The 54,964-nt window shown below is 62.5% G+C and carries 57 protein-coding genes and 5 tRNA genes (1 of these 62 cut by a window edge); 45 read left to right on the top strand and 17 right to left on the bottom strand.

The window, feature by feature from the left end; genetic code table 11:
• The 4 genes in view from ileS to ispH are tightly spaced (at most 14 nt apart) and all read left to right on the top strand, a layout consistent with a single transcriptional unit that may run on beyond the window.
• Positions 1-758 carry the 3' portion of an isoleucine--tRNA ligase gene (gene ileS / locus PSEMO_RS18770; RefSeq protein ID WP_075804470.1) on the top strand. It extends 2,074 nt beyond the left edge of the window, so 758 of the gene's 2,832 nt are visible here — the last part of the coding sequence; its start codon lies off the left edge, out of view; it ends in the stop codon at positions 756-758.
• Positions 751-1,266 carry a signal peptidase II gene (lspA, locus tag PSEMO_RS18765; RefSeq protein WP_075804469.1) on the top strand — a complete coding sequence of 172 codons (516 nt, stop codon included), beginning with the start codon at positions 751-753 and terminating at the stop codon, positions 1,264-1,266. Before ileS ends, lspA begins: the two co-directional genes overlap by 8 nt.
• Positions 1,259-1,696 carry an FKBP-type peptidyl-prolyl cis-trans isomerase gene (gene fkpB / locus PSEMO_RS18760; protein WP_075804468.1) on the top strand — a complete coding sequence of 146 codons (438 nt, stop codon included), beginning with the start codon at positions 1,259-1,261 and terminating at the stop codon, positions 1,694-1,696. The genes lspA and fkpB overlap by 8 nt, the downstream gene beginning before the upstream one ends.
• A 14-nt stretch (positions 1,697-1,710) precedes the next feature.
• Positions 1,711-2,658 (top strand): 4-hydroxy-3-methylbut-2-enyl diphosphate reductase, encoded by a 948-nt coding sequence (gene ispH, locus PSEMO_RS18755; protein WP_075804467.1) that lies wholly within the window; start codon positions 1,711-1,713, stop codon positions 2,656-2,658.
• On the opposite strand, the gene PSEMO_RS18750 is transcribed toward ispH, so the two are convergent.
• Positions 2,651-3,157 carry a GspH/FimT family pseudopilin gene (locus PSEMO_RS18750; protein ID WP_075804466.1) on the bottom strand — a complete coding sequence of 169 codons (507 nt, stop codon included), beginning with the start codon at positions 3,155-3,157 and terminating at the stop codon, positions 2,651-2,653. The genes ispH and PSEMO_RS18750 overlap by 8 nt on opposite strands.
• A 108-nt stretch (positions 3,158-3,265) precedes the next feature.
• Here PSEMO_RS18750 and pilV point away from each other — a divergent pair, with 108 nt between their 5' ends.
• The 5 genes from pilV to thiO are packed head-to-tail and all read left to right on the top strand — an operon-like array spanning position 3,266 to position 6,374.
• Positions 3,266-3,613, top strand: coding sequence for a type IV pilus modification protein PilV (gene pilV / locus PSEMO_RS18745; RefSeq protein WP_075804465.1), 348 nt, complete (start codon positions 3,266-3,268; stop codon positions 3,611-3,613).
• Positions 3,610-4,254, top strand: a complete 645-nt coding sequence (locus tag PSEMO_RS18740; protein ID WP_075804464.1) for a PilW family protein — start codon at positions 3,610-3,612, stop codon at positions 4,252-4,254. The genes pilV and PSEMO_RS18740 overlap by 4 nt, the downstream gene beginning before the upstream one ends.
• Positions 4,220-4,804, top strand: a complete 585-nt coding sequence (locus tag PSEMO_RS18735; RefSeq protein WP_081430287.1) for a pilus assembly PilX family protein — start codon at positions 4,220-4,222, stop codon at positions 4,802-4,804. The genes PSEMO_RS18740 and PSEMO_RS18735 overlap by 35 nt, the downstream gene beginning before the upstream one ends.
• The gene (locus tag PSEMO_RS18730) at positions 4,804-5,214 is read left to right on the top strand and encodes a type IV pilin protein (protein WP_075804462.1); all 411 of its coding nucleotides are present in this window, start codon (positions 4,804-4,806) and stop codon (positions 5,212-5,214) included. The genes PSEMO_RS18735 and PSEMO_RS18730 overlap by 1 nt, the downstream gene beginning before the upstream one ends.
• A gap of 56 nt (positions 5,215-5,270) precedes the next feature.
• Entirely contained in the window at positions 5,271-6,374 is a 1,104-nt protein-coding gene (thiO, locus tag PSEMO_RS18725; RefSeq protein ID WP_075804461.1) for a glycine oxidase ThiO, read from the top strand.
• Between the two features lie 11 nt (positions 6,375-6,385).
• On the opposite strand, the gene PSEMO_RS18720 is transcribed toward thiO, so the two are convergent.
• Together PSEMO_RS18720 and PSEMO_RS18715 are read right to left on the bottom strand one after the other, a co-directional pair.
• Positions 6,386-6,619 carry a PP0621 family protein gene (locus tag PSEMO_RS18720; protein ID WP_075804460.1) on the bottom strand — a complete coding sequence of 78 codons (234 nt, stop codon included), beginning with the start codon at positions 6,617-6,619 and terminating at the stop codon, positions 6,386-6,388.
• Positions 6,620-6,722: 103 nt separating this feature from the next.
• Positions 6,723-7,739: an outer membrane protein assembly factor BamD gene (locus tag PSEMO_RS18715; protein WP_075804459.1), complete on the bottom strand. Its 1,017-nt coding sequence runs from the start codon at positions 7,737-7,739 to the stop codon at positions 6,723-6,725.
• Between the two features lie 149 nt (positions 7,740-7,888).
• Here PSEMO_RS18715 and rluD point away from each other — a divergent pair, with 149 nt between their 5' ends.
• The 8 genes from rluD (at position 7,889) to PSEMO_RS18675 (ending at position 15,302) form a co-directional block, all read left to right on the top strand.
• Entirely contained in the window at positions 7,889-8,851 is a 963-nt protein-coding gene (gene rluD / locus PSEMO_RS18710; protein WP_075804458.1) for a 23S rRNA pseudouridine(1911/1915/1917) synthase RluD, read from the top strand.
• Positions 8,848-9,588: a peptidoglycan editing factor PgeF gene (gene pgeF / locus PSEMO_RS18705; protein WP_075804457.1), complete on the top strand. Its 741-nt coding sequence runs from the start codon at positions 8,848-8,850 to the stop codon at positions 9,586-9,588. The genes rluD and pgeF overlap by 4 nt, the downstream gene beginning before the upstream one ends.
• 125 nt (positions 9,589-9,713) lie before the next feature.
• A complete protein-coding gene (gene clpB / locus PSEMO_RS18700; protein ID WP_075804456.1) occupies positions 9,714-12,278 on the top strand; it encodes an ATP-dependent chaperone ClpB in 2,565 nt (854 codons plus the stop codon).
• 297 nt (positions 12,279-12,575) lie between these two features.
• Positions 12,576-12,651 (top strand) — tRNA-Asn (locus tag PSEMO_RS18695).
• A 10-nt stretch (positions 12,652-12,661) separates the two neighbouring features.
• Positions 12,662-12,738 (top strand) — tRNA-Pro (locus tag PSEMO_RS18690).
• A gap of 5 nt (positions 12,739-12,743) precedes the next feature.
• Positions 12,744-12,819: transfer RNA gene (locus PSEMO_RS18685), tRNA-Lys, on the top strand.
• Positions 12,820-12,917: 98 nt separating this feature from the next.
• A tRNA-Pro gene (locus PSEMO_RS18680) sits at positions 12,918-12,994 on the top strand.
• Between the two features lie 241 nt (positions 12,995-13,235).
• The gene (locus PSEMO_RS18675) at positions 13,236-15,302 is read left to right on the top strand and encodes a multicopper oxidase family protein (protein ID WP_075804455.1); all 2,067 of its coding nucleotides are present in this window, start codon (positions 13,236-13,238) and stop codon (positions 15,300-15,302) included.
• Positions 15,303-15,469: 167 nt separating this feature from the next.
• On the opposite strand, the gene PSEMO_RS18670 is transcribed toward PSEMO_RS18675, so the two are convergent.
• The 3 genes from PSEMO_RS18670 to PSEMO_RS18660 all read right to left on the bottom strand — a co-directional run bounded on the left by PSEMO_RS18670 (position 15,470) and on the right by PSEMO_RS18660 (position 17,868).
• Positions 15,470-16,765 (bottom strand): NAD(P)/FAD-dependent oxidoreductase, encoded by a 1,296-nt coding sequence (locus tag PSEMO_RS18670; RefSeq protein WP_075804454.1) that lies wholly within the window; start codon positions 16,763-16,765, stop codon positions 15,470-15,472.
• Positions 16,766-16,855: 90 nt separating this feature from the next.
• On the bottom strand, positions 16,856-17,029 hold the full coding sequence (locus tag PSEMO_RS18665) for a DUF3094 family protein (protein WP_075804477.1): 174 nt from the start codon (positions 17,027-17,029) through the stop codon (positions 16,856-16,858).
• Between the two features lie 209 nt (positions 17,030-17,238).
• Entirely contained in the window at positions 17,239-17,868 is a 630-nt protein-coding gene (locus PSEMO_RS18660) for a DUF1780 domain-containing protein (RefSeq protein WP_009403501.1), read from the bottom strand.
• Positions 17,869-18,008: 140 nt separating this feature from the next.
• Here PSEMO_RS18660 and PSEMO_RS18655 point away from each other — a divergent pair, with 140 nt between their 5' ends.
• Complete coding sequence (locus PSEMO_RS18655; RefSeq protein WP_075804453.1) at positions 18,009-18,695, top strand: energy-coupling factor ABC transporter permease; 687 nt, start codon at positions 18,009-18,011, stop codon at positions 18,693-18,695.
• Here the strand turns inward: PSEMO_RS18655 and yacG are convergent.
• The 4 genes from yacG to PSEMO_RS18635 are packed head-to-tail and all read right to left on the bottom strand — an operon-like array spanning position 18,689 to position 21,591.
• Positions 18,689-18,895 carry a DNA gyrase inhibitor YacG gene (gene yacG / locus PSEMO_RS18650; RefSeq protein WP_075804452.1) on the bottom strand — a complete coding sequence of 69 codons (207 nt, stop codon included), beginning with the start codon at positions 18,893-18,895 and terminating at the stop codon, positions 18,689-18,691. The two genes, PSEMO_RS18655 and yacG, sit on opposite strands and share 7 nt — an antisense overlap.
• The gene (coaE, locus tag PSEMO_RS18645; RefSeq protein ID WP_075804451.1) at positions 18,892-19,515 is read right to left on the bottom strand and encodes a dephospho-CoA kinase; all 624 of its coding nucleotides are present in this window, start codon (positions 19,513-19,515) and stop codon (positions 18,892-18,894) included. Before coaE ends, yacG begins: the two co-directional genes overlap by 4 nt.
• Entirely contained in the window at positions 19,515-20,384 is an 870-nt protein-coding gene (locus PSEMO_RS18640; protein WP_075804450.1) for a prepilin peptidase, read from the bottom strand. The genes coaE and PSEMO_RS18640 overlap by 1 nt, the downstream gene beginning before the upstream one ends.
• A 1-nt stretch (position 20,385) precedes the next feature.
• Positions 20,386-21,591, bottom strand: coding sequence for a type II secretion system F family protein (locus PSEMO_RS18635; protein WP_075804449.1), 1,206 nt, complete (start codon positions 21,589-21,591; stop codon positions 20,386-20,388).
• 209 nt (positions 21,592-21,800) lie between these two features.
• Between PSEMO_RS18635 and PSEMO_RS18630 the strand changes: the two genes are divergently transcribed.
• From PSEMO_RS18630 to PSEMO_RS18615, 4 genes are all read left to right on the top strand, one after another.
• Positions 21,801-22,217 carry a pilin gene (locus PSEMO_RS18630; protein WP_075804448.1) on the top strand — a complete coding sequence of 139 codons (417 nt, stop codon included), beginning with the start codon at positions 21,801-21,803 and terminating at the stop codon, positions 22,215-22,217.
• A 57-nt stretch (positions 22,218-22,274) separates the two neighbouring features.
• Positions 22,275-22,350: transfer RNA gene (locus tag PSEMO_RS18625), tRNA-Thr, on the top strand.
• A 391-nt stretch (positions 22,351-22,741) separates the two neighbouring features.
• Complete coding sequence (locus PSEMO_RS18620) at positions 22,742-23,404, top strand: hypothetical protein (RefSeq protein WP_075804447.1); 663 nt, start codon at positions 22,742-22,744, stop codon at positions 23,402-23,404.
• A complete protein-coding gene (locus PSEMO_RS18615) occupies positions 23,401-24,513 on the top strand; it encodes a helix-turn-helix domain-containing protein (RefSeq protein WP_075804446.1) in 1,113 nt (370 codons plus the stop codon). Before PSEMO_RS18620 ends, PSEMO_RS18615 begins: the two co-directional genes overlap by 4 nt.
• A gap of 519 nt (positions 24,514-25,032) precedes the next feature.
• Here PSEMO_RS18615 and PSEMO_RS18605 read toward each other — a convergent pair.
• The 7 genes from PSEMO_RS18605 to PSEMO_RS18575 all read right to left on the bottom strand — a co-directional run bounded on the left by PSEMO_RS18605 (position 25,033) and on the right by PSEMO_RS18575 (position 31,378).
• Positions 25,033-25,584, bottom strand: a complete 552-nt coding sequence (locus PSEMO_RS18605) for a Panacea domain-containing protein (protein WP_110969594.1) — start codon at positions 25,582-25,584, stop codon at positions 25,033-25,035.
• 466 nt (positions 25,585-26,050) lie between these two features.
• On the bottom strand, positions 26,051-26,734 hold the full coding sequence (locus tag PSEMO_RS18600; RefSeq protein ID WP_075804443.1) for a response regulator transcription factor: 684 nt from the start codon (positions 26,732-26,734) through the stop codon (positions 26,051-26,053).
• A gap of 116 nt (positions 26,735-26,850) precedes the next feature.
• A complete protein-coding gene (locus PSEMO_RS18595) occupies positions 26,851-27,861 on the bottom strand; it encodes a hypothetical protein (RefSeq protein WP_075804442.1) in 1,011 nt (336 codons plus the stop codon).
• A gap of 40 nt (positions 27,862-27,901) precedes the next feature.
• Positions 27,902-29,110, bottom strand: coding sequence for an SDR family oxidoreductase (locus tag PSEMO_RS18590; protein ID WP_075804441.1), 1,209 nt, complete (start codon positions 29,108-29,110; stop codon positions 27,902-27,904).
• Complete coding sequence (locus PSEMO_RS18585; RefSeq protein WP_075804440.1) at positions 29,107-29,535, bottom strand: hypothetical protein; 429 nt, start codon at positions 29,533-29,535, stop codon at positions 29,107-29,109. Before PSEMO_RS18585 ends, PSEMO_RS18590 begins: the two co-directional genes overlap by 4 nt.
• A 24-nt stretch (positions 29,536-29,559) precedes the next feature.
• A complete protein-coding gene (locus PSEMO_RS18580) occupies positions 29,560-30,489 on the bottom strand; it encodes a permease (RefSeq protein ID WP_075804439.1) in 930 nt (309 codons plus the stop codon).
• A gap of 40 nt (positions 30,490-30,529) precedes the next feature.
• Entirely contained in the window at positions 30,530-31,378 is an 849-nt protein-coding gene (locus PSEMO_RS18575; RefSeq protein ID WP_075804438.1) for a ferritin-like fold-containing protein, read from the bottom strand.
• Between the two features lie 181 nt (positions 31,379-31,559).
• Between PSEMO_RS18575 and PSEMO_RS18570 the strand changes: the two genes are divergently transcribed.
• The 23 genes from PSEMO_RS18570 (at position 31,560) to PSEMO_RS18460 (ending at position 54,879) form a co-directional block, all read left to right on the top strand.
• Positions 31,560-32,420: a phosphate ABC transporter substrate-binding protein gene (locus tag PSEMO_RS18570; protein WP_081430285.1), complete on the top strand. Its 861-nt coding sequence runs from the start codon at positions 31,560-31,562 to the stop codon at positions 32,418-32,420.
• 29 nt (positions 32,421-32,449) lie between these two features.
• Positions 32,450-33,343, top strand: a complete 894-nt coding sequence (gene pstC, locus PSEMO_RS18565) for a phosphate ABC transporter permease subunit PstC (protein WP_218641246.1) — start codon at positions 32,450-32,452, stop codon at positions 33,341-33,343.
• Positions 33,340-34,209 carry a phosphate ABC transporter permease PstA gene (pstA, locus tag PSEMO_RS18560; protein ID WP_075804436.1) on the top strand — a complete coding sequence of 290 codons (870 nt, stop codon included), beginning with the start codon at positions 33,340-33,342 and terminating at the stop codon, positions 34,207-34,209. Before pstC ends, pstA begins: the two co-directional genes overlap by 4 nt.
• 2 nt (positions 34,210-34,211) lie before the next feature.
• Complete coding sequence (locus PSEMO_RS18555) at positions 34,212-35,063, top strand: phosphate ABC transporter ATP-binding protein (protein WP_081430284.1); 852 nt, start codon at positions 34,212-34,214, stop codon at positions 35,061-35,063.
• 125 nt (positions 35,064-35,188) lie between these two features.
• A complete protein-coding gene (locus tag PSEMO_RS18550) occupies positions 35,189-36,712 on the top strand; it encodes an AMP-binding protein (protein WP_178392022.1) in 1,524 nt (507 codons plus the stop codon).
• Between the two features lie 84 nt (positions 36,713-36,796).
• A complete protein-coding gene (locus PSEMO_RS18545; protein ID WP_075804434.1) occupies positions 36,797-39,928 on the top strand; it encodes an outer membrane lipoprotein-sorting protein in 3,132 nt (1,043 codons plus the stop codon).
• A 9-nt stretch (positions 39,929-39,937) separates the two neighbouring features.
• A complete protein-coding gene (locus PSEMO_RS18540; RefSeq protein WP_144443593.1) occupies positions 39,938-41,182 on the top strand; it encodes a hypothetical protein in 1,245 nt (414 codons plus the stop codon).
• A gap of 108 nt (positions 41,183-41,290) precedes the next feature.
• The gene (locus PSEMO_RS18535; RefSeq protein WP_075804432.1) at positions 41,291-41,647 is read left to right on the top strand and encodes a metalloregulator ArsR/SmtB family transcription factor; all 357 of its coding nucleotides are present in this window, start codon (positions 41,291-41,293) and stop codon (positions 41,645-41,647) included.
• Between the two features lie 29 nt (positions 41,648-41,676).
• Complete coding sequence (locus PSEMO_RS18530; RefSeq protein ID WP_075804431.1) at positions 41,677-42,960, top strand: arsenic transporter; 1,284 nt, start codon at positions 41,677-41,679, stop codon at positions 42,958-42,960.
• Positions 42,961-42,974: 14 nt separating this feature from the next.
• Positions 42,975-43,445: an arsenate reductase ArsC gene (locus PSEMO_RS18525; protein ID WP_075804430.1), complete on the top strand. Its 471-nt coding sequence runs from the start codon at positions 42,975-42,977 to the stop codon at positions 43,443-43,445.
• A gap of 23 nt (positions 43,446-43,468) precedes the next feature.
• A complete protein-coding gene (arsH, locus tag PSEMO_RS18520) occupies positions 43,469-44,182 on the top strand; it encodes an arsenical resistance protein ArsH (RefSeq protein WP_075804429.1) in 714 nt (237 codons plus the stop codon).
• A gap of 4 nt (positions 44,183-44,186) precedes the next feature.
• Positions 44,187-44,690 (top strand): cyclin-dependent kinase inhibitor 3 family protein, encoded by a 504-nt coding sequence (locus tag PSEMO_RS18515; RefSeq protein ID WP_081430281.1) that lies wholly within the window; start codon positions 44,187-44,189, stop codon positions 44,688-44,690.
• Positions 44,691-44,715: 25 nt separating this feature from the next.
• The gene (locus PSEMO_RS18510) at positions 44,716-45,798 is read left to right on the top strand and encodes an ArsO family NAD(P)H-dependent flavin-containing monooxygenase (protein WP_075804427.1); all 1,083 of its coding nucleotides are present in this window, start codon (positions 44,716-44,718) and stop codon (positions 45,796-45,798) included.
• Positions 45,791-46,339 (top strand): arsinothricin resistance N-acetyltransferase ArsN1 family B, encoded by a 549-nt coding sequence (locus tag PSEMO_RS18505; RefSeq protein WP_075804426.1) that lies wholly within the window; start codon positions 45,791-45,793, stop codon positions 46,337-46,339. The genes PSEMO_RS18510 and PSEMO_RS18505 overlap by 8 nt, the downstream gene beginning before the upstream one ends.
• A 401-nt stretch (positions 46,340-46,740) precedes the next feature.
• Positions 46,741-47,418, top strand: coding sequence for a thermostable hemolysin (locus PSEMO_RS18500; protein ID WP_075804425.1), 678 nt, complete (start codon positions 46,741-46,743; stop codon positions 47,416-47,418).
• The gene (locus PSEMO_RS18495) at positions 47,408-48,871 is read left to right on the top strand and encodes an AMP-binding protein (RefSeq protein ID WP_075804424.1); all 1,464 of its coding nucleotides are present in this window, start codon (positions 47,408-47,410) and stop codon (positions 48,869-48,871) included. Before PSEMO_RS18500 ends, PSEMO_RS18495 begins: the two co-directional genes overlap by 11 nt.
• An 8-nt stretch (positions 48,872-48,879) precedes the next feature.
• Positions 48,880-49,560: a TenA family transcriptional regulator gene (locus tag PSEMO_RS18490; protein ID WP_075804423.1), complete on the top strand. Its 681-nt coding sequence runs from the start codon at positions 48,880-48,882 to the stop codon at positions 49,558-49,560.
• Positions 49,547-50,353, top strand: coding sequence for an SDR family oxidoreductase (locus PSEMO_RS18485; protein WP_075804422.1), 807 nt, complete (start codon positions 49,547-49,549; stop codon positions 50,351-50,353). The genes PSEMO_RS18490 and PSEMO_RS18485 overlap by 14 nt, the downstream gene beginning before the upstream one ends.
• On the top strand, positions 50,350-50,991 hold the full coding sequence (locus PSEMO_RS18480) for a TRAP transporter TatT component family protein (protein WP_075804421.1): 642 nt from the start codon (positions 50,350-50,352) through the stop codon (positions 50,989-50,991). The genes PSEMO_RS18485 and PSEMO_RS18480 overlap by 4 nt, the downstream gene beginning before the upstream one ends.
• 2 nt (positions 50,992-50,993) lie before the next feature.
• On the top strand, positions 50,994-51,656 hold the full coding sequence (locus PSEMO_RS18475; protein ID WP_075804420.1) for a response regulator: 663 nt from the start codon (positions 50,994-50,996) through the stop codon (positions 51,654-51,656).
• On the top strand, positions 51,653-53,047 hold the full coding sequence (locus tag PSEMO_RS18470; protein ID WP_075804419.1) for a sensor histidine kinase: 1,395 nt from the start codon (positions 51,653-51,655) through the stop codon (positions 53,045-53,047). The genes PSEMO_RS18475 and PSEMO_RS18470 overlap by 4 nt, the downstream gene beginning before the upstream one ends.
• 51 nt (positions 53,048-53,098) lie before the next feature.
• Positions 53,099-53,641 carry a cytochrome b gene (locus PSEMO_RS18465; protein ID WP_075804418.1) on the top strand — a complete coding sequence of 181 codons (543 nt, stop codon included), beginning with the start codon at positions 53,099-53,101 and terminating at the stop codon, positions 53,639-53,641.
• Between the two features lie 164 nt (positions 53,642-53,805).
• Positions 53,806-54,879: a methyl-accepting chemotaxis protein gene (locus PSEMO_RS18460; protein ID WP_075804417.1), complete on the top strand. Its 1,074-nt coding sequence runs from the start codon at positions 53,806-53,808 to the stop codon at positions 54,877-54,879.
• Positions 54,880-54,964: the final 85 nt, after the last annotated feature.

Raw genomic sequence — 54,964 nt, 5'->3', positions numbered from 1 at the left:
GCTGGGCCGTCGACCGTACCCTGCTGCTGCAGCGCGAGCTGGAAGAGCACTACGGCGAATACCGCTTCTGGAACGTCTACTCGAAGATCCACAACTTCTGCGTGCAGGAGCTGGGTGGCTTCTACCTCGACATCATCAAGGACCGCCAGTACACCACCGGCGCCAACAGCGTCGCCCGTCGCTCCTGCCAGACCGCGCTGTACCACATCGCCGAAGCGCTGGTGCGCTGGATCGCGCCGATCCTGTCGTTCACCGCGGACGAGCTGTGGCAGTACCTGCCGGGCGAGCGCAACGAATCGGTGATGCTCAACACCTGGTACCAGGGCCTGACCGAGCTGCCGGAAGGCACCGAGCTGGATCGCGCCTACTGGGATCGCGTGATGGCGGTGAAGACCGCGGTCAACAAGGAACTGGAAAACCAGCGTGCGGCCAAGGCCATCGGTGGCAACCTGCAGGCCGAAGTGACCCTGTTCGCCGACGAGGCGCTGGGCAACGACCTGACCAAGCTGGGCAACGAGCTGCGCTTCGTCCTGATCACCTCCGCTGCCAGCGTCGCGCCGTTCGTCGAAGCGCCTGCCGATGCGGTGGTTACCGAAGTCGCCGGCCTCAAGTTGAAGGTGGTCAAGTCCGGCTACGTGAAGTGCGGTCGTTGCTGGCACTTCCGTCCGGATGTCGGGGTCAACCCGGAGCACCCGGAAATCTGCGGTCGTTGCGTTGACAACATCAGCGGCAACGGCGAGGTGCGCCACTATGCCTAATGCGTCTGCGGGGCGGTTCGGCCGCCTCGCCTGGCTCTGGCTGAGCGTGCTGGTCCTGGTCCTCGACCAGGCCAGCAAGTTCCATTTCGAAAACTCGCTGAGCATGTACCAGCAGATCGTAGTCATTCCCGACTACTTCAGCTGGACCCTGGCCTACAACACCGGCGCGGCGTTCAGCTTCCTGGCCGACAGCTCCGGCTGGCAGCGCTGGCTGTTCGCCCTGATCGCCGTGGTGGTCAGCGCGGTGCTGGTAGTCTGGCTCAAGCGCCTGGGGCGTGACGAAACCTGGCTGGCGATCGCCCTGTCCCTGGTCCTCGGTGGTGCCCTGGGCAACCTGTACGACCGGGTCGCCCTCGGCCATGTGATCGACTTCATCCTCGTGCACTGGCAGAACCGCTGGTACTTCCCGGCCTTCAACCTGGCCGACAGCGCCATTACCGTTGGTGCGGTGATGCTGGCGCTGGATATGTTCAAGAGCAAAAAGTCCGGAGAACCTGTCCATGAGTGACATCCGTATCGGCCAGAACACCGAAGTCACCCTGCACTTCGCCCTGCATCTGGAAAACGGCGATACCGTCGACAGCACCTTCGACAAGGCTCCGGCGGTCTTCAAGGTCGGCGACGGCAACCTGCTGCCCGGTTTCGAAGCGGCGATCTTCGGTTTCAAGGCCGGTGACAAGCGCAACGTCACCGTGGCCCCGGAGAATGCCTTCGGCCAGCCCAACCCGCAGAACGTGCAGGTCATGCCGCGTTCGCAGTTCCAGGACATGGAGCTGTCCGAAGGCCTGCTGGTCATCTTCAACGATGCCGCCAACGCCGAGCTGCCAGGTGTGGTGAAAGCCTTCGACGACGCCCAGGTGACCGTCGACTTCAACCATCCACTGGCTGGCAAGACCCTGACCTTCGAGGTGGAAATCCTTGAAGTGAAGGCTCTCTGAGCCGGGAGTTCCTCATGCAGATCAAACTCGCCAACCCTCGTGGCTTCTGCGCCGGCGTGGACCGGGCGATCGAAATCGTCAACCGGGCGCTGGAGGTCTTCGGGCCGCCGATCTATGTGCGCCACGAAGTGGTGCATAACAAGTTCGTCGTCGAAGACCTCCGCGCCCGCGGCGCCATCTTCGTCGAAGAGCTGGACCAGGTGCCGGACGACGTCATCGTCATCTTCAGTGCCCATGGCGTTTCCCAGGCCGTGCGCCAGGAAGCGGCAGGCCGTGGCTTGAAGGTGTTCGACGCCACCTGTCCGCTGGTGACCAAGGTACACATCGAAGTCGCCCGCTACAGCCGCGACGGCAAGGAATGCATCCTGATCGGCCACGCCGGGCACCCGGAAGTCGAAGGCACCATGGGTCAGTACGACGACAGCAATGGCGGCTCGATCTACCTGGTCGAAGACGAGGACGATGTCGCCAAACTCGAGGTGCGTAACCCCGAGAAACTGGCGTTCGTGACCCAGACCACGCTGTCGATGGATGACACCAGCCGCGTGATCGATGCCCTGCGTACCCGTTTCCCGAGTATCGGTGGGCCGCGCAAGGACGACATCTGCTACGCCACCCAGAACCGTCAGGATGCGGTCAAGCAACTGGCCGACGAGTGCGACGTGGTCCTGGTGGTCGGCAGCCCGAACAGCTCCAACTCCAACCGCCTGCGCGAGCTGGCCGAGCGGATGTCCACCCCGGCCTACCTGATCGATGGTGCCGAGGATCTGCAGCGCGCCTGGTTCGATAGCGTCGCGCGCGTCGGCATCACTGCCGGCGCCTCGGCCCCGGAAGTCCTGGTGCGTGGCGTGATCCAGCAATTGCGCGACTGGGGTGCCAGCGGCGCGGAGGAGCTGGATGGTCGCGAGGAGAATGTCACCTTCTCCATGCCCAAGGAGCTGCGGGTCCGTACCGTCAGCTGATGTCGCCGTCGCACAGCGGCTGGTCGGGCGGCGCATGCTGCAGCCTGACCCGGCCGCTGGCCGACAGGCGCACCTGATACAGCCTTTCCTGTCCGGGCGCCCCGCAGACCAGCAGGGTCCCGGCCTGGAAAGCGCCGCCCTCACGCAGCGGAACGCCCAAGCCGCTGAAGCGCACCCACTGCGCGACCGGTTGATTGCCGATCACCCTGACACCGCCCCTCGCCGAATACTCCCGTAACAACTGCTCCGGACCCTGCTCCAGGCTTATCTGCCAGCCGTTGCTCCAATCACCCTCCAATGCATGCAGCATGACCACCTGGTTGCGCAGCAAGGCCTCGCTGCGCGTGGCGCGCAGGGCTTGGGCGAGGCTCTCGGCGATGGCCTGCTGTTGCAGGTCGTGGCTCATCTTGCTGTAGGACGATATTCCCAGTTGCGTCAGAAGGGCCAGCAGCCCAACCGCAAACAGCATCTGCATCAGTGTTACGCCCTGTTGCTTCATCGTGCATTCCTCCCTGGAAGTGCTTCGCTTAGGGTCCGGCGTCGGGACGGCTGGTGTCGAGTCAGCCGGGTTGGCAGTGTGCCGGGGAAAGTTCGCAGGAGGCGGGTGATGGCAAGGAAGCAGCGGGGATTGACCCTGATCGAGGTAATGGTGGCGCAGGTGGTGCTGGCGCTTGGGCTGCTGGGGGCGGCGGGGCTGCAACTGCGCTCGATGCAAGGGACAGACAGTGCGCGGATGGTCAGCCAGGCGGCTTTCATCGCTCACGGGATGCTGGAGCGGGCGCGTTCGGCGCGGGGTGTCGACGGGCGTGATCAGGCCGAACTGCAGCGCCAGGTCGCGGCCTTCGCTGGTGCGTCCGGGAGCGGCGTGTTTCGTGGAAATGGCGTGCTGGTGAGCTGGAGCGATGAGCGCGGAGGGGGAGGGCAGCGGTCCATCGAGCTGGGGGTAGCACAATGAGGTCGGTGGCGGGGTTCAGCCTGATCGAGGTGTTGCTTGCCATGAGCCTGGGGTTGCTGCTGATACTCGGTGGCAGCCGGGTGTTCATCGGGGCCTTGCACAGTTGGAAAGTGCAGGAGGCAGCGGCGCGGCTGCAGGAGGATGCGCGCCTGGTGCTGCACCGGATGGCCGGGGATATTCGCATGGCTGGCATGTTTGGTTGTTTGCGTCGGGAGGCGATGAGCTTTCCTGATGCGGACACGGCGCGGCTGTTCGCGCAGGCGATGCGGCTTGAGCAGGCGAGCGATGGTGGACTGGGCAGCCTGACGCTGGTCGCAGCCGAAGGGGGCGAGCTGGCTGGCGCTCCCGACTGGACGCTGGTGACTGATTGTCTGGCCAGTGCCACCGTTTTGAAAGGCCGTGCAATCGCCGGCCCTGGCCAGTTCGCGGTGCCCATCCGTCAGCAAATCTATCGACTCGACGGTCGTAGCCTGTTGCTCGGCGGTGGGGGCAGTAGTGCGGTGCTGGTCGACAATATAGGGCGATTCGGTGTTCGTCGGGATGATGATCGGATGCTGCTCAGCTTGACGCTGGAGGATCCCGGGCAGCGGGTCCGCCCGCAGACCTATGAACTCACCGTGGTCCTGCGCAATGGCCAATAATCAAAAGCGACACGGACCCTGTGGGAGCTGGCTTGTCGGACCGCCGAACCGCAGCGATTGCAATAGTGAATTCACCACCGCTATCGCTGGCAAGCCAGCTCCCACAGGTCCGCGCCAGGCAAGAAAAATGCAGCGGGGCGCAGTACTGGCACTGGTCATGATTCTATTGGTCCTGTTGGGCATCCTCGGCCTTTTCGCCATCCAGTCCAGCACCCAGCAAACCCGCATGGCCAGCAACCACCTGGCCTCGCTCCAGGCCTTCGAAGCCGCAGAAAACCTCCTGTCGACAGCCGAAGCCCGCCTCCCCGCAACGCCACCATCCGGCTGGCAACAGCTCGGCACAGGCCGCTACCTCATTGAACACCTCGGCCAGACCGACCAGGCCGCGCACATGCCGGCAGACCTCCCCGCCACCCTGTTCCGCATCACCGCCATCGCCGAAGAGCGCCAGGCCCGGATCACCCTGGAAAGCGTCGTGGCCTGGCCACTCTCGCCCGACCACGGCCCCGCCCGCCGCATCCTCTGGCGCCAACATCCACGGGAGTCTTGATGCAGCGCACGCAGAATGGCCTGAGCCTGATCGAAGTGTTGATTGTCCTCGCGCTGGTGGGCATGCTGGCGGGCATTGCCTACCCCAGCTACAGCGAAATGGTCCGCAAGGGCGCGCGCACGGAAATAGCCGGGATCCTGTACGAAAGCGCGCAGCACCTGGAGCAGCACCATTCCCGCACCGGCCGCTATCTCGACACTGACGGGTCGATTGTCCCGCTGCCGGACGGAAACGCCCATTACCGCCTGCATGCCCGGCGCGAAGCCGACAGCTACCTGCTGAGCGCCACCCGGCGCCCGGGTGGCCCCATGGCCTTCGACGCCTGCGGCGATTTCGAACTCGATCACCGTGGCGTGCGCGCCAATCCCGGCAGCGACGCGGATGCCGGCAAGGGCTGCTGGGAGGGTTGAAGGCATTCATGGCGCCTGCGTGGCGTCGCGGTTCACTTCGGGTACTGGATCTACAGATGAGCAAGCAAGTGGTGATTGTGGGTGGCGGTGTGATTGGCCTGCTGACGGCGTTCAATCTGGCCGCGCAGGTCGATCGGGTGATCGTCTGCGACAAGGGCGAACTGGGCGGCGAATCCTCCTGGGCCGGCGGTGGCATCGTCTCGCCGCTTTACCCATGGCGCTACAGCCCGGCGGTCACTGCGCTGGCGCACTGGTCCCAGGACTTTTATCCACAGCTCGGCGAGCGTCTGCATGCCAGTACCGGCATCGATCCGCAGGTGCATGTAACCGGCCTGTACTGGCTGGATCTGGACGATGAAGCCGAGGCGCTGGCCTGGGCCGCAAGGGAAGGGCGCCCGTTGAGCAAGGTCGCGGTCTCCGAGGCCTACGCCGCGGTGCCGGTGCTGGGCCCGGGCTTCGAGAGTGCGGTGTACATGGCTGGCGTGGCCAACGTGCGCAATCCGCGACTGCTCAAGTCGCTCAAGGCGGCGTTGCAGGCGCTGCCGAACGTCACCCTGAACGAGCATTGCGCGATCACCGGCTTTATCCGCGAAGGCGAGCGTATCGCGGGTGTGGAAACGGCCGAAGGCGCCATCACCGCTGATGAAGTGGTGCTGACCGCTGGCGCCTGGAGCGGCGATCTGCTGCGCCCGCTGGGCTTCGAACTACCGGTGGAGCCGGTGAAGGGGCAGATGATCCTGTTCAAGTGCGCCGAGGATTTCCTGCCGAGCATGGTCCTGGCCAAGGGACGCTATGCGATTCCGCGTCGCGATGGTCATATCCTGGTGGGAAGCACCCTGGAACACGCCGGCTACGACAAGACTCCGACTGACGAAGCACTGGAAAGCCTGCGCGCTTCCGCCATCGACCTGGTACCGGCGCTGGCCGATGCCGAGCTGGTCGGGCACTGGGCCGGGTTGCGGCCGGGGTCGCCTGAGGGCGTGCCCTATATCGGTCGGGTTCCAGGTTGCGACGGGCTGTGGCTGAACTGCGGGCATTACCGCAATGGCCTGGTGCTGGCGCCTGCTTCCTGCCAACTGTTCAGCGACCTGATCGGCGGGCACGAGCCGATCATCGACCCGGCGCCTTACGCGCCGGCCGGACGCTTGCAGGTGATCTGAGCCGAAGGGCCTCAGCGCTTGTCGCTGGGGCCTTGTTCAAGGTGAGCGGTGCTGCAATACCACTCGTTGCCGCGGTGCAGGGCGCGGTCATTCGGCAGGTGTACGCCGCAATGGGCGCAACGCACCATCTTCAGGGTGGTTTCCTGAGGCGGGGTCGAGGAGGAGGCGTTGTTGGTGGCCTTGAACTTGCGCCACAGCCAGAAGGCGGCAGCGATCACGGCGATCCAGAAAAGTAGGCGAACCATGGTGTCCAGCTTATTCAGTGAAGATGCCGCAGTGTAGAAGAGCCGTTGGTCGCGGCCAATAAAAAAGGGAAGCCCAAGCTTCCCTTTTTGTATTTCTTTGCGATCAGTCAAACACGCCGAAGGTCATGTAGCTGAACCAGGAGCGGTCGCTGTTGTTGCCTTCTGCCTCGTGATTCTCTTCCTGGACGGCATCGCCGTCTTTTGGCAGCAGGTCTTCCGGAATCGCTTCCTTGGCGTCTTCGTACTGCTTGATCACGTCCTGGTTGGCGCGGGTCTCGCCCGGCGGCAGCGGCGTGGCAGTGTTGATCAGGCCCAGGGTGGCCTTGGACAGCCAGGAACGGTTGTCGGCTTCTTCCTGACGCGGAACGAACTGGCCGTCGACCAGGCTCGGATGGTCAGGGTAGTTCAGCTTCAGGGTTTCCAGGCTGGTGGCAGCCAGGTCGTCCAGGTGCAGGCGCTGGTAGGCCTCGGTCATCACCGCCAGGCCGTCGCCGACCGATGGGGTTTCCTGGAAGTTCTCCACCACGTAGCGGCCACGGTTGGCAGCGGCGACATAGGCCTGACGGGTCAGGTAGTAGTCGGCAACGTGGATCTCGTAGGAGGCCAGCAGGTTGCGCAGGTAGATCATGCGCTGCTTGGCGTCCGGCGCGTAGCGGCTGTTCGGGAAGCGGCTGGTCAGCTGGGCGAACTCGTTGTAGGAGTCGCGGGCGGCGCCCGGGTCACGCTTGGTCATGTCCAGCGGCAGGAAGCGCGCCAGCAGGCCGCGGTCCTGGTCGAAGGAGGTCAGGCCCTTCAGGTAGTAGGCGTAGTCGACGTTCGGGTGCTGCGGGTGCAGGCGAATGAAACGCTCGGCGGCGGACTTGGCGGCCTCCGGCTCGGCGTTCTTGTAGTTCGCGTAGATCAGCTCCAGCTGCGCCTGGTCGGCATAGCGACCGAACGGATAGCGGGATTCCAGGGCCTTCAGCTTGGAAGTGGCGCTGGTGTAGCTGTGGTTGTCCAGGTCGGCCTGCGCCTGCTGGTACAGCTCGGCTTCGCTCAGGTTTTCGTCGACGACTTCCTTCGAAGAACAAGCAGCGGTGAGTCCGAGGATGGCGATCAGCAGCAGGTGTTTCACTTGCATGGCGGCTTGCGTCCCTATGACGGCCGCTGTCTTGGGCACGGCCGTCCTGTTATGATGAGCACCCCGCGGAGCACCCGGGGCAAAAGACGCCGTATTTAACCACAAGCGCGCAGCCGAAACCAAAGGCTGTGCCGTCGCCTTGTCAGAGCATGTCCGAGATCATTCAACTTAGCGCAGAGGTGCCGTCCGAAATGGGCGGGCAACGCCTCGACCAGGTCGCCGCCCAATTGTTCGCCGAGCACTCGCGCTCGCGCCTTTCCGCCTGGATCAAGGACGGCCTCCTGACCGTCGACGGCAACGTCATGCGGCCCCGTGACATCGTTCACGGCGGCTCCGTGCTGGCGCTGGAAGCCGAACAGGAAGCCCAGGGCGAGTGGGTAGCCCAGGATATCGAGCTGGATATCGTCTACGAAGACGAGCAGATCCTGGTGATCAACAAGCCTGCGGGCCTGGTGGTCCACCCGGCTGCCGGTCATGCCGACGGCACCTTGCTCAATGCCCTGCTGCACCATGTGCCCGGCATCATCAATGTGCCGCGCGCGGGTATCGTGCACCGCCTCGACAAGGACACCACCGGTCTGATGGTGGTGGCCAAGACGCTGGAGGCGCAGACCAGCCTGGTCACCCAGCTGCAAAGCCGCAGCGTCAGCCGCATCTATGAATGCATCGTGGTTGGCGTGGTCACGGCGGGTGGCAAGATCAACGCCCCGATCGGCCGTCATGGCGGCCAGCGCCAGCGCATGGCGGTGACCGAAGGCGGCAAGCCGGCGGTCAGCCACTATCGCGTGCTGGAGCGCTTCCGTTCCCACACCCACGTGCGGGTCAAGCTGGAAACCGGGCGCACCCACCAGATTCGCGTGCACATGGCCCACGTCAACTTCCCGTTGGTCGGCGATCCGGTGTATGGCGGTCGTTTCCGTATTCCACCGGCTGCCAGCCCGACCATGGTCGAGGCGGTCAAGACCTTCCCGCGCCAGGCCCTGCACGCGCGCTTCCTGGAGCTGGAACATCCGGAGACGGGCAAGCGCATGAAGTGGGAATCGCCGCTGCCGGATGATTTCGTCTGGCTGTTGTCGCTGCTCAAGCAGGACCGCGAGGCCTTCATCGGATGAGCGACCTGACCCCCAGCCTGCTGATTCCGGACTGGCCTGCGCCAGCCGGGGTCCGTGCCTGCGTCACGACGCGGGCGGGCGGGGTCAGTCTGCCTCCCTATGACACCTTCAATCTCGGTGACCATGTCGGCGATGCGCCGGCTGCGGTGGCCGAGAATCGCAAGCGCCTCACCGACGGGTGCCGCGCTGACGCGGCATGGCTCAAGCAGGTCCATGGCCTGGCGGTGGCCTACGCCAACCCGCAGGTAATCGACGAAGCCGACGCCAGCTGGACCGATACCCCTGGCATCGCCTGTACGGTGATGACTGCCGACTGCCTGCCCGCTCTGTTCTGTGATCGTGCCGGTACTCGCGTAGCCGCCGCCCACGCCGGCTGGCGCGGTCTGGCGGGTGGCGTGCTGGAAGCCACCCTGGACACCCTCGATAGCGATCCTGCCGAGATTCTCGTCTGGCTTGGTCCGGCCATCGGCCCGCAAGCTTTTGAAGTCGGCGCCGAAGTGCGCGAAGCCTTTATCTCGATCCATCCGCAAGCCGATGAGGCCTTTGTCCCAGGCGCACAGCCGGGCAAGTTCATGGCCGACATCTATAAGCTGGCGCGCATCCGCCTCGCTGCCCGCGGTGTCACAGCCGTCTACGGCGGTGGTTACTGCACCGTCACCGACCCGCGCTTCTTCTCCTACCGCCGTGCCTCCACCACCGGCCGCTTTGCCTCCCTCGTCTGGCTCGACGCCCGCTGACCTGTATCAAGCCGTCTACGCTTGAATCTTCCAGAATGATCCCTATCTAGATGGGTATCTCAGGCAGGCTTTTCTTCATCAGGTGTGTCCATCGCTCCGGCCTGCCCTTTATAGGAAGGTAACTTATGCGTATAGACCGTTTGACCAGCAAGTTGCAGCTGGCGTTATCCGACTCCCAATCCCTGGCCGTTGGCATGGACCATCCGGCCATCGAGCCCGTGCACCTGTTGCAGGCCCTGATCGACCAGCAGGGCGGCTCGATCAAGCCGCTGCTGATGCAGGTCGGCTTCGACGTCAATGGCCTGCGCAGCGCGTTGAGCAAAGAGCTCGACCAACTGCCGAAAATCCAGAACCCCACCGGCGACGTGAACATGTCCCAGGACCTGGCGCGCCTGCTCAACCAGGCCGACCGCCTGGCCCAGCAGAAGGGCGACCAGTTCATTTCCAGCGAGCTGGTGCTGCTCGCCGCCATGGACGAGAACAGCAAGCTCGGCAAGTTGCTGCTGGGCCAGGGCGTGACCAAGAAAGCCCTGGAAAATGCCATCAGCAACCTGCGCGGCGGCGAAGCGGTAAATGACCCGAACGCCGAGGAATCCCGTCAGGCCCTCGACAAATACACCGTCGACCTGACCAAGCGCGCCGAAGACGGCAAGCTCGATCCGGTGATCGGCCGTGACGATGAAATCCGCCGGACCATCCAGGTCCTGCAGCGCCGCACCAAGAACAACCCGGTGCTGATCGGTGAGCCCGGCGTCGGTAAAACCGCCATCGCCGAGGGCCTGGCCCAGCGCATCATCAATGGCGAGGTGCCGGATGGCCTGAAAGGCAAGCGCCTGCTGTCCCTGGACATGGGCGCGCTGATCGCTGGCGCCAAGTTCCGTGGCGAGTTCGAGGAGCGCCTGAAAGCGCTGCTCAATGAACTGTCCAAGCAGGAAGGCCAGATCATCCTGTTCATCGACGAACTGCACACCATGGTCGGCGCGGGCAAGGGCGAGGGCTCCATGGATGCGGGCAACATGCTCAAGCCGGCCCTGGCCCGTGGCGAGTTGCATTGCGTCGGTGCCACCACGCTGAACGAGTACCGCCAGTACATCGAGAAGGACGCGGCTTTGGAGCGGCGTTTCCAGAAGGTGCTGGTGGAAGAGCCGAGCGAGGAAGACACCATCGCCATCCTCCGCGGCCTGAAAGAGCGCTACGAAGTGCACCACAAGGTGGCGATCACCGACGGTGCGATCATCGCGGCGGCCAAGCTCAGCCACCGCTACATCACCGATCGTCAGTTGCCGGACAAGGCCATCGACCTGATCGACGAAGCGGCCAGCCGCATCCGCATGGAAATCGACTCCAAGCCGGAAGTGCTGGACCGCCTGGAACGCCGTCTGATCCAGCTCAAGGTCGAATCCCAGGCCCTGAAGAAGGAAGACGACGAGGCTGCGATCAAGCGCCTGGAGAAGCTGACCGAGGAAATCGCCCGTCTGGAGCGTGAGTACGCCGACCTGGAAGAGGTCTGGACCTCCGAGAAGGCCGAAGTGCAGGGCTCGGCGCAGATCCAGCAGAAGATCGAGCAATCCCGCCAGGAGCTGGAAACGGCCCGGCGCAAAGGCGACCTGAGCCGCATGGCCGAGCTGCAGTACGGGGTGATCCCGGACCTGGAGCGCAGCCTGCAGATGGTCGACCAGCACGGCAAGGCGGAGAACCAGTTGCTGCGTAACAAGGTCACCGAGGAAGAAATCGCCGAGGTGGTCTCCAAGTGGACCGGCATCCCGGTGTCGAAGATGCTCGAAGGCGAGCGGGAAAAACTGCTGAAGATGGAAAGCCTGCTGCATGAGCGGGTGATCGGCCAGGACGAAGCCGTGGTGGCGGTGGCCAACGCGGTACGGCGCTCGCGCGCCGGGCTGTCCGACCCGAACCGTCCAAGCGGCTCGTTCCTCTTCCTCGGCCCGACCGGCGTCGGCAAGACCGAGCTGTGCAAGGCCCTGGCCGAGTTCCTCTTCGATACCGAGGAGGCCATGGTGCGCATCGACATGTCCGAGTTCATGGAGAAACATTCCGTGGCTCGCCTGATTGGTGCACCGCCAGGCTACGTCGGTTATGAAGAAGGCGGCTACCTGACCGAAGCCGTGCGGCGCAAACCGTACTCGGTGGTGCTGCTGGACGAAGTGGAGAAGGCCCACCCGGATGTGTTCAACGTGCTGCTCCAGGTTCTGGAGGATGGCCGTCTGACCGACAGTCACGGACGCACGGTGGACTTCCGCAATACCGTGATCGTCATGACCTCGAACCTCGGTTCGGCGCAGATCCAGGACCTGGTTGGCGACCGTGAGGCGCAGCGGGCTGCGGTCATGGACGCGGTGGGTTCGCACTTCCGGCCGGAGTTCATCAACCGGATCGACGAAGTGGTGGTGTTCGAGCCCCTGGGCCGTGACCAGATCGCCGGTATCACGCAGATCCAGCTCGGCCGCCTGCGCAGCCGCCTGGCCGAGCGCGAGCTGAGCCTGGAGCTGAGCCCCGAGGCGTTGGACAAGCTGATCGCCGTCGGTTACGACCCGGTCTACGGTGCACGGCCGCTGAAACGGGCGATCCAGCGCTGGATCGAGAACCCGCTGGCCCAGCTGATCCTGGCGGGCAGCTTCCTGCCGGGGGCTTCGATCACGGCGAAAGTGGACGGCGAGGAGATCGTTTTCGCCTGATTTTCCGGGGGTTGGAGAAAGGCCTCGAAATTCGGGGCCTTTTTTCTTTGCATTTTCTTTCGAGTGCTTGTAAAGTGCGCCCCGCTGTAAGTCATCCCGGTTTTCCAGCAGTTTTGGAAATCTGAAAACAAGTTGCAAATCAGTAAGTTGAATGCAAATTGGGGGTTGACAAAGGTTTTGAAGGTTGTAGAATGACGCGCCTCAGAGACATGAACGCAGCGATGCACAAGGTCGAAGGGTTCGAAGCGGTAGTGATACAGCGTTCGAAATTGCAGTAGATGTATTGAAATTGATAGTTCCGCGATAGCTCAGTCGGTAGAGCAAATGACTGTTAATCATTGGGTCCCTGGTTCGAGTCCAGGTCGCGGAGCCAAATTTCAAGCCGGGGTATAGCGCAGTCCGGTAGCGCGCCTGCTTTGGGAGCAGGATGTCAGGAGTTCGAATCCCCTTACCCCGACCATTTTTGGGTCGTTAGCTCAGTTGGTAGAGCAGTTGGCTTTTAACCAATTGGTCGTAGGTTCGAATCCTACACGACCCACCATTTTCGAATCCGGTTCGCTGGAATCGAATCTTAAAAGACTGGAACGCCATTAGCGCCCAGTCGTAAAAAAGGCGCCTTAACCGGTGCCTTTTTTTTACCGGGGTATAGCGCAGTCCGGTAGCGCGCCTGCTTTGGGAGCAGGATGTCAGGAGTTCGAATCCCCTTACCCCGACCATATTCAGAAAAAGGGCACCCGCAAGGGTGCCCTTTTTCGTTTGCGCCGAGATCTTTTCCTGTTGCGCTTCTGCCCCCGTTTTCACTAGGGTTGGCGGCGCAGGGATAGCACCAAGCCATTATTTCTCGGCTCGAACCCAGGTTCGCGTTTTCCCCTGCGCCTACGGCGGTCGTGGCAGGCGGGGGAGCCTGGTCCATGCCCGTTTGTCTTTTCTCGACGAAACGCTGCAGGAGCACCCGGCATGACAGGACTTCACCCAAACAGGCACGCCCGGCCATTCGGCCTGAGCGCGCTGGCACTGATGTGTGCCGCCACGGCGGCCCAGGCCGATCAGCAGCCCCTGGGTTTCAGCAACCCGCCTTCGATCCAGCAGGTCGCGCCGACCCTTGAGGAAGCGCGCGGCACCCTGCTGATGAAGGCGAAGGCTCCAGCCAGCGCAGTGCTCAACCCGCACGCGGGTCATGAGCGGCTGCTGGACCTGACGATCGAATACACCCACAACACCATTCGCGATCCAGGCACCAAGCGCGACGTGCCCGTTTACCTGCGTAGTTATCACGGCACCGGTGTGGATCCCAAGGCGCCGTTCGTGGCGCCGACCATCGACGTCACGCCGGGCGACACCATTCGCATTAACCTGGACAACCGCCTGCCTGCGGACCCGAGCTGCCTTCCCGGTGCGAAAGTGCCGATGAATACGCCGCATTGCTTCAACGGCACCAACCTGCATTCCCATGGACTGTGGGTCAGCCCGACGGGCAATAGCGACAACGTCCTGCTGAAAATCAATCCGCAGCAGAAATTCCAGTACGAATACAACATTCCGTCCGACCACCCGGCCGGCACCTTCTGGTATCACCCGCACCTGCACGGCTCGACGGCCTTGCAAGTGGGCAGCGGCATGGCCGGTGCCCTGGTCATTCGTGGCGACCGCTTGCCGACCAAGGACTCCAACGGTGATATCGATACCCTGCTCAAGCCGATCAAGGGCCAGGACTTCGTCGAACGCCTGCTGGTGCTGCAGCAGATCCCCTATGCCTGTGTCGGCGACAACGGCAAGGGGCCGATCAAGAAGAAGCAGAAGATGAAAGACGGCCAGCCGGTGATGAAGGACGGCAAGCCGGTCATGGAAGTCGACTGGAGCTGTGCCGAGGGGGAAATCGGCGTGGTCGAGTCCTACGATCAATTCGGATTCGGGACCTGGGAAGCCTCCGGTCGTTTTACCAGCGTCAACGGCCTGGTGCAGCCGCGCTTCGCGGCCAATACCCGTGACGTCCAGCGCTGGCGCCTGGTGCATGCCGGGGTGCGGGACACGGTGAACCTGCAGTTCGTCAAGCTCAAGGACAGTGCCATCAAGCAGAGCCAGGCGGGCGTCTCGGCGGCCGATGCGCCGGCGTTCATCGCGCAGAATTGCACGGGTGAAGCCGTGCCGTACCAGGTGATCGCCGCCGACGGCCTGACCTTCGCCAAGGCCCAGCAGAAGCAGCAGCTCACCCTGCAGCCGGGCTACCGCAACGACCTGTTGATAGCCTTCCCGGAGAAGGGCGATTACTGCGTGATCGACCGTGCCGGTCCGGCCACGGCCGAAGTGACCCAGGAGCAAAGCGAGCATCAGTTGCTTGGCTTCGTCGACGTGCAGGGCGATAACAACAGCAACAAGGACTACATTCGCGACACGCTGGTCGCTGCTGCCAAGGTCAACATGCCCCAGGGCGAGGTGCGCGACCAGGTGGTCGCCGATCTGCAGAAGGACCTCTCGCTGAGCAAGTTCGTGCCGCACCGCGCGATCGACGACCAGGAGCTGGTCAGCGAAGAGCAACACCTGGTGTTCAACATCACCGGCGAGGGCGCAAACACCAAGTTTGCCATTGGTACTACAGCAGACGACGCCGAGCCCTACGATCCGGCGCAGATCCCGCGTGAGTTGAAGCTCGGTGATTCCCAGCGCTGGGTGCTGCAATCGGCGCTGGCGGGGCATCCGTTCCACATCCACGTCAACCCGTTCCAGATCGAGAAGATCATCGCCCCGGACGGCGTCACCGACCTCAGTGAGCCGGGGGCGAAGGACACCGACGGTGATAGCCAGTATGCGGGCCTCAAGGGCGAGTGGAAGGACACGCTGTTCGTCAAACCGATGAACGCCGACGGCAAGTACTACACCGTCTACGTGAAGACCCGTTACCAGCGCTATATCGGTGAGTTCGTCCTGCATTGCCACATCCTCGATCACGAGGACCAGGGCATGATGCAGAACGTGCGGATCTCCCTGGATGGCAAGGGAGGCGATGCCCACAGCGCGCATCACTGAGCGAAAAAAACCGGGCCCTGATGGGCCCGGTCTTTTCTTTGTCCCTTCCGGCCTCATCGCTGGCAAGCCAGCTCCCACAGGTTCGTGGCGCACGCGACACCTGTGGGAGCTGGCTTGCCAGCGATGAGGCCCGGTCAGTCAACCCAAGGCTGGCTGACCCGCCACCATCAGTGCAGCTTCAACCGCGGCTCGGTCCCACGCCCGATCCGGCTGCCGATCATCAGCATCAGGGTACGGAAGGTGCCATACAGCGCCATCTGGTGCATGCGGTACAGCGACACGTAGAACATCCGCGCCAGCCAGCCTTCCAGCATGACGCTGCCGGTCAGGTTGCCCATCAGGTTGCCGACCGCCGAGAAGCGCGACAGCGATACCAGCGAGCCATAGTCGCGGTAGGCGTAGGTGCCCAGCGGTTTGCCTTCCAGGCGGGCCTTCAGGCTTTTCGCCAGCAGCGAGGCCTGCTGGTGTGCGGCCTGGGCCCGTGGCGGCACATTGCGGTCGCTGCCCGGCTGCGGACAGGCGGCGCAATCACCGAAGGCGAAGATATTGTCGTCCAGGGTGGTTTGCAGCGTAGGACGCACTACCAACTGGTTGATCCGGTTGGTTTCCAGGCCGTCGATGTCCTTGAGGAAGGCTGGCGCGCGGATCCCGGCGGCCCAGACTTTAAGGCTCGCCTCGATCACATCGCCACTGCTGGTCTTCAGGCTGTCGGCAGTGACTTCGCTGACTGCGGCGTTGGTCATGACCTTCACCCCGAGTTTCTCCAGGGTCTTGTGCACCGGCACGCTGATGCGTTCCGGCAGCGCTGGCAGAACCCGCGGGCCGGCCTCGATGAGGGTGATGTGCATGTCTTCCGGCTTGATCCGGTCCAGGCCATAGGCCGCCAGTTCATGGGCAGCGTGGTGCAGCTCGGCGGCCAGTTCGACCCCGGTGGCACCGGCGCCGACGATGGCGACGCTGATCTTTTCCTTAGCCTGGTCGCCGGCATGGGCGCGCAGGTAGTGGTTGAGCAGTTGCTGGTGGAAGCGCTCGGCCTGCTTGCGGGTATCGAGGAACAGGCAATGCTGCGCCGCGCCCAGGGTGCCGAAGTCGTTGGTGTTGCTGCCGACGGCGATCACCAGGGTGTCATAGGCCAGGGTACGCGCAGGCAGCAGCTCGCGGCCGTCCTCGTCGAGGGTGGCGGCCAGCTGGATCTGCTGGGTGGCGCGGTCCAGGCCGCTCATGCGGCCGAGCTGGAACTGGAAGTGATTCCACTTGGCCTGGGCCACGTAGTTCAGTTCGTCTTCCGAGGAGTTCAGCGAGCCGGCGGCCACTTCGTGCAGCAAGGGTTTCCAGATATGGGTCAGGTTGGCGTCGACCAGGGTGATCTCGGCGCTGCCTTTCTTACCCAGGGTCTTGCCCAGGCGGGTCGCCAGTTCCAGGCCGCCGGCGCCGCCGCCGACAATCACGATGCGGTGAGTCATGGAGATATCTCATAAGGTTTACGGAATTCGAATTCGGGGCCTGAGTATCCGGCCGCAAGGGGCGGGCGGCGTGGGCGAGCGCGAGGCAGCTCATAGCACCAACAGACTCAGGAGGCGGCTCAACACACCCAGACCTATGGTCACGCCAACCACCAGGGCAAGGAGCAGCCACGGCCGGAAAGGCTTGCGCTCGACTTGATGATGGGGGGCTTGCAGGTACTGATCGACACGTCGCTGGTCTTCGGGGGTCAGGCGGCTGGTCATGTGGGCCTCGGCAAGGTAGACGCTTGTGACTGTGGGAAAGCTACAGTGTTCACTGTAGCCGTTTGCCACTGGCGTACCTGCCGGCAACTGCTCGGGAGCGGAATGATTGCGCTTTGTATCACCGCTGATGGGTTTCTGCCAATCCTGCTTTGTGAGAACAGCGCCCAAAAGCACGACGCGGACTTTGTGGGAGCGGGTTAGATGGGGTTCTAGAGACTGATACCCACATCGAAAACGATGCTGCGCCCCAGATTGCTCCTCAGGAAATCCGGCGCATCCGGATGGGCAAAGATCACCCGGGCAAAGGTCGGCCCCACCAGCGACAACGACCGCCAGCCCTGGCGCAGGTACTCGGTCGGCGCCGGAAAGTGGCTGTTCAGGTCCAGCGTTTCCCGCTTCAGGGCGGTGAAGGCGATGATATCCAGCTCGCCCAGGTCCAGCCCGCGTTCGCGGTAGTTGTGCGCCTTCTTGCGCAAGGTCGGCGCCAGGCGCTGCAACAGCTCCGGTGCGCCGATCCGTCGTGGCCGGGCTTCGCGGCGCACCAGTTGCGCCAGGGAAAACGCACTGCGCCGCCGCTGCAACTCCTCGCGCCATTCATCGTTCAAGCGCCGCCCTTCATCCAGGACGAAAAACACCTCGAACGCTGCATCGCGGAACAAAACATCCGGCGGCTCTTGCCCGGCGGGGGTGAAGTCCTCGCTACGGTAGGGAATGTTCAAGCCTTGCAGCAGGCGCTGGCAGACCCAACGCTCGCGCTCCCATTTGCGCGCGTTGGACAGGAATGCATTGGCTTGTTCGGCCTGAAGGGTCAGCAGGCGCAGGTAGTCTGAGTCGTCCATGGGAACAAGCTTAGCGCCCAATCGCCCGGTTGCGCGGAGCAAGTGGCTGATTCTGGTCGGGTTTGCCTGCGCCAGCGCAGGGCAGGAGGGCGAGGCGGGTGTAGACTTCGAGGATTCCCCGTGAACAAGGGCTGCCTGCCGTGATCGCCGCGCAACTGCTTTCGGACCTGAGCCTGACCCTCGGCTGGCTGGCCTTCGTGCCCCTGCTGCTGTGGGCGGTGGCGCGCACGCGCTGGGTCGAGCTGTTCACCGACAGCCGGCGCCAGCATCTACTGTTCGGCACGGTGTTCGCGCTGTTCGCGTTGTGGCTGGTGCGCAGGGACTTCGATACCGGTGTTTCCTACCACTTTATCGGCCTGACCGCGGTCACGCTGCTGCTGGACTGGCCGCTGGCGGTACTCGGCGCCTTTATCGCCCAGTTGGGACTGGTTGCCCTCGGCCGTCAGGACCTTGCGGCCATGGGCGTCAACGGCGTGCTGCTGATCGGTGTGCCGGTGCTGGTCACCGAATGCTGCGCGATCCTGGTCGAGCGTGCGCAGCCGCGCAATCTGTTCGTCTACATCTTCTGCTCGGGATTCTTCGCCGCCGCGTTGTCGGCACTGCTGTGCCTGCTGGCGAGTCTTGGCGTGCTATGGCTGGACGGACGTTTCGCGATGCCGGAATGGCTGGAGGATTTTATCGGCTACCTGTGGCTGATCATGTTCCCCGAAGCCTTTATCAACGGCATGGTGATCAGTGCGCTGGTGGTGTTCCGCCCGGAATGGCTGGAGACCTTCAACAGGACCCGCTATCTGCAGGCCCCATGGAAGGACGACGAACCTCAGTGATGCTCGCGAGGCATCAGCTCGCCGGAGAACAGCTCATCCTCGGCGTCCGGTGCTACCGGAATCTTGTGCTCTTCGGCGGCCCAGGCGCCGAGGTCGATCAGTTTGCAGCGATCGGAGCAGAACGGCCGGTAGGTGCTGGCGCTGCTCCATTCGACAGGGGCGCCGCAGGTCGGGCAATCAACGGTGACGGGCTGGCTCATTCGCGGCCTCCTCGTAAAGTCAGGTAGAAGTTGTGCAGGCGGTCGACCTCCGAATGCAGCCAGGCGATATCGCGGTCATTGACCAGGATGTCGTCGGCGTGGCGCAAGCGCTCCTCGCGGTTGGCCTGGGCCTTGAGGATGGCCTGGACCTGTTCCGGGCTGGTCTGGTCGCGCAGCAGGGTGCGCTGGACCTGCAGCTCCTGCGGGGCGTCTATCACCAGCAGGCGGTCGGTGCGTTTGTATTGTCCCGACTCGATCATCAAGGGGGAAACGAATACCGCATAAGGCGATTCGGCCTTGGCCAGGTAGCTGAAGATTTCCTGGCCGATCAACGGGTGGAGCAGGGCCTCGACCCAGCGGCGCTGCTCGGGATCGGCGAAGATCACCTGGCGCAGGGCGGCGCGATCGAGTTGGCCGTCTTCCAGCAGCATACCCGGGCCGAAGCGCTCGACGATGCTGGCCAGGGCCGGGCGACCGGGTTCGACCACCCAGCGTGCGGCCTGGTCGGCGTCCACCAGGTGCACGCCCAGTTCGACGAAACGTTGCGCGGCCGCGCTCTTGCCGCTGCCGATGCCTCCGGTGAGGCCGAGAATCCAGGGGGTGAAAGCGGGTGTTGTCATCAGGATCCAGCGAAATGCAGATAGGAAGTGGTTATTTGACCACCCCAGAGCAGCGCGATCCACCCCGTCAGTGCCAGATAGGGACCGAAGGGAATTGGCGTGCTGGTTTCGCGGCCCTTCGCCCGCAGCAGGATCAGGCCGACCACCGCCCCCAGCAGCGAGCTGGACAGCAGGATAAACGGCAGGATCTGCCAGCCACCCCAGGCACCGAGCATTGCCAGCAACTTGAAATCGCCATAGCCCATGCCTTCCTTGCCGGTGACCAGGCGAAACAACCAATACACCGACCACAGCACCAGATAACCCCCGACTGCGCCCCAGAGCGCCTGCTCCAGTGGCACGAACAGGCCGAAGGCATTGACGATCAGGCCCAGCCACAACAGCGGCAACACCAGGGCGTCGTGCAGTAACTGGTGCTCGAGATCGATCAGGCTCAGGGCCAGCAGCCCCCAGCTCAACAGCATGAAGGCCGCCGCGCTGATGCTGACCCCGAAATGCCAGGCGGCTACCAGGGTCAGCCCGGCGCTGAGCAGTTCCACCAGCGGGTAGCGCGGGCTGATGCGGGTCTTGCAGGCGGAACAGCGACCGCGCAGCAGCAGGTAGCTCAGCACCGGGATGTTTTCCCAGGCGCGGATCCGATGCTGGCAATGCGGACAATGGGAGGCGGGCAGCAGCAGGTCGAAGCGCTCTCCTGCGGGAGCTTCCGCCAGCCCCAGTGCATCACGGGCTTCCGCCTGCCAGCGGCGCTCCATCATCAGCGGCAAGCGATGCACCAGCACATTGAGGAAACTGCCGACGATCAACCCCAGCAGCAGGGCGCTGCCCAGGTAGATCGACGGCTGGTTGACGAACAGGTCCCACAGGCTCATCTCAGATCACATCGCCCAATTGGAAGATCGGCAGGTACATGGCAATCACCAGGCTGCCGACCAGCAGGCCGAGCACCAGCACGATCACCGGCTCGAACAGGCTGGTCAGGCTTTCCATCAACTGGTCGATGGACTGTTCATGATGGTTGGCAATGCGGTCGAGCATATCGTCGAGGGTGCTGGATGTCTCGCCGATACTGCACATCTGCACGCACAGGTTGGGGAACAATGGGCTGGCGCGCATCGCCGTGCTCAGCGACAGACCATTGCCGAGATCATGGCGCAGTCGGCCGATAGCCTGCTCATACAATGCGTTGCCGCTGGCCCTGGCCACCGGCACGAGGGCGTCCATCAGCGGAATCCCGGCCGCGAAGCAGGTGTGCAGGGTGCGGGCGAAGCGGGCCATGGCCGCATGCCGCAGCAGCGTGCCCACCAGCGGTAGGCGGTGGGCCATACCCAGCACCCGGAAATGAAAGCGCTGGTGATGACGAAACAGCTGGCGCACGCCAATGGCCGTCAGCCCCACCGCCAGGCTCAACGCCAGCAGATGGCTGGAAAGCCAGCCGGCGAGACCGATGACCATCCGCGTGAAGGCTGGCAGCTCCGCGCCCATGCCGGCGAACAGCACCTCGAACTGGGGCACCACCTGCAACAGCAGCAGGCTGGACACCCCCAGCCCGACCATCAGCACCAGCAACGGATACAGCATCGCCTTGCGCATGCGCGAGCGCAGGGCGGCGCGTTTCTCCTGGTAGGTAGCCAGTTGGTCAAGCAGGGTATCCAGGCGCCCGGACGTCTCGCCCACCTCCACCAGGTTGCAGTAAAGCGTGTCGAAATAGCGCGGATGCTTGCGCAGCGACTCGGCCAGGCTATTGCCCGCGGCGATATCGCGCTTGAGTGCGGCCAGCAGGTTGATCATGCGTGGGTGACGGCTGCCGTCGGCGATGATATCGAGGCCGTGCAGCAGGGGAATACCGGCCTGGAACAGCGTGGCCAGATGGCGGCTGAGCTGGGTCAATTGCGCGGCATTGATCTCCCGTGACCAATACAAGGCGGCCAGCCGTCGTGAATGGCCGATGCGGGTGGTATGGATCCCGCGTTTGCGCAGCATGGCCTTGACCAGCGCCGGGCTCTGCCCGTCGCTGCGGCCGCTGACCCGGGTGCCGTTACGGTCGACCCCCTGCCAGCTGTAGGTTCTGGTTTTCATGTAGTGCCACGTCCTTGTTGCAATTGGCCAAACACAATTTCCGTTACAGCTCCAGCCGGCAGCGTTACCCGGCCCGCACTAGAGTAGACGAGCCACGCCGGGCGGCCGTGTTCAGCGAGGTGACAAAAGATGTCGGTTCGGGCCTACTGGCGCGCTTGTCGGCTTGGCCGAGCGAAATGATTGACGGATTTGAGATGGGGAATACGTCCATGAGGATGCAACGCGGTATTACATTGATCGAACTGATGATCGTGATTGCCATCATCGGCCTGCTGATGACCATTGCCATGCCGTTCTACACCGACCACCAGGCGCGGACCAAGGCCACGGCTGGCCTGGCCGAGATCAGCGCGCTGAAGACCGCCTTCGAAGTGCGTCTCAGCCAGGGCCAGGACATCACCGGCCCGACCCAGCTTGGCGGGCAGGAACGCACGGCGCACTGCACCATCACCGCCGCGGGCACGGCGGCCAACGGCACCGGCAGCATCGCCTGCGCCCTGCTCGACGCCCCGGCGCCGGTGCTGGGCAAGGTCCTCACCCTGACCCGCTCCGCCACTGGCTGGGCGTGCAGCACCGACGCCAGCGAAGATCTCGCGCCGAAGGGGTGTACCGGCACGGCTCAATAGTCGTTAGGAAACAGTGAATTGCGTAACCCGCGCGGCAGTGGTAGCGTTGCTGCCACCGCCGGTGTAGCTCAGTCGGTAGAGCAGCGCACTCGTAACGCGAAGGTCGCAGGTTCGATTCCTGTCTCCGGCACCAGTAAAATCAAGGCTTGCAGCGATGCAGGCCTTTTTTATTTTTGGGGCGGGCTAGCGCAGGGCTAGCAAGATGGAGAATCTGAATTTCGAAAGAGTTCGAGCTTGGATCCGACTCTCGGCTGGTTTACATGCTGGGAAACATTAGGATTTCTGCCCCTTTTTGCTTCAGATTCCTCATCTGGCTGGAGTGATCGGATCAATGGCCGACCGCAAGCTACTTGCGAGTCATTGGAGGCGGAGGCCACTTGATTCGGCGTTGGGCTGGCGATTCTATCCGCCCCATTTTTCTCTCAAACTCGCCAGTAGGCGTCCGAAGTGACTCTTAGTGCGCTTCTTTTTTTTCTACATCGAATGATGTATAAAAATCGGAACCCGACAAGAGAGTTCCCCCTATGGCCATGGATTTTCTGGATCAAGTCGAGAGCTTGCCACCTGAGCAAGCGATTGAGCGTCTGTTGGGCATTACCGCTGAAGAGCTACGCACTATTGCTCTCCAGTGCTACCGCGTAGCCTCGAATGCCGGCCCGCTGCAGCCGAAAGGCTCTAGGGGCACATTGGCTTGGATCTACGGCACGGAGGCGCTTCGTGCGTTGACCATTCCCAAAGGCTGGAAGCCCACGGATCCTAGCAATCAGCCACGGATTGTTTCCCCAGATAACAAGCATGCGATCACGCTGTGTTGCGGTGATGAGAATACGGGCAACCCCTATGCCATACCGCTTACACGTAACAAGAGAGGCAACCGGACCAGTCGCAGCGTTCACTACAATGTTCGCCAGTTGGACATGTTCCCGGTGGAACTCAGCGATAGGCAACGACTCCCACTGGACACGACTGCTGAGCAGATCCTTTGGATGCTGCTTTTCTACGTCGATGTGGAAAATCAAATTGTGCATTACGAGCTCTCTAGGCCGATGAACATGGCCGACAACGGCAAGGTTGACGGATGGCAGCCGCGCTTTATCATGCCGCCCCTGAACCTTAATGCCCCCGAAGATTTCGGTGGGGCGGACACCAGTCCCTCTATCGATATTCCTGTGACACCGAGAACATGAACGACATAAGCGATTTCAATCCGGCCCGTTTGGTGCTAGCTCGTCAACGCCGTGGATGGACCAAGAAATCGCTTGCGGACGCAACATTGCTCAGCAGCAAGACGATTTCTTTGTACGAGAGTGGGGATCAACTCCCAACAGAAGAGAGCTTGGGCAATATTGCCCAGGCCCTTGGCTTCCCGATTACGTTTTTTAGTGGTCGCGATGTAGAGGCCCCAACGGAAGAAAATGCGAGCTTCCGTTCTTTTTCACGAATGACTGCTGGCCAGCGTGATGCAGCTCTTGCCGCCGGTGGTATTGCGTACATGCTAAGCGATTGGATCGATTCGCGATTTAACTTGCCGAGCCCTATGGTTCCGGACTGTTCCGGTATGGATCCCGAGGCCGCTGCAGAGGCGGTACGTGTTGAGTGGGGTTTAGGTCAGCTACCCATTAGAAATCTGGTACACCTTCTTGAGCTGAAGGGCGTCAGAGTTTTTTCCTTGGCCGAAGAAACCAATCAGGTCAACGCATTTTCTTGTTGGAGAAAAGGCACCACGCCGTTCGTTTTCCTGAATACCCAGAAGTCTGCAGAGGCGAGTCGGTTTGATGCCGCCCATGAGCTCGGGCACTTGGTGCTGCACAGACATGGCAGCAACAAGGGTAAAGAGGTGGAGAACGAGGCGAATGCTTTCGCGTCAGCCTTTCTCATGCCCTATCAAAGCATCCTCGCTCACGGCTGGAACATTCGCTCTGTAAAGGACATTGTGCGCGCCAAAAAGCTCTGGAATGTCTCGGCGATGGCGTTGGCCTACCGCCTTCACAAAACCAGCGTCCTCTCGGAGTGGATCTATAGAAGTATCTGTATCGAGCTTTCCACGATGGGGGCCAGAACTCAGGAGCCGGAGAGTTCTCAAAGAGAAACGTCACAGGTGCTTCAAAAAGTCTTGGGGCTCGCTAGAGATACTGGTCGCTCCTTGAGCGGAATTGCAAGAGAGTTGGATGTCGCGGTCGATGACCTGATTCCAATCCTGTTCAGTATGGCTCCCGTTGCCATAAGCGGAGACTTGGCAGCTCAACCGGTTACCGTACCAAGAAAGAAGCCCAATCTACGATTGGTTAAAACTTGACCCTCGTAAGGCCTTTACACCAAAAAGCCGCCATCACAGGCGGCTTTGTTGGCACAAAACACTAGCTTCTAGACGCAACCATCCCGCCAAGTCACCTTCCGGACCTGATCGCAGATACCTAGATGCCGTGTCTGCGTAGATAGCGAGAGATTTTAGCTGCAACCAAGTCTGACACATCGAAGCCAGCTCGGACTTGGTTGTATACGTTCTGGCTGACAGGCGAGTCGGGTCGTACATGCCCTGCGATAATCTGGTCTTCCAGGCGCGGGACTCTCAGCACAGTGGCCCCTCTATAGACGACAAAGCTCTCGCGAGTGATGAACGGATGGCAGCCTGCCTGGAGCACGCATGCAGGATCATGAAAGGCTCCGGGCTGAACAGTTGAGAAATTCACCACCAGCACGCTCATATCGTTCAACTCTCCGCAGTGAACCGGATCGTTCATAACGACGTGCAGGTGGTGTGTAGGGCCAGTGAGGATGAAGAGCGTTCCCTGCTGAAAGACAGTCCTTGGCGGCATTACTTCATCTCAGCGAGTTTCAAACCAAGCAACTTGCGGCTTCGAAGCATCCCCACCTTTTCATGAGCTTGCATCTCGTTGAGCCCAAAGGATTTGAAGGTTACTTCAGTGTCGATCGGCTTGCTGGTGTCGCCTGGGTTCTCCCATTCAGGAAGAGTATGGACATACTCCACTAGGTCCCAGCGCTTCATGTGACCGAACTTGACGAACACTTCGTCGAGAATTTTCAAATCGGCCCGAGACAACTCATCAAGCTCATCCCATGCAAAGTCTCTCTGCAGAGTCACTTCGTTATCGTCGATTGGGGAAATGAACGAGCTCCATGCTTCACTTCTGCGGGTGCCTTTCATCAGGTCGAAGGTTGCAGACAGAACTGGACCGTTTTTCATGTTGCACTGGGCATCATCTGACATAGGAGCGTCATAACGTTCCATGCTCAAGCGATCAGCCAAATAGAGCAGCTTCATCAGCTTGATGTGGGCCATTGGGCCCTCGCGGCGAGCCAAAAAGAAAGCCGCCATGTGGGCTACTTTTTGTTCGGAAAAAATCAAGAGTCACCTCTCTTGCGCCATCCATGGGCATTACGGGTTCGCGGGCGCGAAATTATGGGCGCATGTATCCTTTAGTCAATAGAACCAGTGGGGCGTCCCAAAGTAGCTGACGAGCGGTCGAGCTACGCCCCTCCTGATACATCCTCTATCGGCTGAGTACCACGATCCTTGATCTGGGTATAGCACGCTTTTGGAGTGCGCAAGCAAGCAAGCGACGACATGGTGGCAAACCGATTGCACAGTGAGAAAAATAGGACGCATTAGGGCATCCTGTGGTGATCCGGTTTTCATCACGTTCTGCGTGGTGCCGAACTGGTTCCGAAGTGCGGGCCGCTCTCGTTATCTCAGATCACAGGCCCTGATGTACTCAGGCGAGACGCAGATGACGAAAGGGTCGTGTTAAGTCGCACGCCTCACCAGGCTTTTGGGTGACGGCCCGCATGACCCCGTCCTGAGGCGCGCAACATTAGGTTGCCGCAGCAACCCTCAACGCCAACTCAGTCCTATTAGTCACCTCCGCCTTCCTGAACAGCGCATGAATCTGGTTCCGCACAGTGTTAGGGCTTGAGCCCAGTTCGCGGGCGATCTGCTTGTTACTGTTCCCAGCGGCAACCAGCTTCAGGATATCTACTTCGCGACTTGTGAACTGATACCAGTTCAGACCGGTGTCCTGCTGGGCCTCGGTCTCTTCGGCTCTCAAGTCGTTCTTGTCACTGACATGATCGGCAAGCGCCACCAACTCCGTTATCAGGCATTTGACCGTCTCGACATCCTTCCAGCGCTTGGTCGAGCTAATGACTGCAAATAGCAGGGTACTGTCGTTTATCTCGGTAGCGTGAATGGCGAAGCGTCTGCCCAGGGTCGGCTCCTGAAGGAGCAGGCGGCGACCGATGCAGGAGCACTGTCCGAGGTCGATGAGGGAGGGGGCCTTGACCGCAGCCCAGAGTGCAACAAGCGAAGCGCAGTGGCTTTGCAGGGTTTCAGGGTCTTCGTGGATCTCGCCTTCAAGAAAGAGGATTTCCTTGAAGTGGACCGTGGGCCCTTTGACGGAGGCGATACCTACGGCAGTACAGTCGATGTCCAGATCCCGAGCCGGGGCTGTCTGGAGAAAGTCCTCAAGCCCCTGCCAGGTGTTTTCGACATGTTCCATAGTCCGCACTCCCTGCTGATTGTGACCCCGTCAGCGCTTGGTGGGTGCGTATGAGAGGCCGGTTGGGGATTATATGGCCCATACGGCCCCTCGCGACAATCGCTACTGACAGGGCGTCAGCAGCATCCAGTTGAACCCGAGCAGCAAGCTGCCGCTTGAGCCCCTTCAAACGGTGCCAACCCCTTGGTCACCTTCGGGTCTCTCAATGCCGGCGTATTGCAGTCGAACAGCACCGCTTCGGCCAGTGGCGGCTCGTTCACGCTGCGCAGTCCGAGGAACGAACCTTCATAGGGTGCCCGCATCATGAGGTCGTAGGTCTTGGCACACACCGCGACCCGCTCCCCGCGCCGATACACGTGGCCATCGTCGTCACGGACTTCGCTCCACGGCCCCCGGTACATGACGGCCTGACCCAACTCCCAGCAAGGCCCTTGCTTGCCCTTGTAGGCCTGGACCGTGCACATCCGGACTTCCGCATCACCGATCCTGTCGATGGCTTCGTGGGCCGTCGCCGACCAATGCAGGGTTATCCCGTGAAAACCCGCGCGTTCGAAGGCAGCAATGACGGCGGTCTCGGATGGAATCCTGAGCGCTGCACCGGCCGGCGCGGAGCGGACGTTGTGCAGGGACGCCAATGGCTCGTCGCTCACCAGTACCCCGCAGATAACGGAGCCGGTCAGGCTGAGTGCCCGGAAGGCCTCGGCCAGCAGTTGCTGCTCGGCTTCGGCGCTGACCCGGTTCAGGGTGAAGTCCATGACGATCCGGCTGGCCCAGCCTGTCGCTACGGCAGGCGAACGCTCGATCCCGAAGCGCAGCTTTTCCTCCAGGGCGAGGTAGCCGTCGATGTCGCGTAGCACCGCGCCTTGGAGCAGCGTCTCGATCACGCCGGCATCGCGGGACAGGTCCGGCAGCGCCATGAGTCGAACGGCCCGGGCCTTGCTGACCAGCGCCGTGCTTTTACGCAGGGAGCGCGGTTCGTGGTCTGCGATAAGCAGTTCGCCACGGAAGGCATCGGCGCACATGGCGAGCAGGTCGGAGTACGCGCCACCCCACCAGAGCGTGCGCGGTGAGTCGGCGCCATTCGCCTCACGGTCGAGATCGTCGCCTACCACGGAGGCAATGTGCATCAGCTCCCGCTGCCAGGGTTCCAGCCTTGTGGCTGCGGTATCAAGCATGTTCATTGGCGGCGAGGTCCAGGGTGTCCAGGTGGTGACGGAACTCGGTACGTGCCGGCAGATCCGCAGCAAAGCGTTCGAGGTAGCGCTGAATGGGTTGGGAGGAGCGAACGAACCGGTCCTGGCACACCTTCAGCGTTTCCATCGTGGTTTCGGTGAAGTGCAGTCCATGCTCACGCAAGGTTCGCAGCCATTGGCGATCGAACGCCCATGGGTAAGCACCGATCTCCAGGTTGGTCTGGGCGAAGGTCAGGTAGCCGCGCTGGCGGATGTTGATGGCCTTGAGGTCCACGTCCTGCAGGCTGTCGTAGAAGATCACCGTGTTAGGGCGGGTGACCTCGCAGAAGACTCGCCACAGGTCGCGCATGGACGGGCTGGTCTGGTCGTCCACCACCAGGTTCACATATTCCCCCGCCGGCACCCAGCGGAAGATGCTGGCGATACTGGCCTGGAACACGTCCTGATGCAGCAGGTTGAGCGCTTGGTCAGTGGCAACGGTGTGCAGCTCGGCGTGGTGCCGGTCCGACAGCAGCCGTTCGATGCCCATCCATTGCTGATACAGACCATAGCGCTTGCCGCTATAGCGTCCGTCCACCGAGCTGCCGATGACGATCGACGGCCGGGCCACCAGGAACGGGATGCCACACTCGGCAACCACTCGCTCCGCAGCGCGCTTGGTCAGTGTGTAGTTGGTCGGGTCTTTCGGCGGCTCGCTCAGAGCGGTTTCGGGCACTGGTGCACCGGAGTAACCCGCCGAGTAGGCAGTGGATACAAAAATGAAGAAGCTCACCCCGGCACGCTTTGCCGCGATGGTCAGTCTTTCGGTGAAATCGACGTTCATTGCCTGCAGGGCGTCGTTGTCGAAGTAGTCCAGGCACCCGGCGCAGTGAACGATGGTGTCCACCTTGCCCGCGCGCAGGGTGTTTTCCAGCAGCTCGACCGTGGCGGTTTCGGCGCCTTGCCAGTGAACCGTGGTGATCTGTCCGGCAACGTCGTCCGGGTTTTTGCCCAGGGCGAACAGCTCGCGCTGGACCTCCTCGGGAATGCTGCCGGTTTCCACTTCACGGCGGGACGGCAGGACCAGATGATCCGCCCAGCCATCGCTGAGCATCTGGGCGGCCATCAAGGCTCCCAGGAAACCGGTACCGCCAGTGAGGAAGACACGCCCTCCATGGCGTGCGGTCTGGAGAGGCGTGTTCATCGGGCTCCTCCGCTTGCCACGTTGGGCGCCGTGGTAGTGGGCAACGCGCCCTGGATCATCGCTTGGTCGGGTACGCCGCCGTAGGACAGCAGTTTCTGATCGACGATGACGATCGGGAATGCGCTCAGGCCGTGGGCCATGAACAGCTCGGACACCTGCTGGGCCAGTGCGCCTTCGGCTGCATTCAGCTCGGAGGTGATCTTCGGCAGGATGGTTTGTGCCGTGGTCACGGTGACGGTCAGCACCGGCCAGTCGAGCTTGGCAGCAGCCAGAGCCGCCTGCGCGGCTTTCTCGATCTGTTCATCGACTTCGTTGGTACCGGGCATGCAGCAACTGGCGGAGAGCACCACTACGGCCTCGTTGCCCAGCGCGCGTTTGACCTGGGCGATATCTGCGTCCGAGGCCTTGTTGAAGAAACCGAACATGTCTTGTCCCTCTTGATTGAGTGGTTACAGCACGAGAGCGACGGCCAGGCCCAGCGCCAGGGCGCAGAGAACGACGGTCAGGGTGTGGGCTATCACCAATGGGAGTCTGAAAAGCCTGAACAGCAGCATCACCTCGGGCGGGCTGGTGCCGATCGCGGCCACGAGGAAAGTCACCAGCGGTCCGACCGGGAAGCCCTTCTCGATCAACGCGAAGCCGATGGGCAGTGCTGCGATGGGCGAGATGTAGAGCGGCACGCCGACCAGTGCGCAAGCCAGATAGAGCCAGGCGGCCGGCAAGCGATCGACGAGGCCCATGAGCATGTCCTTGGGCACGGCGCCGTAGATCAGGCCGCCGATCAGCAGGCCGACCAGCAGGTACGGTGCAACGGTGCGCAGTTCCTGTTTGGCGGCCAGCCAGGCGAAGCGGCTTGCCGGTTGCCAGCCCGGCCAGGCGGCGACTTTCTGCCCCAGGAAGGTTGCGCTGCTCTGTGGCGCTGGGGTGATGGTGACGTGCTTGGCCAATCCAAGGCGGCCTGCGATCACGCCGGCCGCCGAGGTCAGGGCAAGGCCGGCGATGATGAACACCGCCCCGGGGATGAATCCGACGGTCAGGAACAGCAGGATGAAGACGCCTTCGTTGACCACCGGGGACGCCACCAGAAAGGCGAAGCTCGGAACGAAACCCACCCCCGCCCTGAGCATGCCGCTCAGCACGGGAATGGTTGAGCACGAGCAGAACGGGGTAATCACGCCGCCCACGCTGGCAGCAAAGGCCGAACGCCAGCCAGATGAGCCAAGCAGCGAGCCTTGGGTCGCCTGAAAGGGCATCTTCTGCTGCAGCATCACCACGGACCAGGTGACCAGCAGGAAAAGCCCAATGAGCAGGGCACCATCCATGAGCAGGAACTCGAAGAAGGCGCGAACACCCTGCGCTAAGGTCGTGTTATCGGACATACAAGCTCCGCCGTTACTGATGGGCGGGCTGGAACAACGCTTAGGCGTTGGCCAGCCCTGCGTTCAAGGACGGGGTACCGCCGTAGGTCTGCATCGACTCGATCAGGGCGGCAGTTACCACCGGGTCGAAGTCGGCCTTGTCGAGGGTCTCGACGTAGGTATCCAGCGCCTCGATGCGGATTTCGTCGATGTCGGTCTTCAGGTCGCCCAGCGATAGGGAAGCGCAATCGATGTTCAGGCGGTCGCAGAGGAAGTGGCAGCCGGTGCTGACCATGCTGAACAGCTCAGGCATGACGCGGTGGTGAGCCCATTTCAGGCTCTCGTGGACGCCTTCCGGATCCTGGACGATCAGACTGCGGATGCGCGCCAGGCCGATTTCCAGGTGCTCCAGCTCGTCGTCGAGGATCTTGTTGGCCAGTGCTGCGGTGTCCGGGTCGCCCTGACGCACCAGGGTGCGGTACAGCACGATGGCCATGGTTTCGGTCATCAGGTCCTGGATCACCAGGCAGGCCGCCAGGTCCTTGTTCTGCACGGCGGTGCTGAAGTGCCGGCGGATGTTGAACCACTGCGGTTCGACGATCTCGCGCATGACGTTGTAGTCGTGGCGCTTGCCCAGGCTGGCCAGCATCTGGATGTGCTTGGACTCTTCGTGGGCCTGCTTGACGGTCTCGATCTTGCTCTCGGTGTCCGGCATCAGCGGGACCATTTCCGAGTAGTTTTCCACCGCCATGATCTCGCCTGCGATCGCGTTCGAGGCGATGTAGGCCAGCAGGTTGAAGTAGCCGTCGCTCTTGTTGTGCTCGGTGCCGAGCACTTCGCGGCGGCTGACGGAGCGCAGGTCGATCGGGGCGTGTGAAGTTGGCTGAGTGCCGACGGATGCTTCTTGCATTTCTTGTCCTCCCATTAGGCTTCAAGGGCATTCCCTTGCCGCGACAATTGTCGGGAGGCTGCTGGCGCCGGGCCATAGTACATAGCTTCTATTCAAAGCCCAGGCCGCTACCCCCTACCATGAGTCAGATCACGACGCATTGGTCACTCGGTGCGTTTCATGGAAGAAGCTGGGGAACACGATGAAAACAAGAACCTGGGCAGCCCGGCACGTTGGTGTGCCTGCGCTGTGGATGCTGGGGGCGTTGCTCTGCCTGTCTGGCTGTAACCGCGAAGCAGAACCGAAGGCTGACACCAAGTCGATGCGCGTCAGCGTCGTCGGTGCCAGCACTATCGCACCACTGATCAGCGAGCTGGCCAAGGCCTATGAGCAGGAGCATCCGGGGGTTCGCATCGAGGTGCAGGCGGGCGGAAGTGCACGCGGCATCATGGATGTGCGCAGCGGTACCGCCGTGCTTGGCATGGTCTCTCGTGACCTCAAGCCCGATGAGCAGGATCTTGAGCATGCACTGATCGCCAAGGACGGCATCGGCATGATCGTCAACAAGAGCAACCCGGTTGCCGGGCTGAGCAAGGAGCAGGTCATCGGGATCTACACCGGCCAGATCACCAACTGGAAGGAAGTAGGCGGCGACGACGCGCCGATCACCGTGGTGAGCAAGGCCGAAGGCCGCTCCACGCTGGAGATCTTCAGCAGCTTCTTCGGCATTCCCTACAAGGACATCAAGGCCCACGTCATCATCGGCGACAACCAGCAGGGGATTCAGACCGTCGCCGGATCGCCTGCCGCTGTGGGCTACGTCTCCATCGGCTCTGCGGAGTACGAAGCCGGGCAAGGCGCGGCCATTCGCCTGATCCCCATGGGTGACCAGGTGCCTTCGACCGCTTCCGTGGCCTCGGGGCAGTATGCGATCAGCCGTGACCTGAACCTGGTCTACAAGACGCCGCTGAATGAGCAGGTCCAGGACTTCGTGGCCTATGCGCAATCGAAGCAGGCCGAGGACTTCGTCACGCGGATGTACTTCATCCCGGTCGTGAAATAACGACCGGCGTTGCTGGCTAGGGCCGCTTCATGACACTACCTATCATTGAGTCGATCTCACCGCCGCCGTCGGCGTTGCGCGGATGGGCGTTCTGGTCGGCAATGACCATGCTGGCCTTGCTCGGGGCGGCGATCGTGTTCCTGATCGTTGCGTTTCTCCTGGGTGAGGCGCTCCCGCTGATCAGCAAGGGAGGCTTCACCCGGTTCTTCACCGACGAAGGCTGGTGGCCGAGGGATGCCAGTTTCAATATGACGCCGATGGTCGTGGCCAGCCTCTACCTGACGGTCGGGGCGCTGCTGGTGGCGACGCCGTTGAGCCTGGCGATATCGCTGGTCACCACGTTCAAGGCCCCCAGCGGGCTGGCGCGGTTGATGCGCAATCTGGTGGAGCTCAGTGCGGCCGTGCCGACGGTGGTCTACGGCCTCTGGGGCGTGAGTGCCATCGTGCCGATCATCAACCTGTGGAGTCCTCCAGGGGCCAGCCTGCTGGCCGGTGTCCTGGTGGTAGCCCTGATGATCATCCCGACCATTACCGTCCTGACCCAGTCAGCCCTCCAGACGGTCCCGGTCGCCTATGTACAGGGCGCTGCGGCACTGGGTGTTTCCGAGAATCAGACCCTGCTGCGAATTGTCGTGCCGGCGGCGAGGCAAGGCATTTTCTCCGCCATGGTGCTCGGCGCGGCCAGGGCCATTGGGGAAACCATGGTGGTCCTGATGGTCTGCGGCAATATCGTGCAGGTCCCCACTTCGTTGTTCGAGCCCGTTCGGGCGCTGACGGCCAACATTGCGCTGGAGATGCCCTACGCCATGGGCGATCACCGGGCCTCTCTGTTCGTGGCTGGCTTGCTGATGCTGTTGCTGGTCAGCGTGCTGGTGGCGGCAGGCGAATGGGTTGGCCGGCGTCAGCGGGAGATGGGCGTATGAGGTCGATCAGTTTGGCCCGACTCAAGGAGTTGGCCTGGACGGCATTGCTCTACGGTCTGGCCCTCGGGGCGATCGCGATGCTCCTGTGGCCGTTGCTCACGGTGTTCGGCAACGGCCTACAGGTGCTGAGCTGGGAGTTCATGTCATCCAGTCCGGTCGATGCCGGCCGTGGCGGCGGCATCGCGCCGATCCTGGTTTCGACGCTGGGCATCGTGTTGGTCAGCCTGGCGGCCGCGTTGCCACTGTCGTTCGGGGTGGCGGTGATGCTGACCGAAGGATTCAAACCTGGTGGCTGGCCTGCAACGGTTGTGCGCTGCAGCCTGGACATCCTGGCCGGCGTACCGTCCGTGGTGTTCGGGCTCTTCGGTCTCAGCCTGTTCTGTCGTCAGTTGGGGTTGGGTTACTCAATCCTGGCCGGTGGCCTGACCCTGGCCTGCATGATCCTTCCGACCCTGGCCCGCTCGCTGGCGTTTTCGCTGGAAGCGGCGGCCACGGCTCATCGCGCGGGTGGCGCGGCACTGGGGTTGTCGCGGCAGGCCGTGCTGTTGCGGGTGATGGTGCCGGTGGCGCTACCGGGGATTTGCGCCGGGATCGTGCTGGCGCTGACCAGGGCCCTGGCCGAAACGGCGGTATTGCTGTTCACCAGCGGTTACTCGGACCGGATGCCGGAGTCCCTGCTCGACTCGGGGCGCAGTGTCTCGGTGCATATCTACGATCTGGCCACCAACGTACCCGGCGGCACGCCGAACGCCTATGGATCGGCCCTCGCGCTTCTTCTGCTCCTGGCACTGCTGAGTTTCGCAGTGCATGCCCTGACCCGGTGGATGCAGCGGCGCATGACTGGCACAACGACAGGGAGTTATTGACCATGACCAACAAGACCGGGGCGGCAACGCTCGAATCCTCGGTGCGAGCCGTGCCCAGCATCGCTGGCACTGTTACGCACCTGAATACCGCGGCCGAAGGGTATATCGAGATTCAGGACCTGTCGGTGAGCTACGGCAAGCGGGTGGTGGTCGAGGGGGTGAACCTGCGGGTACCGCGAAACTCGGTCACGGCGCTGATCGGTCCCTCTGGCTGCGGCAAGTCCAGTTTGCTGCACTGCCTGAACCGCCTCAACGACCTGGTTCCCGAGTGCTCGGTATCAGGTTCGATCAGCTTCAGCTGGATGGACGGCAAGCGGCTGTTGAAGGACCCGACCCAGTTGCGCCGCCAGGTCGGGATGCTGTTCCAGCGGCCCAACCCGTTTCCCTTCTCCATTCGCAAGAATCTTGAGTTCGCGCTGCGGCAGCATGGAATCAAGGCGCGGGACGAGATCGATACGCGGATCGAGGCGTCGCTCAAGGAAGTGGGCTTATGGGATGAGGTGCATGATCGCCTCGACGGCCCGGCGCTGGCGCTGTCTGGTGGGCAGCAGCAGCGCTTGTGCCTGGCCAGGGCGCTGGTGCTCGGACCGGAGGTGCTGCTGATGGATGAGCCTTGCAGTGCCCTCGACCCTATCTCGACGCAAACCATCGAGGCGCTCATCTCAAGCCTGTCGCAGCGGCGAACCATTGTCCTGGTTACCCACAGCCTGAGTCAGGCCCGCCGGGTTGCCGATCAGGTGGCGGTGTTCTGGAAGGTCGAGGGCGTGGGACGGCTGATCGAGTGCGGCAAGGCGCGGGAGGTCTTCGAGAGGCCCCGTCACGAGCTGACCCGGGCCTATCTGCAATTCGCCTGAACCGAGCAGTTGGCGTGGCAGGACGCCATGGTACATCGGTTCCATTGTGGGCAAAGCGCGGCGATTTCTACCATGGTCGCATGAACACTATCTCTGCTAAACCCGTGCAATACCCGACCGCGAGAGTGAAAACCCTCCCGCTCCATGTCCATGATGTGCTCAAGCATGCGGCAAGGGTGCACGCCGCAATGAAAGTAACTTCCATCGCTCTCGATGGCGCCGTTCAACGCCAGACCTACGCGGATCTGGCCGATACCGCTCGTGATTGCGCCGCGCAACTCCATGCCCTCGGGTTCCAGCCAGGCGATGCACTCGTCAGCTTTGGCCTGAGCTCGCTCGATCAGATGGCCTGGCTTTACGGGGCACTCGACCAAGGCGTGGTCACCCACCTGCTGAACCCACAGCATCGCCCGGAAGACCTGGGGCTCTTCCTTCAACAGATTCGCCCGAAGCTGGTGCTGCATGATGTCGCTACGGCCGGCGCGATACAGGCGTTTCAGGGGCTGCTGCCAGGATCTGCGGTGCGCGCGATGACCCATCGAAACGCCGAGGGGGCGGTGGGCTATGTGGCGGCACAGTTTCCGGAGGACAGCCTTTCCCACGTCTGTTACTCGTCCGGCACCACCGGCACGCCGAAGGTCGTCGAGTACACGCACCGCTCGACGCTGCTGCACACCTGGGCTTGCGCATTGCCGGACGCGATGGGACTGACCGGCGCCGACCGGGTCATGCCGCTGATGCAAAACTTCCATGCCAGCGCCTGGGGCGCTCCGTTCGTGTGCCCGATGGTGGGCGCCGAGCTGATCCTGGTTCCGCCAACCCGTGATCCGGCTCAATGGTTCCAGTGGATCGAAGAGCATCAGGTCACCGTGTTGGGTGCGGTGTCGGCTCATTGGCTGGCGCTTGCTCGCTACATGCAGGCGACCGGGCAGCGTTTCAGCACGTTGCGGCGGACTGTTGTCGGAGGAACCCGCCTGCCGTTCGAGGTGGCGTATTTCATTCAGGAGCGACTGGGCGTCGAGGTGTGTCACGCCTGGGGCATGACCGAGACCTCGCCGCTGGCCACCATTGAACGGTTCGATAGCAGCGCGACTGCGCTGGGGCATGGCCAGCCGGTATTCGGCATCGAGCTGGAAGTGCGAGGTGACGATGCGGAATGCGTGGCCGAGGGCGCTGGGGAACTCATGGTGCGGGGACACTGGGTCGCCGTCGGCGCCGAGCAGGACGATTGGCTGGCGACCGGCGACTTCGCGACCCTTCAGGCCGATGCACGGCTCGATGTCAGCGATCGGCTGAGCGACTCGCTGCTGGTCGGTGGCGCTCCCCTCAGCTCCGCCTTGATCGAACACCGGGCCAGACAGGTGTCGGGCGTCGCGGATGCGGCGCTGGTGATCTGCGAGCCGGGCAGCGGTCGCAGCGTTCTGGCCTGGGTCGCGGCGCCCGATGCCGAGCCCGCCGCCGTTGTTGCCGAACTGCAGGCGGTGCTGGCGCAAGCCTTCGAGGGCTGGTGCCCGACCCGGTGCACCGTCGTGGATGCGTTCCCCTACACCGCCTCGGCGAAGGTCCAGAAACACCTCCTCAAAGCACAAATCGCTCCCCAGAACGAAAGCGATGTTGCCCCAACCCTTCCTTCACGTGCTGATGCCTGACTCATGACGCAAATATCGAAAACCGCAGCGGTAGATTCTGTTCATACGAGCGGGCTGAAGAGCTCGCTGCCCCTGGAGCGGTACGTGACCTGGGTGGTGGACCATCGGCGGTGGGTTATCGCCATCGTGCTGGCGCTGTCGGCGTTCTTTGCGTTCTTCGCCGCCAAGCAGCAGGTCATCATCAACCCGGCTGCCGTGGTGCCGCAGAGCCACCCGTACATCAAGGCGACCAACACCATCGAGAAGATCTTCGGCTCGAAGTACCTGGTGGTGATCGGTCTGACCCCGACCCAGGGCGACGCCCTGCAGCCCCAGGTGCTGGAGGCGGTGAAGCGCATTACCGACAAGCTCTATGCGGCGCCGTCGGTCACCAAGCAGACGCTGCTCAGCCTGTCATCGAGGCAGGCCAAGAGCATTCGCGGCAACGCCGACGGTTTCGAGGCCAGACCGCTGTTGGGTGACCAGTTGCCGTCCAGCACGGCGCAGATCGAAGAGCTGAAGGCGGCGATCAACGCCAACCCGGTGTATCGGGATACGGTGATCTCCAGTGACTGGCGCACCGCGACGATCATGCTGGAGCTCAAGGAGAATCCCAACGGCTTCGGCGCGATGCTGTCCGATGTCCACCAGATCCTGAGCCAGGAGAACACGCCGGGCATCGAGATTTCCCTGAGCGGCAACCCAGTGTTCCTGCACCAGGCTGAAGTCTTCGCCGACCGGATCAACTGGTTGTTCCCGATCGCGGTACTGGTCATTGGCCTGCTGCACTACGAAGCATTCCGGACTCGCCAGGGACTGATCCTGCCGCTGGTGACGGCGCTGCTGTCGGTAGTCTGGGGCGTGGGAATCATGGGGTTGATGAAGGTCCCGATGGACATCTTCAACTCGCCGACGCCGATCCTGATCCTCGCCGTGGCGGCGGGACACGCGGTGCAGTTGCTCAAGCGCTACTACGAACGCTTCATCGAGCTGGTGAACGGTCAGCAGATGGACCCGGTCGTGGCCAACCGGCTGGCGACGATCCAGTCGCTGGCGGCGGTCGGCCCGGTGCTGGTGATCGCTGGCGGTGTGGCGGCCCTCGGGTTCTTCTCGCTGGTAGTGTTCGAACTGGAAACCGTGCGGGCATTCGGCATCTTCACCGGCATCGGCATCCTGGCGGCCGTGTTGCTGGAGTTCACCTTTACTCCGGCAGTGCGGGCCGGCCTCAAGCCACCATCGGCGGCGCAGATCGACACCGAGACCAAGCCTCGGATCTGGGATCGCCTCAGCGCACGCATCGCTCACCTGGTGGTGACCCCTCGCAGCCGGCACTGGATTCTCGGCGGTTTCGTGGTGCTGATTGGTGTGGCGGTCGCCGGCTGGCCGCTGGTGCATGTGGATAACTCCAGCAAGAGCTTCTTCTCGGATTCGCTGCCCTTGCAGCGTGATGACAACCTGCTGAACAGCCAGACCGGCGGGACCAACGTGCTTTATGTGATGGTCGATACCGGCGAAGCAGACGGGGTGAAGGACCCTCGGGTACTGGATGCAATCCGCTACCTGCAGGCGGACGCGGCAAAGCGCCCGATCGTGGGCAAGACGCTGTCCATCGACGACTTCCTCCAGCGCATGCACGAAGCGGCGTCGGGCGACACGGGAGCTGTGACGCCACTTCCCGATGACCGCGAGCTGATTGCCCAGTACCTGTTCCTCTACTCGATGTCAGGGGATCCGGAGGACTTCTCGGCCCACGTCGATTACGAGTACCGGCGGGCAAAGATCGCGATCATGTTGCGCACCAACAGCAACGCCGAGATCGATCACCTGGTGAACGAACTTCGCCAGGTCGCGAAAGAGCATTTCCCCGGCAATGTCACCGTGTCGTTCGGCGGTGAGGTCGCGCAGACCCTGGCGGTCACCGATGTGATGGTGCACAGCAAGCTGCTCAACATCGCCCAGATCCTCGGGGTGATCTTCGCGGTGTCGGTGATCGCGTTCCGCTCGGTGATCGCCGGCCTGCTGGTGCTGTCGCCGCTGCTGGTGGTGCTGTCGCTGGTGTTCGGCGTCATGGGCTACTTCGGCGTGCCGCTGAACATCCCCAACTCGCTGATTTCGGCCATGGCGGTTGGTATCGGCGCCGACTACGCGATCTACCTCATCTACCGCATCAGCGAATACACGGCCCAGGGCAAGGCGTTGCCCGAGGCCGTGGAAATGGCGATGAAAACCGCCGGCAAGGCCTGCCTGTTCGTCGCCACCGCCGTGGCCGGGGGTTATGCCGTCCTCATGTTCTCCTACGACTACAAGGTTCATATGTGGCTTTCTACCTTTATCGTGCTGGCGATGCTGGCGAGCGTTCTCGCAACCCTGACGCTGATCCCGAGCGCCATCCTGGCCTTCAAACCCGGCTTCATCTTCCAGCGCCGCTCCGGTGACCGTGGCGCCGTGCTGCTGATCATCCTGGCGGCCATCGGTTTTCTGACGTATTCGCAGGTCGGCTGGTCTGCAGAACAGGAAGCGAAAGAGATCATGGAGCGCAACGCGGCGGTCACCCGCTTCAGCACCTCCAAGGCCGATGCCGAGTTCGTGCTGCAGACCAAGGACGGCAGCCAGCGGACCCGCAAGTCCAACATGGCCTCGAAGCTGCAGGATAACGGGCAGGACACCATGCGCCTGGTGCGCTTCGAGGCGCCTGCGGATATTCGTGGAACCACCACCTTGCTGGTCGAGCGGACTGCCCAGGACGACGAGATGTGGGTCTACCTGCCGGCAATGAAGCGAGTGCGCCGTCTGGTGGCTTCGAACAAGAAGGACAGCTTCATCGGCACCGACTTCAGCTACGGCGACGTAATGGGGCACAAGGTCAGCGACTGGAAGCACACCCTGGTCAGGCAGGAGACCCGTGACGGCGTCGAGCACTACGTCATCGAGTCGTTGCCCGCCGAGGACAGCGTGCGCACCAACTCGGGCTACGCGAAGCGCCTGACCTGGATCCGCAAGGACAACTTCGCGACCACCTATGTCGAAGCGGCCGACGTCAGCGGGGCGCCGTACAAGCAGTTCTCCTTCAGCGATATCCAGCTGGTGGATGCCACCAATGGCAAGTGGCAGCCGATGAAGACCGAGGGCAAGAACCTGCAGAGCGGTCATACCACCACCATCACCTTCTCCAACTTCAAGGTGGGTGAGGCGCTGAGCGACAGCCTCTTCTCGGCGAACAACATGGCTTCGCGCTAAGGAGAGGACATGAGCGGGTCTTATTCCCCCGGCTGGTGGGCTGGCGCCGTCGTCCCCCTGGTTTTTTCGGTGGGCGCCTTCGCCGACGTACCTGAAGTCACCGGCGAAGTTGCGGCAGGGGTTTGGTCATCGAACAGAATGCTGGATGACCGCCACACGATTTCCTCCAATCGCGCCAAGCTCAAACTGGACTGGCAAGCCAGCGAGAGCCTGAGCTTCAGCAGCGAGGTCTGGGCCTTGTCGTCCCCTGAGCGGCTGGATGGCAGGCGGGAGGATGCCGGGGTCAACGAGTTGTATGTGAAAAGCAGCGAAACCCTGTGCGCCCCTGCACTGGGCAAGAAGCTGGTGATGTGGGGCCGGGCCGACGGGATCAACCCCACCGATCAGGTATCCCCCAGCAACTACAGGCGTCTGACCCCGGAGACTACGGATCAGCGCACCGGCAACTGGGGGCTGCACCTGGACTGCGCCGCCGGTGCCGGAAAGCTGCAGGTCCATGTCCTCGACCGTTTCCGCTTCAACGAGGTGCCGCTGGAGAAAACGCCTGGCGTGACCTTTCGCGAGCAGGACCCGGATGTGCGACCAACGGTGGCGGTGAAGTACGACGTATTGGGTTCGGACGCGGACTGGTCGATCAGCGTGATCGATGGTCACGACCTGTTTCCCACCTTCGCGGTGCGCAGTGCCACGCCTGCCGGCGTGACCCTCGGCCAGCATGCAACCCGCATGCGGATGGTTGGCGGCGACTTCACGATCGTTCGCGGCGAAATGGCTTACCGGGGAGAAATTGCCTGGGTGGACTTCGAACAGTCGTCTGATCCGGCGGTAGCGCGCCGGCAGCCCTACACCTCGGCGATCGGCGGCGCCGAGTGGTACATCGGAGATCGCGAGACCGTTTCCCTGCAAGGCTTCTGGCGGCATTTGCGCTCGGTGTCGAGCATCGCCAACGATCCCCTGATGGCCCAGGTGCAGGCGGCCCAGGCCTTGATCAGCAACGAACTGGACCAGGACCAGTACGGACTGACGCTGCGCTACGCCAGGCCACTGTTCGATTCGAAGGCCGACCTGGACCTGTTCACCGTCTGGACCGAACCCCGTAATGACTGGATGCTCCGGGGCCGGCTGAAGTACGCGATCACCGATTCATGGCGCGTCAGCACCGGATTCGACATCTTCCGGGGACCGCAGGATTCATTCCTGGGGCACCTGCGAACGAACTCGCTGACGTTCGTGGAGGCGAGCTATCTCTGGTGAAGCCCGATGGGTGCGATAGAAATATCCGGTTGTCCATATATTTGAATTTTCATATATTCGGATTTCCAGATATTTCGGCCGCCCGGTGGGCGGCCTCCAGGAGGCTACATGCCGGAAGCCCTGACTCCCCCCATCGTTTTCAAATGCCTGGCTGACGACACCCGGGTCCGGATGACCCTGCTGATCGCCCGCGAAGGCGAACTCTGTGTCTGCGAACTTACCCACGCGCTTGAACTGAGCCAGCCGAAGATCTCCCGGCATTTGGCCCAGTTGCGCGAGGCTGGAATCCTGATGGATCGCCGCAAAGGCCAGTGGGTGTACTACCGACTGCATCCCGAACTGCCCCAGTGGGTGGACGCGATGCTGAAGGGCGTGGTCGATGCGAACCAGGAGTGGTTGAACCCAGATGCGCTGCGCCTCGCCGAAATGGGCGAGCGGTCGCAGAGCCCTGCGACGTGTTCTTGATCCTTCCCTTCGCTGATTGAGTTGTAGCCATGCTGATCGCATTTCTGATTTTCCTGGTGACGATCGTTCTCGTCATCTGGCAGCCCAAAGGCCTGGGCGTGGGCTGGAGCGCCGCACTGGGGGCCGTCGTGGCGCTGCTGGCGGGCGTCGTGAGCCTGTTCGATATCCCCGTGGTCTGGCAGATCGTGTGGAACGCTACCGCCACCTTCATCGCCGTCATCATCATCAGCCTGCTGCTGGATGAGGCGGGCTTCTTCGAGTGGGCGGCATTACACGTGGCGCGCTGGGGCAAGGGCAGTAGCCGCAAGCTGTTCGCCTTCATCATCCTGCTGGGCGCCGCCGTTTCGGCGTTGTTCGCCAACGACGGTGCGGCACTGATTCTGACCCCGATCGTCATCGCCATGCTGCTGGCCCTGCGTTTTTCCCCGGCGGCGACGCTGGCATTCGTCATGGCGGCGGGCTTCATCGCCGATACCGCGAGTTTGCCGCTGGTGGTGTCCAACCTGGTGAACATCGTCTCTGCCGACTACTTCGGCATCGGTTTCAGCGAGTACGCCTCGGTCATGGTGCCAGTGAACCTGGTCAGCATCGCCGCCACCCTGGGCATGCTGCTGTGGTTCTTCCGCAAGGACCTGCCGCGTACCTATGAACTCGACCAACTGAAGGCTCCCGAAGCCGCTATCCGCGACAAGGCGACGTTTGTGGCCGGCTGGTGGGTGCTGGCGCTGTTGCTGGTCGGCTTCTTCGCCATTGAGCCGCTGGGTGTTCCGATCAGCGCCATCGCTGCTGCCTGTGCGCTGATCCTCTATCTGATCGCCGCGCGCGGGCATGTGATTTCTACCCGCAAGGTGCTCAAGGAAGCGCCCTGGCAGGTCGTGGTGTTCTCGCTGGGCATGTACCTCGTGGTCTATGGGCTGCGTAACGCTGGCCTCACCGACTACCTGACGCAGATCCTCAATGTCTTCGCCGGCTACGGGATCTGGGGCGCTTCCCTCGGAACGGGGCTGCTCGCCGCTGGCCTGTCGTCGGTCATGAACAACATGCCCACCGTGCTGGTAGGCGCGCTGTCGATTCACTCTGCCGAGGCCACCGGCATCGTGCGCGAGGCCATGATCTACGCCAACGTCATCGGCTGTGACCTCGGCCCGAAAATCACCCCCATCGGCAGCCTGGCCACCTTGCTGTGGCTGCACGTGCTGGCCCGCAAGAACATCGTCATCACCTGGGGCTACTACTTCCGCACCGGCATCGTTCTGACGCTGCCGATCCTGCTTGCCACCCTGGCCGCATTGGCCATCCGCCTTAGCTTTTGAACCGGAGATACCTGATGAAAGTCTTGTTCATGTGCACCCACAACAGCTGTCGCAGCATCCTGTCCGAGGCGCTGTTCAATCACCTGGCCCCCGAGGGCATGGAAGCTGTGAGCTCGGGCAGCTTCCCAAGCGGCAAGGTCAATGAGCGGGCACTGAAGACGCTGGAAGCCGCCGGTATCTCCACCGCTGGCCTTTCGAGCAAGGCCTCGGATGCTTTCGAGAACTCTCCTCCCGACATCGTCGTCACCGTGTGCGACCGCGCTGCCGGCGAAGCCTGCCCGATCTTCTTCGGTCCATCGCTCAAAGCCCACTGGGGCCTGGCTGACCCTTCGGCAGTCAGCGGGAGCGAGGCGGAGATCGAAGAAGCCTTCCAGACCACGCTGGCGAAGATCGATGAGCGCGTGCGCGCCTTCATTGCGCTGCCGTTCCCGCAACTGAGCCTGGACGAGCTGAAAGCCGAGCTTGCCCGCATCGGCGCGCTGTAGGACCTGGATCAATGGAGACCGAAATGAACGACCATCTGCCCAATGTCCAGCCGGAACTGCTTGATCTGCCGTCGCTGGAGCGGCTGGAACCGAAGGATCCTTCCACGCATAAACCGCGCATCCTGCTGCTGTACGGATCGACCCGCGAGCGCTCGTTCAGCCGCTTGATGGTCCAGGAGGCTGCGCGCCTGATGGAAGAGTTCGGCGCCGAAACCCGAATCTTCGATCCTTCCGGCCTGCCGCTGCCGGATGACGCTCCGGACTCCCACGAGAAGGTGCTGGAGCTTCGCGAACTGATGCAATGGTCCGAGGGCCAGGTGTGGTGCTCGCCCGAGCGTCACGGCTCGATGAGCGCCGTGTTCAAGGCACAGATCGATTGGGTACCGCTGGCCATGGGCGCCGTTCGTCCAACCCAGGGCAAGACCCTGGCGGTGCTGCAGGTCTGCGGTGGTTCGCAGTCGTTCAACGTGGTGAACCAATTGCGCGTGCTGGGCCGCTGGATGCGGATGTTCACCATCCCCAACCAGTCCTCGGTACCCAAGGCGTTTCTGGAGTTCGACGATGCCGGGCGGATGAAACCGTCCTCCTTCTACGATCGCCTGGTCGATGTGATGGAAGAACTGACCAAGTTCACCCTGCTGCTGCGCGATCGCCAGGATTACCTGGTGGACCGCTACTCCGAGCGCAAGGAGTCGGCGGAAGAGCTGTCCAAGCGAGTCAATCTGCTGTCCATTTGAGGTAATGAGCATGTCGCATCCCTACTCGATGAAATCGCTGCCCCATGCCCCGGGAGCGCTGATTTTCACACCCTGCCCGGGTACCCAGGCCAGCGATCTCGCTGAAAGCCTGGAGACGCTGAAGCAGGCTGGCGCCGTGGCGCTGGTGACACTGATGTCGGATACAGAACTTCAGGAAAACGGCGTTGCCGAGCTTGGCGTCGCGGCCAGGCAGCATGGCTTGGAGTGGTACCAGCTGCCGATCGAGGATGATCAGGCTCCTGATCAAAGCTTCGAGGCTCGGTTGGGAGAGATTCGCCACCAGTTGGACGCTTTGCTCGCTTCCAACAAGGCCCTGGCAATCCACTGCAAGGGCGGCTCCGGCCGCACCGGGCTGTTCGCTGCCCGTCTGCTGATCGAATCCGGAATGCCGCGCCGCGAGGCGATCGCATGGGTGCATGAGCTGCGCCCACGTGCGATTCAGAAGCCGGCGCACATCAACTACATCAACCAGTTCGGCGAAGGCTGAGCGCTGCAGCCAGACAGGAGAAACCATGGCCACCGAAGGCGAACTACTCGATGTCATCGTGATTGGCGGCGGGCAGTCCGCGCTGACGGTGGCCTATTTTCTCAAGCGGGCCAAGCTGTCGTTCCTGCTGTTCGACGCCGAAGAGGCTGCGGGCGGAGCGTGGCGCCATGGCTGGGACTCGCTGACGCTGTTCTCGCCCTCCGCATGGAGTTCGATCGCAGGCTGGCCGATGCCGCCAGTCACCGAAGGTAATCCCGATAGGGATCACGTGGTCAGCTATCTGGAGCAGTACGAGGCACGCTACGGGTTTCCTATCGTTCGCCCCGTCAGCGTCACGGCGGTGGAGCGAACCGGGCGTGGCCTTCGTGTTCGCTCGAAGGACCGCGACTGGGAAGCCCGCGCCGTCATCAGCGCGACGGGGACCTGGAGCAAGCCCTATGTCCCGGCCTATCCGGGGATAGAAGTGTTCCAGAGGCAGCAGATTCACTCCGCCCATTACCAGTCGCCAGAGGCTTTCCAAGGAAAGCGCGTGCTGGTCGTTGGTGGTGGCAACTCGGGGGCGCAAATCTATGCGGAGCTGTCCGAGGTCGCCGACGCAACGTGGGTTACCACGGAGGAGCCGGCGTTTCTGCCTGATGATGTCGATGGGCGGGTGCTGTTCGAACGCGCTACCGAGCGCCTCAAGGCTCAACAGGAGGGCCGTGTTATCGACGCACCGGTCGGCGGACTTGGCGATATCGTCATGGTGCCCTCGGTGGTTCGTGCTCGCGAGCGCGGGGCTCTTCGTGCTGTAAGGCCTTTCGCTTCATTCACGCCGGATGGGGTCGCCTGGCCCAACGGTGAGAAAACCCAGGTCGATGCCGTTATCTGGTGTACCGGCTTCCGGCCGGCGCTGGATCACGTGCGGGCGCTGGGCGTGCTGGATGACAACGGCAGGGTCGAGGTGGACGTGGCGCGTTCTATTCGTGAGCCGCGCCTCTGGCTGGTCGGATATGGCGACTGGACCGGCCTGGCCTCGGCGACGCTGATCGGCGTCACCCGTACCGCGCGCAGCACCGTCAACGAAGTAGTCGAATACCTGAACAGCTTGGAGCAGCCGGATGCGTAGCGGAATCGAGATTCGTGTGGCCAGACCAGAGGATGCAGAAGAGATCCAGGCCATCTACGCGCCCATCGTGCTCAACACGGCCATCTCATTCGAAGAGGCAGTGCCGAGTGTGGAGCAGATGCGGGAGCGGATCGCCACGACGCTGCAAACCTACCCGTATCTGGTGGCGGTTCAGGAGGGACGGGTAATCGGCTATGCCTACGCCAGTCAGCACCGGGCGCGTGCGGCGTACCGCTGGGCGGTGGATGTGACGGTGTATGTCGCCGAAGGTCAGCGCCGCAGTGGGGTTGGTCGGCAGCTCTATGACGTGCTGCTGCCGGTTCTGAGTCGTCTGGGGTATCGCTCGGCGTATGCCGGCATTGCCTTGCCGAATGAAGGCAGTGTCGGGCTGCACGAGCGGCTCGGTTTCCAGCACATCGGGACGTTTCCCCAGGTCGGGTTCAAGCTCGATGCTTGGCATGACGTGGGGTACTGGAGGTTTGATCTGGGTGGCGACGGTCTTAGTCCTGCTGATCCCGCGCGCGTTCAAACAATCTGCTGAAGCGCGGGGTCATGCTTGCGGTGGGCGAATTTAGACGCTTCAGATGTAACTTGCTGTTGGGCCATTTCTGCGATGGCCTCAGAAAGTGACTGCTTCATAGAGGGTTATCCGGTTACTGATCCTTCTGCTTAGCTCCGAATCTGATAGGCCGTGATGGTTGCTCGTAGGTTCTGTTCCAACTCCGGAATCGACCACGACCATTTCAGTCAGGCGAGGGCTGAGAGAAGTGTGCAAGGTCCTGGCGCATTGTTCGTGAAGCCGACCTGCGTAGAGCTAGAGGGCATGGGCACGCTCGCACCTCTCAGCTCAGGTCAGTAAGCCGGGGGTTGTCAGGTCCTTCAGACTCCCTTCAGATTCGACGCTGATACTCACCCCAGTCGAGCCCAATCGGGGGGAGTTTCATGACCCAGCTTGAATGGAGCAGCCTGCTCCCATTGTCTGTCGGCAGTCATGCCGAGCATCACGCACAGTTATCCCTTCACCTTCCCCACGACAGCGGTCGCGGGGAACTGGAACAGTTCATCCATCAGTGTTTCGCCAGCATGCACCAGGCCGATGTCCAGCACTATCTGCCGGAACTGCTGGCCCTGCATGACCGCAACGGGCGGATGATCGCAGCGGCCGGGGTACGTCCGGCCCAGACCGGTCCGCTGTTTCTGGAACGTTATCTGGACGAACCCCTCGAGGTTGCGGTTTCGCGATTGGCAGGCGGTCCGCTGGGGCGCGATTGCCTGGTCGAGGTGGGCAACCTGGCGTCGCTGAGCGCCGGCAGCGCCCGGATCATCATCATCGTGGTTACCTGGTTGCTGGCCATTCGCGGCCTGAAATGGGTGGCCTTCACCGGTGCAGCTTCTTTGATCAACAGCTTCCAGCGCCTGGGGCTGCAGCCCAGCGTACTGGCGGTGGCCGATCCTGAGCGCCTGGACGGCGAGCAGGACCAGTGGGGGACCTACTACGCCCAGCGTCCCCAGGTCTTTGCCGGCAACATCGGCTACGGCTTCGAGGCCTTGACCCAGGCCGGGGTCTTCCAGCGCCTTGGCTTGCCGGCACTCTCCCAGGGGACCGGTCATGCCGCATGAACTGGAACGTTTTCAGCAGGTACTGACGATCAATGCCCGTGACCGGGGCGACGCCATCGCAATACAGGGTGCCAACCGGCGCTTGAGCTGGATGGAACTGCTCGTCGAGGTTGAGGGGCGTGTCCAGGTCTTGCGCCAGCAGGCACCGGGTGCCCTGGTTCTAGCCATGGACAACGGTCCCGAGGCGTTGCTTTGGGATCTGGCAGCGCTGTTCGCCGAGCGGCCGTGCGTGTTCATTCCGTCGTTTTTCAGTGCTGCTCAGTTCGAACACTGCCTGCAGCAGAGCGGTGCCACGCTGGCGTTGGCCGAAGTGCAATGGAGCGATCACTTCGCCGAGCAGGGTTTCAGCCAGCATGACGGCTTCTGGCGACGGGCCGTCGCGGCGCCGGTGGCGCTGCCCGGCGGCACGGCGAAGATCACCTACACCTCCGGTAGCACTGGCCGACCCAAAGGCGTGTGCCTGAGTGCCGACACCCTGTTGCGGGTGGCTCGGGAACTGGAAACGGCCAGTCGGGCAACCGCTCCCCAGCGCTACCTGGCGGTACTGCCGCTGGGGGTGCTGCTGGAAAACCTCGGCGTCTATGCCGCGTTGATGGCCGGTGCCTGCGTACTGCTCTATCCGCAGGCGCAACTGGGCATCGGCGGTGCCAGCCAGGTGGATTTCAAGCGTCTGCTCGGTGCCGTTGCCCTGAGCGGTGCGCACAGCCTGATCCTGGTGCCGCAACTGTTGATGGGGCTGGTGACCGCCATCGAGCGTGGGCTGATGCAGGTCGGCCCTCTACGCTTCGTCGCCGTTGGCGGTGCCCGGGTTTCCCCTGACCTGCTGGCCCGCGCCGAGGCGGTCGGCCTGCCGGTGTTCGAGGGCTATGGCTTGTCCGAGTGCGCATCGGTGGTGGCATTGAACCGCCCGGGGGCGGTACGGCCTGGCAGCGTCGGCAAGCCGTTGCCGCACGTGCAGGTACGCATCGCCGATGACGGCGAAGTCATCGTGGCCGGATCGACCCTGCTGGGTTACCTGGAGGAGCCCGTATTCCAGGGGCAGTGGTGGGCTACTGGCGACCTGGGCTACTTCGACGAGCAGGGCTACCTGTACTTGAACGGGCGCAAGAAGCACCAGTTCATCACCAGCTTCGGACGCAACGTCAACCCCGAATGGGTAGAAGCCGAACTGACCCAGGGCGGAGTCCTGGCCCAGGCCTTCGTCCATGGCGAGGGCTTGCCGCGTAACAGCGCCTTGCTCTGGCCGCTCGACCCGAATGCCAGTGACGACACCATCGAACAGGCCGTTCAGCAGTGCAACGCCCGCTTGCCGGATTACGCCAGGGTACATGCCTGGCGGCGCCTGCCGGTCCCCTTCGATAGCCGCGATGAAACCCTGACTGCCAATGGGCGCCCGCGCCGCGAGGCGATCCTGAAGCGTTACCACACCCTGTTATCCGACATTCCGCTATGAGGTATTCCATGGCCTTTTTTGACACCCTGCAACAACAGACCGCCCAGGAACGCCAGGCGCTATTCGCCGTTCCGGTGATCCGCGAGGCGCTGGCCGGCCAGGTCAGCCTGGACAGCTACATCGCGTTCCTGAGCCAGGCCTACCACCATGTCCGCCATACCGTGCCGCTGATGATGGCCTGCGGTGCACGCCTGCCGTCGCGCCTGGAGTGGTTGCGCGGCGCGGTCTGCGAATACATCGAGGAGGAGTACGGCCACGAGCAGTGGATTCTCAACGACATCAAGGCCTGCGGCGGTGACTGGGAGGGCGTGCGGGATGGCCGGCCGTCATTGTCCATCGAACTGATGGTGGCTTACCTCTACGACCTCATCGCCCGTGGCAATCCGGTCGGCCTGTTCGGCATGGTCAACGTGCTCGAGGGCACCAGCATCGCCCTGGCAACCCAGGCGGCCGGCACCATCCAGAGCACCCTGGCCCTACCGGACAAAGCCTTCAGCTACCTCAGTTCCCACGGCGCCCTGGACCAGGACCATATGGTCACCTATCGCAACCTGATGGATCGCCTGGACGACCCCGCCGATCAAGAGGCGGTGATCCATGCCGCCAAGGTGGTGTACCGCCTGTACACCGGGATGTTCGAGAGCCTGCCACGGGCGGGCCAACCTGAGGTGCGCCATGCGCTTGTCTGATTCCGTGGTGATCCTGACCGGTGCCAGTGGTGGCATCGGCCTGGAACTGGCCGAGCAACTCTGTGCCGCCGGTGCCAGGGTCCTGGCGGTCAGCCGGCAGATGGGCGAATTGAGCGGTCTGCTAAAGCGCTACCCGCAGCGCCTGCATTGGCAGAGTGCCGACCTGCGCACTGCCGAAGGCCGTGAGCTGGTAGTTGGTCGGGCCCGGGAAATCGGCGGAGTCAACGTGCTGATCAATGCCGCTGGAATCAATCGCTTCGCCTTGCTCGACCAGTTGGACGAGCAAGCGCTCGACGAGTTGCTGGACATCAACCTCAAGGCTCCGCTGCAACTGACCCGAGCCTGCCTGCCCTTGCTGCGGACCCAGGCCAAGGCGCTGGTGGTCAACGTCGGCTCGACCTACGGTTCGATCGGTTATCCAGGCTACGCCACCTATTGCGCCAGCAAGTTCGCCCTGCGTGGTTTTTCCGAAGCGTTGCGCCGCGAGCTGGCCGATACCACGGTCAACGTGCTTTACGCAGCCCCCAGGGCCACCCGCACAAGTATGAACAGCAGCGCCGCCATGGCCCTTAACCAGGCCCTCAAGGTTGGTATGGACGACCCGGCGGATGTCGCCCGGGCAGTGCTCGAGGCGGTGCAGTCCGAGCGCAGCGAGCTCTACCTGGGATGGCCGGAAAAGCTCTTCGTACGTCTCAACGGCATGTTGCCGGGGGTGGTGGATCGGGCACTGCGCAAGCAGTTGCCAGTGATCCGTCGCCATATCGGTAGCCACTCCAAGGAGTCGATCAAATGAAACGTCTGTTCGTGGCCAGCCTGCTGGCATTCACACCTTTGACCTGGGCGCTGGACCAGGCAGGTACCCAGCATCTGGGAGAGTTGCAGCAGCGCTGGGCACAGATCCAGTACCAGACACCCAAGGACCAGCGTGCCGATGCCTTCGAGAAGCTGGCCGGTGATGCCGCCAGCTTCGTTCGACAATATCCCGGCAAGGCCGAGCCGCTGATCTGGGACGGCATCATCAACAGCAGTTGGGCCGGTGCTACCGGTGGACTGGGGGCTCTGAGCAAGGTCAAGACGGCGAAGGCCAGCCTGGAGCAGGCGATGAAGCTGGACCCCAACGCACTGCAGGGCTCGGCCTATACCAGTCTGGGTACCTTGTATGACCAGGTGCCCGGCTGGCCGATCGGCTTCGGTGACGCCGAAAAGGCCGAGACATTGTTGCGCCAGGCATTGCAGATCAACCCCAGCGGTATCGACAGCAACTACTTCTGGGCCGATCATCTGTTCCGGCAGAAACGCTACGGCGAGGCTCGGCTGGCCCTGCAGAAAGCCTTGCAGGCACCACCGCGGCCAGGACGCGAATTGGCTGACCAGGGCCGGCGCAGCGATATCGATGCTTTACTCAAGGCGATCAAGGACAAACAGGACTGACTATGCGGCTGCTGCTGGTTGAGGACGATACCGCGCTGGGCGAGGGGATCTGCGATGGTCTGCGCCAGGAGGGCTATACCCTCGACTGGTTGCGCGACGGTGTGAGCGGATTGCATGCGTTGCAGCATGAGGCCTTTGACCTGGTGATCCTCGATCTGGGACTGCCGCGCCTGGATGGCATCGAACTGCTGAGGCGGGTGAGGGCCGGCGGTGACAGCCTGCCGGTGCTCATTCTCACCGCCCGGGATGCTACCGCAGACCGCATCACCGGCCTCGATGCCGGAGCAGACGATTACCTGGTCAAACCCTTCGACCTTAACGAGCTCAAGGCCCGCTTGCGGGCCTTGCTGCGCCGCAGTGCCGGGCGCGCCAAGGTGCTGATCGAACATGCCGGCGTCAGCCTCGACCCTGCAACCCAGCAGGTGTACTACAACGGCGAGCTGGTGGTCCTGACACCCAAGGAGTATGTGCTGCTGCATGAACTGCTCGCCCAGCCGGGCAAGGTCTTCACCCGCGAGCGCCTGACCCAGTTGCTCTATGGCTGGGACGAAGAGCCGGAGAGCAATACCCTGGAAGTGAACATCTATCACCTGCGCAAAAAGCTGTTCAACGGCCTGATCCGCACCGTGCGTGGTATCGGCTATCTGGTCGAGGGCAAGGCATGAGCTCGCTGCGCCAGAGAACGCTATGGCGGGTGATGCTTTTGCTGGTGCTGGGAACCAGCCTGTTGGCGCTGTACAACTACCACGACAGCCGCCGCGAAATCACCGAAGTCTATGATGCCCATCTTGCGCAGAATGCCCGCCTGTTAGAGGGCGTAATGAGCATTCCGGTCCAGGACGGTAGCCGTGAGGAGCTGTACCAGGCCTTCAACGACGCCTTGGGCAAAGCTGGGCGGCATAGGGTTGGCCACCCCTATGAAAGCAAGCTGGCCTTTCAGGTCTGGGATGATACCGGCAAGCTGTTGGTTCACACCCCCAGCGCCCCGGTCTTGGGGGCGCTTCCAGTCTCTTCGGGCTTTGCCGACTTTCCGGTCAATGGCGAGCAATGGCGCGGTTTCGTCCTCCCCGTACCGCAACGGCATTGGGTCATCTGGGTCGGCGAGCGCGAGGATGTGCGTTACGACCTCATCGACCGAATTGTCCGTCACACTCTGTTCCCCTTCCTGATCGGCAGCTTGGCTCTGGCCTTGCTCGTCTGGTTCGCGATCGGCTGGGGGCTGCAACCCTTGCAGAACATGGCCAATGTCATCCGCGCCCGGCATGCCGATTCCCTGGAACCGCTGCAACTAGTGCCATTGCCATCGGAACTGGAGCCCATGCAGGCGGCGATCAATCGTCTATTGGCTCAGATCGAAGACCTGTTGCGTCGCGAGCATCGCTTCATCGCCGACGCAGCCCATGAGATGCGCACCCCGCTGGCGATCCTGCGCCTGCATGCGCAGAACGCACAGGCGGCCACCACTGAGGACGAGCGGCATAAAGCTCTGACTTTCCTGATCGGCGGCGTCGATCGCCTGGCCCGGGTGGTCAACCAGCTGTTGACCCTGGCCCGTCTGGAACCGCGCCTGGGACAACGTGCGAGCCCCCCGGTCGATGTCGCGCAGGTGGTCACCGATACGTTGGCGGAGTTGACCCCCTGGATTCTCGACCATGGCCTGGAACCGTCGCTGGACATCGGCGAGGGTGATCACCATCTGGCTGTCGATCCCGGCGTGCTGGGCATCGCCTTGCAGAACCTGGTGGCGAACGCGGTGGAGCACTCGCCGGCGGGAGGGCGTATCACGGTGTCGCTCAGGCAGTTGGACGGTGCGGCCGTGTTAACCGTCGAAGACGAAGGTCCGGGTATCGACGAGGCCAGCCTGTCGCGGGTCTTCGAGCGCTTCTACAGCCGGAACAGCCCCAATGGCGCCGGCCTCGGACTCTCTATCGTCGCCACCATCGTTGAGCGCATGGGGGGGCAGGTGCGGCTTGAAAACCGATCGAGCGGCGGACTTGCCGCGACCCTATCGATCCCGCTCGAGCGCACGGTCGCTACGGACTTCAGACTTCCTTAAGCTTCAGATGGCACCTTGGCATCGTCTGTTCCACTCCGAGGGGCCAAGGATATGAAGCACGAATCAAGTACTGACCGTTACGGTCGCTTGTCCATCATCATGCACTGGAGCATGGTAATCCTGTTCATCGGCATCTATGCCTGTATCGAGCTGCGTGGGGCCCTGCCCAAGGGGCATGTTCTGAAGGGGCCTCTACTGGGCTTCCATGGTCTGCTAGGCCTGGCAGTCTTCGCGCTGGTCTGGGTTCGCCTGCTGGGCCGTCTGACTCCCCGTCCGCCGATACGGCCGCAACCACCGGCTTGGCAGAACGCGGTGGCGAAACTTATGCACCTGGCGCTGTACGGCCTGATGATCGTCACACCATTGCTGGCCTGGCTGATGCTGAGCGCCGCAGGCAAACCGCTACCGTACTGGGATATCTCGCTGCCATCACTCATTTCTCTAGATCCCGCCTTGGCCCGACAACTCAAGGGCTGGCATGAATGGTTGGGTAGCGCCGGTTATTGGCTGATCGGCATGCATGCGGTGGCGGGTCTGGTTCACCACTACTGGTTCAAGGACAACACCCTGAGGCGCATGCTGCCTGGTCGTTGAGCGAAGAAGCATGCCTTGCGGCAACTGCCGTTGCATGCCTTGTTCCACATCAATCCCGCCTTTGCACTGAATAGAATAATGATCTCGACGGCATCTGCCGATCGGGCCACAAAACCCTGGCGTGCGTTGCCCATCAACCTGTTATAGCTATTCGGGAACTCATCATGTGGTTTAGACAAATACGGATTGGCCTGCGCTCGACCTTGGCATTTTCGTCGTTAGGGCTTCTGTTGATCGTGCTGGGGCTTATCTCGCTCTATCAGATGAACCAGATGGATGGCCACAGCGACGAGGTCAATGACAACTGGTTGCCATCGATCATGACGGTCAACGACATGAGTGCGGCCAGTTCGCGCATTCGCGCCATGACCTTGCGCTATGCGCTGGTGGAGGGGAGTGCCAGGGACAGTACCTTGGCTAGCCTGGAAAAGGCCGAACGCGACCTGGAAACGAGCGAGCGCCTTTATGAATCGCTGATTTCGTCCAAGGAAGAGCGTGCCCTGTACGAGACCTACAAATCCGCCAAAGCACTCTATATGGAGCAGTCCGGGTTGACCGTTTCACTCAGCCGTTCTGGCGATCTGGAGGCGACCCGCAAGTTGGTGGCGCAGAAGCTCGGCGACTATGCCGAAAACGTTGCCAGGGCTCTAGACGAATTGACCCGGGTCAACGACGAAGGCGCCAAACGCGCTGCAGCCGCCAGCGATACCGCGTTCAACGATTCGATGAAGATGGTGATCTTCATCATGCTGGTGGCCGTGCTGTTGACCGCCGCGCTTGCCATGACTTTCACCCGAAGCCTGGTCCTCCCCCTCGCACAAGCGGTGGAACAAGCCCGGGTAGTGGCGTCCGGCGATCTGACCCGACATGTCGAGATCGTGGGTAAGGACGAGCCGGCACAGTTGCTGAGTGCCCTGCAGGACATGCAGGTTAGCCTGCGTGGCACCATCCAGCATATTGCCGACTCCGCCAACCAGTTGGCCTCTGCCTCCGAACAGTTGCATTCGGTCACCGAGGACTCGACCCGTGGCCTGCACCAACAGAATGCGGAAATCGAGCAGGCAGCCACCGCTGTGAACGAGATGACCAGCGCCGTCGAGGAGGTGGCGCGCAATGCCGTGAGCACCTCAGAAGCCTCCCGCCAGGCCGACCAGACGTCACGCAATGGTCGTGAGCAGGTTGGCCAGACGGTAAGCCAATGTCATCAACTTTGGAAATTATCCATAAATATCATATAATTAGCGCTCAAATCAGTGCATGGGAGAAGCCCTTTTGACTACCTATACCGCATCGCTTGACACCGCCAGCCAAACCCTGGCTTGA

This window comes from Pseudomonas putida (assembly GCF_001941965.1).
Classification (GTDB): Bacteria; Pseudomonadota; Gammaproteobacteria; order Pseudomonadales; family Pseudomonadaceae; genus Aquipseudomonas; species Aquipseudomonas putida_L.
Note: the sequence above shows the minus strand (reverse complement) of the source record. Positions and strands in the feature narration are given on the sequence as shown.

Excerpts from the sequence above, each read along its gene's own strand:
- lspA (WP_075804469.1), top strand. The coding sequence starts at position 751 with ATGCCTAATGCGTCTGCGGGGCGGTTCGGCCGCCTCGCCTGGCTCTGG.
- fkpB (WP_075804468.1), top strand. The coding sequence starts at position 1,259 with ATGAGTGACATCCGTATCGGCCAGAACACCGAAGTCACCCTGCACTTC.
- ispH (WP_075804467.1), top strand. The coding sequence starts at position 1,711 with ATGCAGATCAAACTCGCCAACCCTCGTGGCTTCTGCGCCGGCGTGGAC.
- PSEMO_RS18750 (WP_075804466.1), bottom strand. The coding sequence starts at position 3,157 with ATGAAGCAACAGGGCGTAACACTGATGCAGATGCTGTTTGCGGTTGGG.
- pilV (WP_075804465.1), top strand. The coding sequence starts at position 3,266 with ATGGCAAGGAAGCAGCGGGGATTGACCCTGATCGAGGTAATGGTGGCG.
- PSEMO_RS18740 (WP_075804464.1), top strand. The coding sequence starts at position 3,610 with ATGAGGTCGGTGGCGGGGTTCAGCCTGATCGAGGTGTTGCTTGCCATG.
- PSEMO_RS18735 (WP_081430287.1), top strand. The coding sequence starts at position 4,220 with ATGAACTCACCGTGGTCCTGCGCAATGGCCAATAATCAAAAGCGACAC.
- PSEMO_RS18730 (WP_075804462.1), top strand. The coding sequence starts at position 4,804 with ATGCAGCGCACGCAGAATGGCCTGAGCCTGATCGAAGTGTTGATTGTC.
- thiO (WP_075804461.1), top strand. The coding sequence starts at position 5,271 with ATGAGCAAGCAAGTGGTGATTGTGGGTGGCGGTGTGATTGGCCTGCTG.
- PSEMO_RS18720 (WP_075804460.1), bottom strand. The coding sequence starts at position 6,619 with ATGGTTCGCCTACTTTTCTGGATCGCCGTGATCGCTGCCGCCTTCTGG.
- PSEMO_RS18715 (WP_075804459.1), bottom strand. The coding sequence starts at position 7,739 with ATGCAAGTGAAACACCTGCTGCTGATCGCCATCCTCGGACTCACCGCT.
- rluD (WP_075804458.1), top strand. The coding sequence starts at position 7,889 with ATGTCCGAGATCATTCAACTTAGCGCAGAGGTGCCGTCCGAAATGGGC.
- pgeF (WP_075804457.1), top strand. The coding sequence starts at position 8,848 with ATGAGCGACCTGACCCCCAGCCTGCTGATTCCGGACTGGCCTGCGCCA.
- clpB (WP_075804456.1), top strand. The coding sequence starts at position 9,714 with ATGCGTATAGACCGTTTGACCAGCAAGTTGCAGCTGGCGTTATCCGAC.
- PSEMO_RS18675 (WP_075804455.1), top strand. The coding sequence starts at position 13,236 with ATGACAGGACTTCACCCAAACAGGCACGCCCGGCCATTCGGCCTGAGC.
- PSEMO_RS18670 (WP_075804454.1), bottom strand. The coding sequence starts at position 16,765 with ATGACTCACCGCATCGTGATTGTCGGCGGCGGCGCCGGCGGCCTGGAA.
- PSEMO_RS18665 (WP_075804477.1), bottom strand. The coding sequence starts at position 17,029 with ATGACCAGCCGCCTGACCCCCGAAGACCAGCGACGTGTCGATCAGTAC.
- PSEMO_RS18660 (WP_009403501.1), bottom strand. The coding sequence starts at position 17,868 with ATGGACGACTCAGACTACCTGCGCCTGCTGACCCTTCAGGCCGAACAA.
- yacG (WP_075804452.1), bottom strand. The coding sequence starts at position 18,895 with ATGAGCCAGCCCGTCACCGTTGATTGCCCGACCTGCGGCGCCCCTGTC.
- coaE (WP_075804451.1), bottom strand. The coding sequence starts at position 19,515 with ATGACAACACCCGCTTTCACCCCCTGGATTCTCGGCCTCACCGGAGGC.
- PSEMO_RS18640 (WP_075804450.1), bottom strand. The coding sequence starts at position 20,384 with ATGAGCCTGTGGGACCTGTTCGTCAACCAGCCGTCGATCTACCTGGGC.
- PSEMO_RS18635 (WP_075804449.1), bottom strand. The coding sequence starts at position 21,591 with ATGAAAACCAGAACCTACAGCTGGCAGGGGGTCGACCGTAACGGCACC.
- PSEMO_RS18630 (WP_075804448.1), top strand. The coding sequence starts at position 21,801 with ATGAGGATGCAACGCGGTATTACATTGATCGAACTGATGATCGTGATT.
- PSEMO_RS18620 (WP_075804447.1), top strand. The coding sequence starts at position 22,742 with ATGGCCATGGATTTTCTGGATCAAGTCGAGAGCTTGCCACCTGAGCAA.
- PSEMO_RS18615 (WP_075804446.1), top strand. The coding sequence starts at position 23,401 with ATGAACGACATAAGCGATTTCAATCCGGCCCGTTTGGTGCTAGCTCGT.
- PSEMO_RS18600 (WP_075804443.1), bottom strand. The coding sequence starts at position 26,734 with ATGGAACATGTCGAAAACACCTGGCAGGGGCTTGAGGACTTTCTCCAG.
- PSEMO_RS18595 (WP_075804442.1), bottom strand. The coding sequence starts at position 27,861 with ATGCACATTGCCTCCGTGGTAGGCGACGATCTCGACCGTGAGGCGAAT.
- PSEMO_RS18590 (WP_075804441.1), bottom strand. The coding sequence starts at position 29,110 with ATGAACACGCCTCTCCAGACCGCACGCCATGGAGGGCGTGTCTTCCTC.
- PSEMO_RS18585 (WP_075804440.1), bottom strand. The coding sequence starts at position 29,535 with ATGTTCGGTTTCTTCAACAAGGCCTCGGACGCAGATATCGCCCAGGTC.
- PSEMO_RS18580 (WP_075804439.1), bottom strand. The coding sequence starts at position 30,489 with ATGTCCGATAACACGACCTTAGCGCAGGGTGTTCGCGCCTTCTTCGAG.
- PSEMO_RS18575 (WP_075804438.1), bottom strand. The coding sequence starts at position 31,378 with ATGCAAGAAGCATCCGTCGGCACTCAGCCAACTTCACACGCCCCGATC.
- PSEMO_RS18570 (WP_081430285.1), top strand. The coding sequence starts at position 31,560 with ATGAAAACAAGAACCTGGGCAGCCCGGCACGTTGGTGTGCCTGCGCTG.
- pstC (WP_218641246.1), top strand. The coding sequence starts at position 32,450 with ATGACACTACCTATCATTGAGTCGATCTCACCGCCGCCGTCGGCGTTG.
- pstA (WP_075804436.1), top strand. The coding sequence starts at position 33,340 with ATGAGGTCGATCAGTTTGGCCCGACTCAAGGAGTTGGCCTGGACGGCA.
- PSEMO_RS18555 (WP_081430284.1), top strand. The coding sequence starts at position 34,212 with ATGACCAACAAGACCGGGGCGGCAACGCTCGAATCCTCGGTGCGAGCC.
- PSEMO_RS18540 (WP_144443593.1), top strand. The coding sequence starts at position 39,938 with ATGAGCGGGTCTTATTCCCCCGGCTGGTGGGCTGGCGCCGTCGTCCCC.
- PSEMO_RS18535 (WP_075804432.1), top strand. The coding sequence starts at position 41,291 with ATGCCGGAAGCCCTGACTCCCCCCATCGTTTTCAAATGCCTGGCTGAC.
- PSEMO_RS18530 (WP_075804431.1), top strand. The coding sequence starts at position 41,677 with ATGCTGATCGCATTTCTGATTTTCCTGGTGACGATCGTTCTCGTCATC.
- PSEMO_RS18525 (WP_075804430.1), top strand. The coding sequence starts at position 42,975 with ATGAAAGTCTTGTTCATGTGCACCCACAACAGCTGTCGCAGCATCCTG.
- arsH (WP_075804429.1), top strand. The coding sequence starts at position 43,469 with ATGAACGACCATCTGCCCAATGTCCAGCCGGAACTGCTTGATCTGCCG.
- PSEMO_RS18515 (WP_081430281.1), top strand. The coding sequence starts at position 44,187 with ATGAGCATGTCGCATCCCTACTCGATGAAATCGCTGCCCCATGCCCCG.
- PSEMO_RS18510 (WP_075804427.1), top strand. The coding sequence starts at position 44,716 with ATGGCCACCGAAGGCGAACTACTCGATGTCATCGTGATTGGCGGCGGG.
- PSEMO_RS18505 (WP_075804426.1), top strand. The coding sequence starts at position 45,791 with ATGCGTAGCGGAATCGAGATTCGTGTGGCCAGACCAGAGGATGCAGAA.
- PSEMO_RS18500 (WP_075804425.1), top strand. The coding sequence starts at position 46,741 with ATGACCCAGCTTGAATGGAGCAGCCTGCTCCCATTGTCTGTCGGCAGT.
- PSEMO_RS18495 (WP_075804424.1), top strand. The coding sequence starts at position 47,408 with ATGCCGCATGAACTGGAACGTTTTCAGCAGGTACTGACGATCAATGCC.
- PSEMO_RS18490 (WP_075804423.1), top strand. The coding sequence starts at position 48,880 with ATGGCCTTTTTTGACACCCTGCAACAACAGACCGCCCAGGAACGCCAG.
- PSEMO_RS18485 (WP_075804422.1), top strand. The coding sequence starts at position 49,547 with ATGCGCTTGTCTGATTCCGTGGTGATCCTGACCGGTGCCAGTGGTGGC.
- PSEMO_RS18480 (WP_075804421.1), top strand. The coding sequence starts at position 50,350 with ATGAAACGTCTGTTCGTGGCCAGCCTGCTGGCATTCACACCTTTGACC.
- PSEMO_RS18475 (WP_075804420.1), top strand. The coding sequence starts at position 50,994 with ATGCGGCTGCTGCTGGTTGAGGACGATACCGCGCTGGGCGAGGGGATC.
- PSEMO_RS18470 (WP_075804419.1), top strand. The coding sequence starts at position 51,653 with ATGAGCTCGCTGCGCCAGAGAACGCTATGGCGGGTGATGCTTTTGCTG.
- PSEMO_RS18465 (WP_075804418.1), top strand. The coding sequence starts at position 53,099 with ATGAAGCACGAATCAAGTACTGACCGTTACGGTCGCTTGTCCATCATC.
- PSEMO_RS18460 (WP_075804417.1), top strand. The coding sequence starts at position 53,806 with ATGTGGTTTAGACAAATACGGATTGGCCTGCGCTCGACCTTGGCATTT.